Consider the following 56,627-nt stretch of genomic DNA (forward strand, 5'->3'; position numbering starts at 1 on the left):
TTCGCGCACGACCAGCCGCACCTGCCGGACGCCGAGGGCGGCGAGCCCGACGACCGCCGCCGCCGCGGTCCCGCCCGCGCCGAGGACCACCGCCGTGTCGCCCGGGGACGGCTCGTAGCCACCCGCGGCCCGCAGCGCCCCGGTGACGCCTTCGACGTCGGTGCAGTCGGCGAGCCAGCCGCGCGCGGTGCGGACCAGCGTGTTCGCCGCGCCGACGGCGGCCGCGCGCGGTGTCACCTCGTCCGCGTGGTCCAGTGCCGCGCGCTTGCCCGGCATGGTGACCGAAAACCCGGCCCACTCCGGGCCGAGGCCGTCGACCAGGCCGGGCAGCTCCTCGGCGCTCGTCTCGATCCGCTCGTACGTCCAGCCGGTCAGGCCGAGCGCGGCGAACGCGGCGCCGTGCAGCACCGGCGACAACGAGTGCGCCACCGGCTTGCCCAGCACAGCGGCCTTGCGGGGCTCAGATGACACCGCGTTGCCTGGCCAGGTCGCGGTTGCGGTTGTGTTCGTCGTTGGTGACCGAGAAGCACGAGAGGCCGTTCTTCTCGCACTTGACGAAGTACACCCAGTCGCCGTCCGGCGGGTGGACCGCGGCCTGGATCGCGTCCGCGCTCGGCACCGAGATCGGCGTCGGCGGCAGCCCGGCGTTCTTGTACGTGTTGTACGCGCCGGACTTCAGGCGGTCGGCTTCGTTCGTCAGCAGCGTCGGCCGGTCGAGCACGTAGTTGACCGTGGAGTCCATCTGCAGCCGCATGTTGATCTTCAGCCGGTTGTAGATCACCCGCGAAAGCTTGCCGAAGTCGGCCTTGACCGCCTCGCGCTCGATGATCGACGCGATGATCAGCGTCTGGTACGGCGTCATGCCCGGGCCGGTCGACTGCGGGCTCAGCCCGGCGTTCTGGATCGCCTCGGTCGAGCTGCGCACCAGCTGCCCGAGGATCTCGGGCGCGCTGGATCCCGGCTTGACGTCGTAGAGGCCCGGCGCGATCAGGCCCTCCAGCCTGCGGTCCTTGCGGTCGGCCTTGTTCGCGGGCTCGATCGCCCAGTCCGGCACGCCGAGCTGCTTCAGGTCCGCCGCGTCGACGGCCTTGCGCAGGTCGTCCGCCGTGATGCAGGTGCTCTTGCCGTTGAGCTGCGCGCAGGACGCCTTCGCCATCAGGCTGTAGACGCCGGGCGTGACCTTGCCGTCGGGCTGGGTGATGTCGTCGAACTGCGTGTACGGGCGGATCTCCAGCTGCCCCACCCGCGAGGCCGGGGCGGTGATCCGGTCGACCGCGCTGGCCCCGGACATGTGCGACTTCATCACGTAGTAGCCGTGCTGGATCCGGGCGAGCTTCGGGTTGCCCTCGCCGGCCTTCACGAACGCCTTGCCGCTGGCCACGACGCCCGCCGAGGTGAGCTTCGCGCCGATCGCCGACGTCGAATCGCCGTCCTCGACCTGGAACAGCACGTCCTCGTTGCCGGCGCCCTCGAAGTCGTCGTAGCCGAAGATGGAGTTGAAGCCGTACCAGGCACCGCCCGCGAGCAGGACGATCACCGCGAGCGCGGCGACCCAGCCCAGGGCGCGCTTGCCCTTCTTCTTGCGGGGTTTCGCCGGCTCTTCGTCGTAGTCGTCGTACTCGTCTTCGTCGTATTCCTCGTAGTCGTCGTAGTCCGCGTACTCGTCGTCCTCGGCGAAGTGCTCGGGCTCCTCGTGCGGCGCGCGGGGCGGCTCGGCCGGAGGCGGCGGCGCCAGCGCGGGCAGGACGTCGGTGGGCGGTTCCTCGCGCACCGGCGGGGCCGGCGGACGGCGGCGCCGCGGCTCGGCGCCGGATTCGGGCACGCCTGCGGACCGGTCACCCGGCTGGGCGGGCCGCCGTGCGGGCGGTTCGGCATCGGGCTCCAGCGCCGCGCGGCGCCGTCTCGAATCGGCGGCCTCGGCCGCGTCGGGAGCGGACCGGCGCCGGCCCTCCCCCGGCTCGGGTGCCGGGCCGCGACGCCCCGGCGGGGGCTCGTCGACGTCGGCATGACGGCTCCGGGCCAGCTCGTCGGCGTCGGCGCGACGGCTCCGCCCCGGTCCGTCGGCATCGGCGCGACGGATTCGGGTGGGCTCGTCGGCATCGCCACGACGGCTTCGAGCGGGCTCGTCCGCGTCGGCACGACGGCTCCGCCCGGGTTCGTCGGCACCGGCGCGACGGCGCCGCGCGGGTGCCGGCTCGATGCGCTCGGGCAGTGCGCGCCGCCGGCCGTCGGCCTCGTCGGGGTCCGGTGCCGCGCGGCGGCGGCGCGGGGCCGGCTGCTCGAGCTCGGAGCCCTCGTCCAGGCCGTGGCGAGCGCGGACGGCGCGGGCCGGGGCGGCCCGCCGTTCCTGCGGGTCGAGCTCGGCATCGGCCGACGGCAGGGTGCCCGGCGGCTCGAGGCGGCGACGGCCGGGCTGCGGCGCGTCGCGGCGCGGGTCGTAGGCCGCGTCCGCGGGCCGGGCCCGGCGGGAGGGCTGGGGCAGGTCGTACTCGCCGCTGGGTGCCTGCCCGCGGTGCGGCGGCAGCTCGTGCTGCCCGCTCGGGCTGCGGCGCGGGTCGGCGCGGCGTGGTGCGGGCCGGGACGGCGGCGGGGTGGCCGCTTCCGGCTCGCGCAGTCGCCGGCGCCCGCGTGGGGGCTCAGGTGGCTGCTCGTTCATCGGTCTCCCTCCCGGGCGCGGTGCGCAGCGGCGGCGTCGATCCAGGCCTGCAGGATCTCGACGGCGGCGGCCTGGTCGACCACCGCGCGCTGCTTGCGGCCTTTGACCCCGCGCTGGGAGAGGATGCGGGATGCGGTGACCGTGGTCAGCCGCTCGTCGCCCAGCCGGACCGGCACGGGCGCTATCCGCCCGGCCAGGCGTTCAGAATACGCGATCGCCAGCTCGGCCGCCGTTCCCTGGCGGTTGGCGAGCGTTCTCGGCAGGCCCACGATCACCTCGACCACCTCGTGCTCGGTGACGAGGGCGGCCAGCTGGTCCAGATCTCTGTCGTCGGTCGCATCGCGGGAGAGGGTAACCAACGGCGAGGCGAGCATGGGTGCCGGATCGCTCAGCGCCACCCCGACCCGGACCGATCCGACGTCCACGCCGAGCCGGCGGCCGCGGCCCGGATCGCCCACGCCGGGACGGTCCGGGCCGCGGTTTCCGCGGTTAACCAATGCCGGCAATCGCCGAGCGCAGGGCGGTGACCGCGTCGGCCGCGCCGGCCGGGTTCGTGCCGCCACCCTGGGCCATGTCGGGCTTGCCGCCGCCCCGGCCGCCGATCTTCCCGGCGAAGGACGGAACGAGCTTGCCCGCGGCGATGCCCTTGTCCTGGGCCGCCTTGGTGGTCGCGACGACGAAGCTCAGCTTCTCGCCGGCCGGCGAGAACAGCGCCACGACGCCCGGCCGCGCGCCGAGCCGGCCGCGGATGTCGGAGGCGAGCGCGCGCAGGCCGTTGCCGTCGATGTCCGGGACGACCTCGGCCACGACCGTGACGCCGCCGATCTCCTGGGCCTTGTCGACCAGCGCGCCCGCCGAGCCCAGCACCTGCTGGGTCTTCAGCTGCGCGATCTCCTTCTCGGCGTTCTTCAGCCGGGTCAGGACGTCCTCGATGCGGCCCGGCAGCTGGTCCGAGGGCACCTTGAAGGTGTTCGCCAGCTGCGAGACCAGCAGCTGCTCCTTGCGGACGTACTTCAGCGCGTCCGAACCGACCAACGCCTCGACGCGGTGCACGCCCGAGCCGATGGAGGCGTCGGAGACCAGCTTGACCAGGCCGAGCTGGCCGATCCGGTCGACGTGCGTGCCACCGCACAGCTCACGGGAGTACTCGCCCATGTCGACCACGCGGACGTCGTTGCCGTACTTCTCGCCGAACAGCGCGACCGCGCCGAGTTCGAGGGCCTTGTCCTTGGTCGTGGTGAAGCTGTTCACCTCGACGTTGGTCTGCAGGTAGTCGTTGACCTCCTGCTCGACCTCGGTCAGCACGTCCGCCGACACCGAGCCGGGCGTGGTGAAGTCGAACCGCATCCGGCCCGGCGAGTTCAGCGAGCCCGCCTGCGCCGCGCGCTTGCCGTACGCGCCGCGGACGGCCGCGTGCACCAGGTGCGTCGCGGAGTGCGAGCGCTCGATGGACAGCCGGCGGTGCGCGTCGACCGAACCGGTGAGCCTGGTGTCCAGGCCGACCTCGCCGTCGACGACCTCGACGCGGTGCACGAACAGGCCCGGCACGACCTTCTGGACGTCCAGGACCTTCAGCTCGACGCCGTCGCCGAGGAGGACACCGGTGTCGGCGACCTGACCGCCGCTCTCGGCGTAGAACGGCGTCCGGTCGAGGACGAGCTCGGCCTTCTTGCCCGCGGAGACGCTGCGGACCGGCTGCCCGTCTTCGAGCAGCGCGACGACCTTCGCCTCGGCCTGCAGGTCGGTGTAGCCGAGGAACTCGGTCTCGCCGTGCTGCTCCAGGACCTTCCGGTACTCGGAGAGGTCGCCGTGGCCGGTCTTGCGGGCCGCCGCGTCCGCCTTCGCGCGCTTGCGCTGCTCGTCCATGAGCGTGCGGAAGCCCGCTTCGTCGACCGTCAGGCCCTGCTCGGCCGCCATTTCGAGGGTGAGGTCGATCGGGAAGCCGTAGGTGTCGTGCAGCTGGAACGCCTTGTCGCCGGCCAGGACGTCACCGCCGCCGCGCTTGGTCTCCTCGGCCGCGAGGTCGAAGATGCGCGAGCCGCTGGTGAGCGTCGAGAGGAAGGCTTCCTCTTCGATCCGGACGACCTCGTTGATGCGGTCGAAGCCGGAGACCAGCTCGGGGTAGGTCGGGCCCATGGTGTCGCGGACGACCTTCGCGAACTCCTGCAGCACCGGCTCCTGCACGCCCAGCAGCCGCGTGGAGCGGATGATGCGGCGCAGCAGGCGGCGCAGCACGTAGCCGCGGCCGTCGTTGCCCGGGGTGACGCCGTCGCCGATCAGCATGACGCCGGTGCGGGCGTGGTCGGCGATGACGCGGAAGCGGACGTCGTCGGCGTGGTTGCCGCCGTAGCGGCGGCCCGAGAACTCCTCCGCGCGGCCGATGACCGGGCGCACGAGGTCGGTCTCGTAGACGTTCTCGACGCCCTGCAGGATCGTCGCGACGCGCTCGACGCCCATGCCGGTGTCGATGTTCTTCTTCGGCAGCTCGCCGATCGGCGGGTGGCCCAGCTTCGGGCTCAGGTCGCCGCGGACGTCCTGCATGAAGACGAGGTTCCAGATCTCGATGTAGCGGTCCTCGTCGGCGACCGGGCCGCCCTCGCGGCCGTACGCCGGGCCGCGGTCGTAGTAGATCTCCGAGCAGGGACCGCCGGGACCGGGCACGCCCATGTCCCAGTAGTTGTCCTTGCCGTCGCGGGCCTGGATGCGCTCGCCGGGCAGGCCGGTGAGCTTGCGCCACAGGCCGGCCGCCTCGGAGTCGTCGTTGTAGACGGTCGCCCAGATGCGGTCGGGGTCGAGGCCGAAGCCGCCTTCGCTCTGCGGCTTGGTGATCAGCTCCCAGGCCGCCTCGATGGCGCCTTCCTTGAAGTAGTCGCCGAACGAGAAGTTGCCGGCCATCTGGAAGAAGGTGTTGTGCCGGGTGGTCTTGCCGACCTCGTCGATGTCCGGCGTGCGCACGCACTTCTGCACGGAGGTCGCGCGCGGGTACGGCGGCGGCGCCTCACCGAGGAAGTACGGCTTGAACTGCACCATGCCGGCGTTGACGAACAGCAGGTTGGGGTCGTCGAGGATCAGCGGCGCGCTGGGCACGCGCGTGTGGCCGCGGCCTTCGAAATGGCGCAGGAAACGATCGGTGATTTCGTGTGTGTCCACGGGTCAGTCCTTGTAGCTGTGGTTCGGAACGGGGTCGGCGGCTTCGGTCCGGCGAAGGGATTCCGGGCAGGCCCGGATCAGCCCTCCGCCCGGCGAGCTCGCCGGACCGGGCGCCGGGCCGCGGCGGCGTGCCGGCCCTCGGCGCGGGGCGCGCTCACGCCCGTCCGCTCCTCGACCATGTCGTGCAGCTCCTGTTCCCGTTCGTTCATGCCCGCGCGCACCTCGGCGCCGAACGAACCCACGGCGCCCGCCAGCTCGCGCACGGCGTCCCCCAGGTTCGATGCTAACCCGGCCGGAGTGGCCTGACGAGCCGTTTCGGCGGCCTTGCGGGAGAGCGCGACCCCGGCGACGACACCGACACCGAGCCAGAACAGCCGCTTCATTTGCCGGCCTTCCTGGCGGCCTTCAGGGCGCTCTTCTTCTTGCGCGCCTTGATCGCCTTGCTGAGCCCGTAGGACAGGGCTGCGGTCTTGACCAGCGGGCCGCCGAGGGTCGCGGTGAAGACGGAGGTGAGCGCGGAGACGTTGCCGGTGACCGCCTGCGCGTTCGCGGTGATCCCGTCGACCCGCTCGAGCTGGGTGTTGACGTGCGTGATGGTCTCGTTCGCGCCGATCAGCAGCGGGTCGGTGTTGCTGTTGGTGCGCTCGATCGCCTCGGTGGCCGCGTCCAGCGTCTTGCCGAGCTTGATCAGCGGGATCGCCAGCAGGACGACCAGCACCACGAATGCTCCTGCGGCGATCAACGCGGCGATCTGCCCTGCCGACACGGGCCCTCCTCGGTTCAGGGGTCGGGATGCCGGTTGAGATTACCGCTTGGGCCGGTCCCCGACCGTGTCACCCCGCCGGGCCCGGAAAACGGCTCGTTCCGGCCGCGCAAGCCGCGCTGTGGCCGGCCTGGCCGGGTCGCCGGGGTCGGCGGGGTTGGCCTGGTCGGGTCGACCCGGCCTTGCGGGTCGGCCCGGCGGCGCGGCCCCGGCGGCGCGGCCCGGCGAGGCGGCCCGGCGAGGCGGCGCGGTCAGCGCCTGCCGGCAGGGTCGACAACGGGGAGGCCCCGGCGGCCCTGGTCTGCCGCACGGAGCGCCCCAATGTGGCCTTGGTTGCGCTCAACGCACCCAAGGTGGCCTTCGGTGCGTTGAACGCACCGAAGGCCACATTGGGGCGCTTGGGGGACGGGTCAAGAACCCTTCAGGACCGCCCGGTAGAGCGCCGCCATGTCCTCGTCGCCGTGCCCGGCCGCGACCGCCGCCTCCAGGTGGGCCAGGACCGCCCGCGCCCCCGCCACGTCGACCTCGTCGCCCGCGGCCTCCACCACCAGCCGGGCGTCCTTCGCCGCCAAGCCCGCGGGGAACGCCGGCGGGAACTCGCCGGCCAGCATCGCGCCGCCTTTCACGTGCGCGTAGCCGACGTCCAGGCCGCCGCCCTTGATCGTCTCCAGGAACAGCGCCGGGTCCAGGCCCAGGGCGCGGGCCAGGCCGAGGCTCTCCGCCGTCGCGTTCGTCAGCGCCAGCACCCACGCGTTCATCACCAGCTTCAACCGGCTGCCCCGCCCCGCCGAGCCGAGCCAGATCGTGCGCATGCCGACCGCGTCGAACACCGGCGTCGCCGCCGGGCGGGCCTCCTCGGGGCCCGAGCCCAGCACCAGCAGCTGCGCCTGCTCCGCCGGCTGCCGCGTGCCGAGCACCGGCGCGTCGACGAACACCACGCCCGCTTTCTCCGCCATCGCCGCGAGGCGGTCCGTCCAGTCGAGACCGACCGTGCTCATCTGCAGCCACAACATCCCCGAAGCAGGCGAAGCGGCTTCGAACGCCGAAGCGACGGCGGGACCGTCGGCCAGCATCGTCACGAGGACGTCCGCGCCGTCGGCCGCCTCGGCCGCGGAACCGGCCACGGCCGCGACGTCGGACAGCGGTTCGGCCTTGGCCCGGGTCCGGTTCCAGACCCGGACGTCGAGGCCCGCCTTGGCGATGTTGGCCGCCATCGGGGCGCCCATGATCCCGGTTCCGAGAAACGCGACAGTCATGCCGCCATCGTCGCGGAGACCCACCGCCGCCGCGCGCTCAGTAGTCGCCGAGCAGGCAGAAGGGATGCCCCGCCGGATCGGCGTAGACGCGCCAGCCGCGGCCGCCGAGGTCGGGATCGAGCAGCCGGCCACCGTGCGCGAGGACGACCCGGTGCGACTCCCGGAAGTCGTCGACCTCGAAGTCGAGGTGGAACTGCTGCGGAAAAGCGGGATCGGGCCAGCTCGGCGGCCGGTGGTCCGGGGCCCGCTGGAAGCCGAGGACCACGCCGTCCACGTGCAGGGTCGAGAAGTCTTCGTCGACGCGCCACCGCGGGTCGGGCCGGTCGACGTCACCGCCGATCAGGGCCTGGTAGAAGCGGGCGAGCACAAGGGGTTCCGGACAGTCCAGGACGATGCACTGCAGCGTCGCGGGCACGGGCACGCCTCCTGCGGTCGTGGGGCCCTAGCCGGACAGGGCCGCCTGGAGGGGCAAAGTTTACGAATCCGGATGATCTTGGCCACCCCGGGCCGGACAGCGGGCGAACGGCGTTCAACGCGGAGTGCGGCGCCCCTTACCCGGCGCGGTGTGCCGGCCTCGCGCGGCCGGCGCGGGGTGGGGCCGCGGCGGCGCAGCAGCCAACCCCGGGCAGCCACGCAGCACCGCCCAAGCGCCCACCGAACGCCCGGCCCCGCACCCCTACTGCCCGCGGATCGTCCTCCGCAACTTCGGCACCCGCTCGGCCAGCGTCCGCTCGGCGCCGCGCTGGCTGGGCTCGTAGTAATCACGTCCCACCAGCTCGTCCGGTGGGTACTGCTGCGCCAGCACGCCCTCCGGCACGTTGTGCGGGTACCGGTAGCCCTGCGCGTTGCCCAGCTTCTTCGCCCCCGCGTAGTGCCCGTCGCGCAGGTGTGGTGGCACCGTTCCCGCCAGGCCCGCCCGGACGTCCGCCAGTGCCGCGTCGATCCCCTTGATCACCGCGTTGGACTTGGGTGCCGTGGCCAGGTGGACCGTCGCCTGGGCGAGCGCCAGCCTGCCCTCCGGCATGCCGATGAACTGCACCGCGTGCGCCGCCGCGATCGCCGACTGCAGGGCCGTCGGGTCGGCCATCCCGATGTCCTCGCTGGCGTGCACCACCAGCCGCCGGGCGAGGAACCTCGGGTCTTCGCCCGCCTCGATCATGCGGGCCAGGTAGTGCAGCGCGGCGTCCACATCGGACCCGCGGATCGACTTGATGAACGCGCTGATCACGTCGTAGTGCTGGTCGCCGTCGCGGTCGTAGCGGACCGCTGCCTTGTCTACTGTGGACTCGACGATCGCCAGGTCGATCGTCTTCGCCTCGGTGGCCGACGCCGCGTCCGCCGCCGCCTCCAGCGCCGTGAGCGCGCGGCGCGCGTCCCCGCCCGCGAGGCGGACCAGGTGTGCCCGGGCGTCCTCGGTCAGCGCCAGCTCGCCGCCGAGGCCGCGCTCGTCGGCCAGCGCGCGCTCGATCAGCGCCGTGATGTCCGCGTCGGTCAGCGGGCGCAGCTGCAGCACCAACGACCGCGACAGCAGCGGCGACACGACCGAGAACGACGGGTTCTCGGTGGTCGCCGCGACCAGCAGCACCGTGCGGTCCTCGACCGCGCCGAGCAGCGCGTCCTGCTGGGTCTTGGAGAACCGGTGCACCTCGTCGATGAACAGGACCGTGTTCTCGGTGTTGTACTGGCGCCGCCGCCGCGCCTCCTCGATGACCCCGCGGACCTCCTTGACCCCCGCCGAAAGCGCCGACATCGCGACGAACCGGCGGCCGGTCGCGATCGAGACCAGGTTGGCCAGCGTCGTCTTGCCCGTGCCCGGCGGGCCGTACAGCAGCACCGACGCCGGCGCGGCGCCTTCCACCAGCCGCCGCAGCGGGGCCCCTTCGCGCAGCAGGTGCTGCTGCCCCACGACCTCGTCGAGCGTGCGCGGCCGCATCCGCACCGCCAGCGGCGAACTGGCCGGGTCCGCCTGCGGTTCCGCGCCCGCGTTCGACCCCGTGCGCTCCGGTGGGGGCGCCACGTCGGTGTTCACCGTGAAGAGCTCGTCCTGTCCTGCCACACCGATGACGTTAACCGAACCCACCGACAGAACCGCTTGCCCCGGCCCCCACCTCGGCGCTACCGTCGTGTTGACTGGTTGACCGAAAGTGCGATTCCAGTCAACAAGTCAAATGCTCAACGAAACCGCAGGTGGAGACGCATGAGCCATCCCAACCGCGAACGTGCCGACCGGATCCTGGACGCGGCGGGCGAGCTGCTGCTGCGCATGGGTTACCGCAAGGTGGCGATCGACGACATCGCGCGCGCGGTCGGCATCGGCAAGGGCACCGTCTACCTGCACTGGCGCAACAAGGAGCTGCTGTTCCAGGCGTTGATGATGCGGGAGTCGGCCGACCTGACCGACGAGCTGCTGGCCATGATCCAGGCCGACCCGGCGATGATCCTGCCCCACCGGATGATCCCGGCGTCGTTCCTGATCACCCACCGCCGTCCGCTGGTGATGGCCATGCTGCGCGGCAACGCCGAAATGTTCGGCTCGCTCGGCGACCTCGCCTTGCGGAAGCAGCAGAGCGAGCTGAGCGTGCACTTCGAGGAAGCGATGCTGCGGCGGGGGCTCATCCGCACGGACGTCCCGCACGTGAGCTACGCGCTGCAGGCCGCGACCCTCGGCTTCTACGTCGGTGACACGGTTTCGCACGAGTTCGAGGGCATTCCCCTGGAAGAACGGGCGGATGTCCTCGCGCACCTGATCCGCACCGCGTTCGAGCCGCCCGGGGAGCCCGATCCCGGCGCGGTCGCGGAAGTGGCGGCGGAGCTGAGCTCGACGCTCGAGGAGCTCGTCAAGGGCTTCCGGAACGGGATCTACGCACACGATCCCACCAAGGCACCCGGCTGATCCCGGGGCAACCTAGGAAAAGGGGCGGAAATGACCACCACACTGGCCGACACCTGGGGACTCCACGAGGCCCAGTTCTGGCTGCGGGGGAAGCAACCGGAAAAACCGATCGAGTTCGCCGCGGAGCTCGGGATGTGGCACGTCTACGGGCATTCGGAGATCGAGGCGATCCTCCGCGACCCGGGGACGTTCTCGTCCGACACCTCGCGGCTGGTCCCCAAGGACCTGATGCCGGACGGCGAGCAGGACATGGCGACGGGCAGCATCCTGCAGCTGGATCCCCCGCTGCACAACAAGATGCGCAAGCTCGTCAGCCGCGCGTTCACGCCGAAGGTCGTGGCGGACCTCGAGCCGCGGATCGCCACGATCACCCGCGAGCTGCTGGACGCGATCCCGGCCGGCGACCGGCTGGAGCTGGTCGAGGACCTCGCCTACCCGCTGCCGGTGATCGTCATCGCCGAGCTGCTGGGCGTCCCGGCGAGCGACCGGAACCTGTTCAAGGGCTGGGTGGACAAGATGTTCGAGTCCACCGACCAGGTTTCGCTGGTGGAGAAGAACGAAAAGCAGGACGCGGCGATCAAGGCGTCCCTGGAGGGCCAGAAAGCGCTTGCCGACTACCTCGGCGTGCACGTCGACGAGCGGCGCAAGCAGCCGCGGGAAGACCTGCTGACGAAGCTGGTCGAGGCCGAGCTGGACGGCGAACGCCTGTCCCGCTCGGAGGTCGTCAACTTCGCGAACATCCTGCTGCTGGCCGGCCACATCACCACGACGATGCTGCTCGGCAACGTGGTGCTGTGCCTCGACACGCACCGGGAGTGGGACACGCGGGTGCGCGCCGACCGCTCGCTCGTGCCGGCGGCGATCGAGGAGTCGCTGCGGTACCTCACGCCGTTCGCGGCGGCGGCCCGCACGACCACGCGCGAAACGGAAGTCGCCGGCGTCACCGTGCCGGCCGACCAGATGCTGCTCCTGTGGCTGGCGGCGGCCAACCGCGACGAGCGGGTGTTCCGCGACCCGGACACGTTCGACCCGCTGCGCGCGGAGAACCCGCACCTGGCGTTCGGCCGCGGGATCCACTTCTGCATCGGCGCGCCGCTCGCCCGGCTGGAGGGCCGGGTGGCGCTGAACATCCTGTTCGACCGCTACCCGGTGCTGCGCACGATCCCGGGTGAGCCGCCGAAGTTCCAGGTCAACCCCAACATGACGGGGGTGCGCGAGCTGGCGCTCACCACGGTGTAGCGCGGTTGCGCCCTGGGCGAAATCCCTCGCCCGGGGCGCTCGCCGTGCCCGATGGTGGACCGGTGAACGTGGCGGTGCTGTCGGACATCCACGGGGTCCTCCCCGCGCTGGAGGCGGTCCTGGCGGAGCCGGACGTCCAGGCGGCGGAGAAGATCGTGCTGCTCGGCGACCTGCTCGCCGGGCCGCTGCCCGTGGAGACGCTGGAGCGGCTCCAGGCCCTCGGCGAACGCGCGGTGTGGGTGCGCGGCAACGCCGACCGCGAGCTGGCCGAATGGGCGCGCACCGGCGGCTCGGCGGTCCCGGACCCGATCGTCGGGTGGGCGGCGCGGCAGCTGCGTCCGGCCGACCTCCCGGTGCTCGACGCACTGCCGTTGACGGTGACGCTGGACGGCGTCCTGTTCTGCCACGCGACACCGCGCAACGACACCGAGATCGTGCTCGTCGACTCCGCGGTGGAGCGCTGGGCGGAGGTCCTGGCCGGCGTGACCGAGCCGACGGTCGTCTGCGGGCACACGCACATGCCGTTCGTGCGGCTCGTCGACCGTCGGCTGGTGGTGAACCCCGGCAGCGTCGGAATGCCGTACGGGGCAAGGGGCGCGCACTGGGCACTGCTCGGCGACGGCGGAGACGTCCGGCTGCGGCGCACGGAGTACGACGCCGAGGCGGCGTGCCGGTACCTGGTGTCGCGGTCGGCGTATCCCGGCATCGAGGAGTGGGCGGACTTCTTCGTCCGCAACCCGGCTTCGGACGTGGAAGCGCTGCGGGTGTTCAGCGGGCGCGGAACGAGTTCCACATGATGACGGCGGCGTAGGGCAGGAATTCGCGGCCACGGCGCCAGAGCCACGGAATTCCCTTGAGCACCAGCCACCCCAGGTGTCCCGTGGTGCTCGGCTGGACACCGCCACTGCAGGTGAGGCTCACCGGTTCGGGCACGGCGAACCCGGCTTCGGCGAGCAGCTCGGTGAAGCCGTTCGCGAGCAAGCGGTGCCCCAGTTCGGAGGGGTGCAGCCGATCGACGCTCCAGGAGGCGAGGTCGTAAGCGCCGGGCAGCCCCGCGAGATCGAGACAGGGCACGCGTTCACGGGCGACGACGTCATCGATGGCGGCGTTGAGCTCGGCAACGCGGGCACTGAGGGCCCGCTTGAGTGAAGCGGGCAGCCGGAAGACCTTGCTGTGGTCGTGGAAGCGGACGGCCAGCACGGTGGTCCCGGTTTCCCGCAGGCGCCGGACGACATCGGCGAGATCGGCCGCAACGCGCGAGGCGTCGAAGTCCGGCCGAAGGGTGTCGTTCATCCCGGCGACGAGAAGGGCAACGTCAGGCCGGTGGGCAACGGCGGCGGGCACCTGTTCGGTGAGCACACAGCGCATCCGAGCCCCGGCAAAGGAGGGGTTGAGGTAGCCACTCCCCGGAACCCCGAGCGCGGCCGCAACCAGCGGACCAACACCACGCCAGCCGGCGCGCCGCGGCAGGGGATCACCGAGCCCAACGGCGGTGGAGTCACCAAGGACGGCAAGGCGCCGGACTCGCCTGCGAGGGGCTTCGGGAGGCTCGGGCCGGGGAGTGACATCGACGCTCATCACGGTCACGCCCAAGACGATCGGCCACCCAGGCTCACACCCGGTGAGAGAGAGGTAACGCGCCCGCGACACGAGGCCTAATTCTTGACACCCACCTCACAGCCCATCCAACGCACCGAAGGCCACATTCGGTGCGTCCAACGCACCGAAGGCCACATTCGGTGCGTCCAACGCACCGAAGGCCACATTGGGTGCGTTGAGCGCACCGAAGGCCACATTGGGGCGCTCGGGCTCGAACCCTCCGGCCACCCCACGCCCGCCCGGCCACACCAGGCCCTCCCGGCCACACCCCCCTGCCGACCCGATACGCAGCCGCATCAGCGGCCGGCAGGCCGGGTCAAGGCACGCTTTCCCGCCTTGACGCGGTCTGACGGCCGTTGAACAATCAGGCGTTCGGGCCGGCGGGAGAACCCGGCAGAAGCAACACCGAGCCGCAACACCTCACCGAAAAGCGGGATAAAAAGCGAGATCGGCATGCGGCCCCAACCGAGCCGCCAAACCGGCAGCAACCCGCGCCGCAAACTCCGAAACCGCCATCATCCGGACATATCCGGCATGCTTGGCCAAATCCCGCCACCAGGTCACAAAAGCCGCCTCCCGGCTGACCGGAGCAGCATGCCGCGACAGGTTCAGCGACTCCAGCTCCTCCCCCGTGATCAGCCAGACCCGCAGCAGCTCACTGGCCGTCAGATGCCCGGCAAGAACCTCATCGTCGGCAAAGGCAGGCCAAACCCCGACCACCTCGGCCCGCCAAGCCGCGATCATCGCCTCACTCATCCCCGCCGGCAGCGCGAGCGCATCAGGCCAGCTCGCGAACGGCAACCGCAGGTGAGCGGCGTCGACCAGAGCCGACCGGACCCGGCCGTGCTCGAAGTCCAGGAACCGGACCCCCTGCCCCGTCACCAGGTTGTTGTCCGGGCTCAGCTCCACCGGGCTGAACGCCCGGAACCCCGCCGCCCGTGACTGCTCGACCGCCGCCGTCACCTGTGCGAGCACCTCGTCCGGCACCGGGATGCCCAGCCGCTTCTGGATCAGCGACGGCACCCGCGCGCACAACGCGTCGACGCCGTCCGAGTCGCTCTTCGCGGGGCCGCCCAGGCGCCGCAGCAGCGCGTTGAAGTCCGCCTCGCGGCCCGCGGTGCTCGCGTGCAGCCGGCCCAGCGACCGGGCCCAGGACAGCAAGGCCCGCTCGGCCGCGCAGGAGTCGCGCGCGTAGAGCTTGTCCTCCAGCGTCGGCGTGCGGCCGAGGTCCTCCAGCACGAGCACGCGGTCGCGGCCGTCGTGGGCCACCAGCTCCGGGCACATCCGCTCGTCCGGGGCCAGCGCGGTGAACAGCTGGTAGCTGACCGCCTCCTGGGCGAACGGGTCGGCGCCGGACTCCGGCCGCTCCGGGTAGTGCTTGATGACGAGCGTGCGCGGCAGCGCGAACGACGACACCACCCGCGCGCGGACCACCGTGGCCGGCCCGCTCCCCGCCAGGTCCTCGGGCCCGACCAGGGTGATCGCGCTGCCGAACCGGCGTGAAAGAACGGACTCGCCCGCCGTGACCGCCGCGGCGAGGGCAAGCTGCTCGGCTCCTGCCCCGACTCCAGCGTCGCCGGCGGAGGAGGTGTCGACTGTCATTGTCACCGACCCTACTCGTGACTGAGCAACCATGACTACTGACATCCGGACAAGAAAGGGCATCTCACCCGTAGACGAGTTACCCGCGTGAAAGCGGACGCATTCCCACGGGTGAACGTTGCCCATTTCGGCGCACGATCAACACAATGGCGGCTGCTGCAACGATTCCGAGAAGGTTGACCAGCAGCTGACCGACGGACTGGAGACACCGGCTCCACTCCCCCGCCACGGCCGCGACGACCGCGTAGCCCGCTGCCGGCACCGTGGTCACGGAGATGAAGACACCCACCAGCGCGGCGGACTTCGCCGAGGTCATGGCGAGCATCCCGGCGGCGCCGGCGAGCATCGCGACGACCAGGGACGGCACGCCGACGGAGAAGACGAAGTCGACCTCGTTGTGCTGCTTCAGCTCGAACGCCTTCTCCCCGAAGACGTCGGTGACGCGGACGAGCAGCGCGCCACCCAGGGTGACCGTCATCGCCACCGGGAAGCCGGCGCACAGCGCGACCGCCGCCTGCCGGACCAGCTGCCAGTGCCGCAGCACCAGGCCGACGGCGAGCGCGGCCAGCGGCCCGAACTCCGGCCCGACGACCATCGCGCCGACGATCGTCACCGCGGAGTCGGTGAGCACGCCGACGGCCGCGAGCAGGCAGGCGATGGTGAGGAACGCCAGGAACGTCACGTTCAGCCGCGACTCCTCACCCGTGCGGCCGAGCAGTTCCTGCCACACGACAGCGTCCGCCGCTTCGCCCGGCGCCGCCTCTTCCGCCTTGTCGGCGGCGTCGGACAGCGCGGTGTCGAGTGCTTCGAGCGTGATCCCGCCGGTGTGGTCGAGGTCGAGCACGCACAGCGCGTCGACGATCTCGTCCGCCGCCTCGCGGGCGATGTCGGCCTCGACCAGGTCTCCCGCGGGGTCCACGGCGGCACCGCGGTGCACGATGAGGTGCGCGGTGCCGGCGTGGGCCCGCAGGATGTCGAGCGCTTCGGCGGTCTTGTCCGGCGGGCACACGGCCCTCAGGTGCAGCACTAGTTCTGCGGGGCGGCGGCCGGTTTCGCGTCGATCCCGGCCTCCTTGCGCTGCTGCGCGGTGATCGGCGCCGGCGCCGCGGTCAGCGGGTCGTAGCCGCCGCCGGTCTTCGGGAACGCGATCACGTCACGCAGCGAGTCGGCCTTGGCCAGCAGCATGACGATGCGGTCCCAGCCGAACGCGATGCCGCCGTGCGGCGGGGGGCCGAACTGGAAGGCGTCGAGCAGGAAGCCGAACTTCTCCTGCGCCTCCTCCTCGCCGAGGCCCATCAGGTTGAAGACGCGCTTCTGGACGTCGCCGCGGTGGATACGGATCGAGCCGCCGCCGATCTCGTTGCCGTTGCAGACGATGTCGTAGGCGTAGGCCAGGGCGTTGCCCGGGTCCTGCTCGAACTTGTCGATCCACTCCGGGGTCGGCGAGGTGAACGCGTGGTGCACCGCGGTCCACTTGCCGGAGCCGACCGCGACGTCGTCGCCGATGTCCTCGACCGGCGCGAACAGCGGCGCGTCGACGACCCACACGAACGACCAGGCGTTCTCGTCGATGAGGCCGAGGCGCTTGCCGATCTCGTCGCGCGCGGCGCCGAGCAGCGGCTGCGTCGACGCGGCCTTGCCCGCGGAGAAGAAGATGCAGTCGCCCGGCTTGGCGCCCGCCGCGGCGGCGACGTTCTCGCGCTCGGTCTCGGACAGGTTCTTGGCGACCGGGCCGCCGAGCGTGCCGTCTTCGTTGACCAGGATGTACGCGAGGCCGCGGGCGCCGCGCTGCTTCGCCCACTCCTGCCACGCGTCGAGCTGACGCCGCGGCTGGTCGGCGCCGCCCGCCATGACGACCGCGCCGACGTACGGGGCCTGGAACACGCGGAACGGCGTGTCGGCGAAGAACTCCGTCATGTCGGTGATCTCGAGGTCGAAGCGCAGGTCCGGCTTGTCCGAGCCGTACTTGGCCATCGCCTCGTGGTAGGTGATGCGCGGGATGGGCCGCGGGATCTCGTGGCCGATCAGCTTCCACAGCGCGGAGACGATGTCCTCGCCGAGCGCGATGACGTCGTCCTGCTCGACGAAGCTCATCTCGATGTCGAGCTGGGTGAACTCGGGCTGCCGGTCGGCGCGGAAGTCTTCGTCGCGGTAGCAGCGGGCGATCTGGTAGTAGCGCTCCATGCCGCCGACCATGAGCAGCTGCTTGAACAGCTGCGGCGACTGCGGCAGCGCGTACCAGGAGCCGGGCTTGAGCCGGGCCGGAACCAGGAAGTCGCGCGCGCCCTCGGGCGTCGAGCGGGTCATCGTCGGGGTCTCGATCTCGACGAAGTCCTGGGCGTGCAGCACCTCGCGCGCGGCGCGGCTGACCTCGCTGCGCAGCCGCATGGCCGCGGCCGGGCCGCTGCGGCGCAGGTCGAGGTAGCGGTGCTTGAGCCGGACCTCTTCGCCGACGTCGACGCGGTCGTCGATCGGGAACGGCAGCGGCGCGGACTCGGAGAGCACGTCGAGCTCGGTCGCGAGGACCTCGATCTCGCCGGTGGGGATCTCGGCGTTGGCGTTGCCCTCGGGGCGCTGCGCGACCTCGCCGACGATCTTCACGCAGAACTCGGAGCGCAGCGCGTGGGCGCGCTCGGCCATCTCGCCTTCGCGGAAGACGACCTGGGCGACGCCGCTGGCGTCGCGGAGGTCGATGAAGATGACGCCGCCGTGATCGCGCCGCCGGGCCACCCATCCGGTGAGGGTGACGGTCTGTCCGGCCTGCCCGGCACGCAGGGTGCCGGCGTTGTGAGTGCGGAGCACTGCGACTGCTCTCCTTCGACATGGGTGGTTCTCGCCGTTGAGAAGGCTAACGAACAGCCCAGCGTACGACGTCGGCAGGCTTGGCTTGCGCAGTGGTCAGAGGACGTACTTGGGCCGGGTCTCCAGCGCCGCGACCAGGCGGTGGGCCTGGGCCAGGTAGGCCGCCACCTGGTAGATGCGCCCGCCCGGGTGCGCCACCAGCCAGCTCGCCGCCGCGGACGCGGAGGCGAAGAACGGCTGGCCCGCGCAGGCCATCGCGTCGACGCCGTCCAGCCCGAACCCGAGGTCGACCGCCGCGACCACCGCCGTCGGCGGGTCGACCAGCAGGATCGCCTGCGACACCAGTTCGACGCGGATGCGTGTCCCGGTGACCGGGCAGACGGACGCGGCGTGGACGCGCTCGCCGGTCGCGATGGCGAGCAGGAACATGTCGACGGTGCCGTCCGGGCCCGCGCCGAGGGTGCCCTCGGCCGGCTCGAGGCGGTGGTGGGCGCCGCGGGGCGCCGGGCCGGTCGAGACGAGGTCGCGGTGCAGGGTGAACCCGATCAGCTCGACGAGCCGCCGGGCTTCCGCGGGGGCGACGCCGACGGTCGCGGCGAGCCGGTCGACGCCCACCGGGTGCCGGCCGGCCCGGGTCAGCTTCAGCGCGGCCCAGGCGAGCCGGGCAGCCGCGACACGGTCGGTCTGCGGGGTCGTCAACGTCCGGCTCCTTCCGGGATCGATCCCTTCGACGTTAGGCGCCGGTGACGTGCGACGACAACGACACGATCGGACATTTTGCCGCAAACCGAAGACACAGGGCCGGGAACGCCCCGAACGGCCCAGTACGTCACCCGGTGGGTCCACAGAGGACCGGCACCCGCAGCAGCTCCGCCGGTCACTCCACACGCAACTCCCCCAGGCGTCACAGCAGGCGCAACTGCTCCGCGGGCGCCGCCGCAACCGCCGGCAGCTCCGGGCCCCGTGCGTCGAACCCGCTCTGCCGATCCAGGCCGTGCCGCCGCAACAACGGCCCCACCCGCTCCGCCAGCCCCTCCCGATACGCCTTCCGCACGTAACTGCCCCGCGCGTACAGCTCCCGGTACCGCGGAACCAGCTCCGGGTGCGTGCCCGCCAGCCAGCGGCCGAACCACTCGCGCGCCCCGGGGCGCAGGTGGAGCGCGAACGCCGTCACGCTCGTCGCGCCCACGTCGGCGAGCCGGGCGAACAGCGCGTCCAGGGCCTCCTCCGAATCGGTCAGCCACGGCAGCACCGGCGCCACCAGCACCGAGCACGGCAGCCCGGCCTCGCGGGCCTTGCGGACCAGCTCCAGCCGCGCCCGCGGGCTCGGCGTGCCCGGCTCGAGGCGGTGCTGCAGCTCCTCGTCGAGCAGCGCGATCGACACCGCGAGCCCGACCGGCACGTCGCGGGCGACGTCGCGCAGCAGCGGCAGGTCCCGGGCCAGGACCGTGCCCTTCGTCAGCACCGACAGCGGCGTGCCGGACCGGGCCAGCGCCGTGATGATGCCCGGCATCAGCCGGTAGCGGCCCTCGGCACGCTGGTACGGGTCGGTGTTGGTGCCCATCGCGACGTGCTCGCGCCGCCACGACGGCTTCTTCAGCTGCGCGGCCAGCACCTGCGGGGCGTTGATCTTGACGACCACCTGGGTGTCGAAGTCGCGGCCGGCGTCGAAGTCGAGGTAGGTGTGGGTATTCCGGGCGAAGCAGTTGTGCGACACCATGCCGTCGGCCACGAAGTCGCCGGTGCCGGTGGTGATGTCGAACAGCGGCAGCTGCAGGCCCAGCGGCTCGATCGCCTCGACGCGGCGGCGGCTCGCGCCGATCACCGCGCCTTCCAGCGACCGCTTCCACGCCACCGCCGGGTTGCTCACGTGGAAGAACCGCAGCACCTCGCCGACGCCGCCGAGCAGGCGGACCTCTTGGCGCGTCGGGAACTTCGGCACCTCGTCGACCTGGTGGGCGAAGCCGAAGCGGGCGAGCGCGACGACGACGGCGTCGGCGATCTCGGGCTCGTCGTGCGCCACCGCGAGGACGCCGCGGCCGTAGTCGCCCGCGAGGTCGAAGACGCCGGCGAGGAACCCGCGCTGCCAGTGGGCGTCCGGGTCCGGCGGCACCTTGAGAAAGCCCACCGACGCCCCGAAGTCCGGCAGGTAGCGCAGGGCGCGCGCGGCGGCGTCCGGCTCGGCGGCGAACCCGCCGGAGCGCAGCATCCCGCACAGGTAGCCGGCCCGGTAGCCGAGCGTCTCGTCCGGCGTCGGCGCGAACCGGCCGACGCCGATCAGCTCGGTGCCCGGCTCCAGGTGCGGCCGCTGCGCGGCGCCGAACTTGCTGCCGGTGACGTGCTTCCAGCCCTTGCTGGTGAGGAACCGGTGATCGCCGCCGGCGACGAGCCGGGTGCCGTCTTCGAGGGTCACGCGGTAGGCCGCGCGCAGAGTCGTCCAGTGCGCTTCGACCCGGGTCGGCACCAGGCGCCGGGACGCACCGTGGCCGCGGGTGCCGTAGATCTCGTCGCCGACCTTCAGGTCGGACAACGCCTTCGTGCGGCCGTCGGCCATCAGGATCCGGGTGCCGCCTTCGAGGCAGTAGGTGCAGGCGTGGGAGCAGCCGCGGTAGGGGTTGACGGTCCAGCCGAAGGGCACGCCGGACCCGGCCGGCACCTTGTTCAGCACCGACCGCGCGTGCACCTCGTGAAAGGTGACGCCGTCGAATTCCGGTGACCGCACCGATCTCACCAGGCCCTCGAGCCCGGGCAGTGCCGGTTCACCCTCCCCTGTCCGCTGTCGATCCCATCGCACGACGCCAGTCGAACATATGTTCTAGACAGGTGTCAAACCGGTTCGGCCGGCCGGAAGAGGTAGTTGTTGGCGTGCAGGCAGATCCGGTGGACGGCGTGCCATCCGTTCCGCCAGGCGTACATGGTGTAGCCGCGCGCGGTGAGCCACTCCACGACGTCGTCCGGGGAGTAGGCGTAGCGGTCGGTGTGGCGGGCTTCGATCTCGATGAGCAACACCGGCCGGAACTTCTCGACGGTCTGCCGGCCGCCTTCGAGGACGTGCAGTTCCCCTCCTTCGACGTCGATCTTGACGAAGTCGAGCCGGGTGAGCCCGGCGTCCGCGCAGAGCCCGTCGAGGGTGCCGGTTTCGACGACCACGTCGACGTGGTAGCGGTACCCCGACGTGGAGCCCAGGCCCGTGGTGCCCGAAGCGAGGAAGGACCGGCTGGTGGCCGGACCGTAGGCGCCGAACGGAACCCGCATCACCGCCCGGCCCGGCTCGGCGCCCAGTGCCATGGTGTGGTGGACGACGTTGCGGCGCTCCCGCGCGCCCAGCACCCGCGACCACACCGGGTGCGAGAAGGGCAGCGGCTCGATGCTGTGCACCAGTCCCCCGGGCCCGGCCAGGTGGGACAGGGCCTGGCTGTACAGGCCGGCGGCCGATCCGACGTCCACGCACACGTCGCCGGCTCGGACCAGGCCGCGCAAAGACGGCAGTTCCGGGTCCAGGTAGGGCGTCCAGCGGGCGATCAGGTTCGCGGTCGCGGTGGTGAGGGCCGGTCGGGACATCGGGATCCCCCGGCGTGCGATGAGGGCGGGCATGCGCCCACCGTGCCGTCTTCGGACGTCGTCGGCATCGGCCCGTGGGCGTACTCCCGCGGGCGGTCACCGCGGCGGCTCGACCAGGCCCATCTCGTAGGCGATGATGACGAGGTGGACGCGGTCGCGGGCGGCCAGCTTGGTGAACAGGCGAGCCACGTGGGCTTTGGCGGTGGCCGCGCTGATGAACAGCTCGGCGGCGATCTCGTGGTTGGACCGGCCGCGGCCGACGAGGGTCAGGACCTCGCGTTCCCGGTCGGTGATCCCGTCGGTGGGGCGGCGTGGCCCGGCGGGCACGGCGGGCCGGCCGACGAAGTCGGCGATCAGGCGGCGGGTGATGCCGGGGGCGATGAGGGCGTCGCCGGTGGCGACCACGCGGATCGCGGCGAGGATGTCCTCCAGCGCCATGTCCTTGACGAGGAACCCGCCGGCGCCCGCGCGGAGGGCGCCGTAGACGTGTTCGTCCTCGTCGAACGTCGTGAGGATCAGCACGTGCGGTGGCTGGTTGCCGGTGGTGAGCCGCCGGGTGGCCTCGATGCCGTCCATGCCGGGCATCCGGATGTCCATCACCACCACGTCCGGCCGCGTGTCCGCCGCGAGCTCGACCGCTTCCGCGCCGGTGCCGGCCTCGCCGACGACGACGAGGTCGTCGTGGTCGGCGATGAGGACGCGCAGGCCGGTGCGGATCAGCGGCTGGTCGTCGGCCAGCAGGACCCGGATCGTCATCGGACACCCACCGGGACGGGGATCCGGGCGTTCACCCGGAAACCGCCGCCGGGGCGCGGTCCGGCGGTGAAGTCGCCGCGCAGCAAGGTGACTCGTTCGCGCATCCCGGCGAGCCCGTAGCCGATGCCTTGGGGGCCGCCGCGCCCGTCGTCGGTCACGTCGAGGACCAGTTCGTCGTCCAGCTGGTCGATGACCACCGCGCAGCGGTCGGTGCCGGCGTGGCGGACCACGTTGGTGACGGCCTCCTGGATGATCCGGAACGCCGACAGGTCGGCCTCCGGTGGCAGCGGACGCCGCTCGCCGCGCCATTGGACGTCGACCCGGACGCCGGCGTTCGCCGACCGCGCGACGAGGCCGTCGAGGTCGGCCAGCCCCACCGGCGCGGCGTCCGGTTCACCGGATGTGCGGAGTGCGCCGAGCATCCGGCGCAGCCCGGCCAGGGTGTCCCGGCCGGCGTCTTCGACCGCGCGCAGCGCGTCGCGGGCCTCCGCCGGCTGGGTGTCGATCACCCGGCCGGCCACCCCGGCCTGGATGGCGATGACACCCATGCTGTGCGCCACCATGTCGTGCAGTTCCCGGGCGATCCGCAGCCGCTCGGCCTGGACCGCCTCGGCCGCGATGTGCGCCCGCCGTGCCTCGGCGTTCTGCCGCCGCAGGCGGACCGTCGTGCCGGCCAGCCAGACGATGACGATCCCGGCGACGACCTGGACCGCGCTGGTCGCCGCGTAGCCGGGCCACAGCTCGAACGCCGTCCCCACGACGATCTGCGCCGCGAGCGCCGCGACCGCGGCGGCGGCCGACACCCGGGGGCTGCGGGCGGCGGCGAGGTAGGCCACCGCGAGATCGATGCCCACGATCAGGAGGTACCGGATGTCGACCCGGAACTCCGGCAACGGCAGCGACGCCATGACGACCAGCTCGGCGAGCAGCACGCCCAGCGCGGGTCCCGGCCGCCGGGGCAGGACCAGCAGCGGCAGGGCCACGGCCGGCAGCGGCAGGGCGTAGGGCGAGCCACCGACCCGGGTCCAGCACAGCAGGAGCAGGGGCGACAGGGCGAGCGCCGACCAGGTCACCACCGCTCGGCCCCGCTCCGGCACTCGCCCACCCGGCCGGAGACGAGGGATGAGACGCATGGGGTGATCGTAAACAGCGCGCGGCCGTCGGGGCATCGGCTCACGGGCGTACGACCACGGGCCACCGGCGGCCGCGGGGATTGCGGTCGGCGGGCCGATGCCGCGGAACCCGCGCATCGGCAGCGTTGGCCCGGTGATCGACTACGACCTCAGTGCGAAGAGCCGCCGGCTGGCGGCCGTCCTCGCGACCCTCGCGGTGACCGTGACACCCCCGGCGTCCCCGGGAGCGGCCGCGTGGCCGGCTCCGGCCGGGGCCGCCGCCTGGCTCGCCGACAGCCGGCGGCTCCCGGATCCGGTCACCACCGATCCCGCCGGCGTGCACCGCTTCCTGGCCTCCGCCGGCGAGGCCGGGCGACGGGAACTCGCCGCCCGCTACCCGGGCGTCGTGGGTGCCTTGGACGGCGCGCCGCCGGAGCTGCGGTACACGGCCAACCGCGTCGCCATGCGCGCGGCCGGGCCACCGTACCGGGACCGGGCCGGGCAGTTCCTGCTGTTCGACCCGCGCGGCGACGGCCGGGTGGCGCAGGTGTTCGGCGACCTGGCCACCGCGGACCGGATCGCCGTGCTCGTGCCCGGGGCGGCCACCCGCGCGGACAACTTCTGGACCGGCGTCGGCGACCGGCGCTACCGGGCACCGGCCGTCCAGGCGGCCGGCCTGCACCGGTCCGCCACCGCGCTCGGCGCGGGCGGGACGCTGGCGGTGATCGCCTGGCTCGGCTACGACGCCCCCGACGGCGTCACCCTGTCCGCGGCCCGCGAGGACCTGGCCCAGGCGGGCGCGGTGGCCTTGCGGCGGTTCGTGTCCGGCCTCGTCGCCGTCCGTCCACAAGCTACGATCGCGCTGCTCGGGCACAGCTACGGGTCGACGGTGATCGGCCTCGCCGCCCCCGGCCTGCCCCGGCAGGTGACCGACCTCGCCGCCTTCGGCAGCCCCGGTATGGGCGTCGACGACGTGACCGGCCTGCACACCACCGCGCGCGTCTGGGCCGGCCAGGCCCGCGGCGACTGGATCCGCTGGGTCCCCGGTGTCCGGCTGCTCGGGCTCGGGCACGGCAGGAAGCCGGCCGACCCGGCGTTCGGTGCCCGGGTGTTCGCCACCGCGGACGTCATCGACCACGACCACTACCTCAGCCCCGGCACCGACTCCCTCGCCGCCCTGACCCGCATCGCGCTCGGCACCGATCCGGCACCCCGGCCGTGAACGCTGGGCCGACCGGGTGGCCTTCCGGCCGGTCCCTCAACCGGCTCCGCCCGGCCGGCGTGGGCGCGGTACCCGACCGGAAAGGCAGGATCGATGAACTCTCGAACCGCGAAGACCATGCTCGCCGCGACGCTGACAGCCGCCGGGCTGTCCGTCGCCCTGGCGTCCCCCGCGGCCGCGGCACCCGCTTACTGCTCCGCGTCGCAGTCCGGCAACGGGACGTCGGCCTACTGCTACGCGTCCGCGGCCGGCACGCAGTTCCGGGCCGTCGCCTATTGCCGGTACCTGACGCCGAGCGGCAGCTTCGACTACGCCAACTTCTACGGCGTCTGGCGGGTGCAGGGCGACCCCTACTACTCGACGGTGGCCTGCGGCGCCGGGTGGAGCTTCCTCAGCCCCAACGCCCAGGTGCGGTGAGGCGCTACGAAAAGCGTTCCAGGGCCCGGATCTTGTTGGTCGCGTCCAAGGCCGCCACCTTGTACGCCTCCGACAGGGTCGGGTAGTTGAACACCGCGTCGACCAGGTAGTCGACCGTGCCGCCACACCCCATCACCGCCTGTCCGATGTGGACCAGGTCGGTCGCGCCCGTGCCGAACACGTGGACGCCGAGGAGTTTCCGGTCCGCCGTGGACACCAGGAGCTTGAGCATGCCGTAGCTGTCACCCGTGATCTGACCGCGGGCCAGCTCGCGGTAGCGGGCGATCCCGACCTCGTACGGCACCGACGACGACGTCAGCTGGGCCTCGGTCGCGCCGACGTACGAAATCTCCGGGATCGTGTAGATGCCGATCGGCTGCAGCGCGCCCATCTCGTGCGCCGGCTCGCCGAACGCGTGGTACGCCGCGAGCCTGCCCTGGTCCATCGACGTCGCCGCCAGTGCCGGGAAGCCGATCACGTCGCCGACCGCGTAGATGTGCGGCACCGCCGTGCGGTAGTTCTCGTCGACCACCAGCCGGCCGCGCTCGTCCGCGCTCAGGCCCGCCGCCTCCAGGTTGAGCGCGCCGGTCATGCCCTGGCGGCCGGCGGAGTACATGACGCCGTCGGCGGGGATGCGCTTGCCGCTGACCAGCGTCGTGATGGTCGCGTGGTCGTTCACCGCCACGTCCGCGACCTTCTCGCCGAAGCGGAACGTGACACCGAGGTCGCGCAGCTGGAACTTGAGCGACTCGACGATCTCCGGGTCGCAGAAGTCGAGCATGTGGTCGCGCTGCTCGACCACGGTGACCCGCGAGCCGAGCGCGGCGAACATCGACGCGTACTCGATCCCGATCACCCCGGCGCCCACCACGACCAGCGACGACGGGATCTGCTCGAGCCGCAGGATCTCGTCGGAATCGAGCACGCGGGCGGCGTCGAAGTCGACCTGCTTCGGCCGCGCGGGCCGGGTGCCGGTGGCGATGACGACGTGGTCGGCCGACAGCGTCCGCCGGTCGCCGCGGTGGCGGCCTTCGACCAGCACGGTGTGCGGGTCGGTGAAGGAGCCGGTGCCGTCGACCAGGTCGACGTGGTTGCGCATCAGCTGCGCGCGCACGACCTGGACCTCGCGCCCGACCACGTGCTGGGTGCGCGCGAGCAGGTCGGCGATGGTGATGTCCTGCTTGACGCGGTAGCTGGCGCCGTAGAGCTCTCGCTGGTTCATGCCGGTCAGGTACAGCACGGCTTCGCGCAGCGTCTTGGACGGGATCGTGCCGGTGTTGACGCACACCCCGCCGACCATGTCGTGCCGGTCGACGACCGCCACTTTCTTGCCGAGCTTGGCCGCGGCGATCGCGGCCTTCTGCCCACCAGGACCCGAACCGATGACGATGAGGTCGTACTCGTGCTCGCTCACGACGTCGAGCCTGCGCACCCGGCGCTCCGGACGCAACCCCCCTCGCCGGCGAAGATCCGCGCGCAGCCCCGCCGAAGGGCTAGCGTGTCCGGGTGCTGCGCGTCTCGCTGCTGGGCGAGCAGGTGATCGCCGACGACGAGTCCGGTGCCGTGCTGACGCGGTCGCCGCGCTCGGTCGCGCTCGTGGCCCACCTCGTCGTGCACGCCGGCCGGGCGCAGCCGCGGCGCCTGCTCGCCGGGCTGTTCTGGCCGGACTCCACCGACGCGCAGGCGCTGACCAACCTCCGCCGTGAACTGCACCAGCTGCGCCGCGCGCTGGGCGACCTCCCCTCGCTGACCGTGACCGGGCAGGACCTGTGCTGGCGGGACACGCCGTCGAGCCGCGTGGACGTGCGGGAGTTCGACGTCGCCCGCCGGGCCGCACTGGCCGCCGAGGACCCGGGCGCGGCCGCCGCCCACGCCCGGGCCGCCCTCGCGGCCTACGGCGGCGAGCTGCTGCCCGGCCTCGCCGACGACTGGGTCCTGGCGGCCCGCGGCGAACTCGAACGCCAGTGCGTCGAGCTGTGCGACCTGATCAGCCGGACGCCGTCGGGCGACCCCGCCGCCGCGCTCGCCGCGGCCCGCCGCCGCGTCGCCCTGCGCCCGCTCGAAGAGACCGGCTACCGGACGCTGATGCGGCTGCAGGCCGAAACCGGGGACCGGGCGGGCGCGGTGAGCACGTACCACCGGTGCGCGTCGCTCCTCGAGCGCGAGCTCGGCGTCGTCCCGGCCGAGCCGACCCGGGCGGCGCTGCGCCGGCTGCTCGCCCGGCCGGACCCCGAACCCCGGCGGCCGGCCGCGCCCGGGCTCGTCGGCCGCGCCGGGGAGCTGGCCCGCCTCGGCGAGCTCTGGCGGGCGGCCGCTGCGGGCCGCGCCGGGGTCGTCCTCGTGCGCGGCGACGCCGGGGTCGGCAAGACCCGGCTGGTGACCGAGCTGGCCGGGCGGGCCCGCGCCGAGGGCGCGGTCGTGGCCGCCGGCCGGTGCTTCGGCACGCCGGGACGGCTCGCGCTGGCACCGGTGGCCGAGTGGCTGCGGACCCCGGCCGTGCGGCGGGCGGCGGCCGCACTGGACCCGGTGTGGCGGACGGAGGTCGACCGGCTGCTGCCGGGCACGCGCACCCGCGCCGGCGGCGAGCACGGGATCGTCGAGGCCTGGCAACGCCTGCGGTTCTTCGAAGGGCTCGCCCGCGCGCTCACCGGCGACCGGCAGCGGCCCGTCCTGCTGGTGCTCGACAACGCGCAGTGGTGCGACGAAGAGACGGGCGCGTTCATCGCCTTCTGCCTCGGCCTGCTGCCGGACGCGCCGCTGCTGGTCGCGGCGACCTCGCGCGACGGCGGCCCGGGCCCGGGCGTCGCGGCGTGGGCCGTCCCGCTGCGCGACGACGGCAGGCTGGCCGAGCTGCCGCTGCGCCCGTTCGACGCCGACGGCACGGCCCGCCTCGCCGAGGCGGTCGCCGGGCGGCCACTGTCCACTTCGGACCGCGACCTGCTGCACGCGGCCACCGGCGGTTATCCGCTCTACGTCGTCGAAGCGTTGCGGGCCCACGATTCCCCGCCCGCCGAGGGGCTGGCCGCCGTGCTGCGGACGCGGCTCGAGCAACCGGGCCCGGCCGCCCGCGAGATCGCCGGCCTCGCCGCCGCGGCCGGCCGCGACTTCACCCTCGAGCTGCTCACCGAGGCGAGCGACCTCGACGCGGACAGCGTCGTCGACGCCGTCGACGAGCTGTGGCGGCGCCGGATCGTGCGCGAGTTCGGCGGCGCGTACGACTTCACCCACGACCTGCTGCGCGAAACGGCGTACCAGCAGGTCAGCCCGCCGCGGCGGTGGTTGCTGCACCGGCGGCTGGCCCAGGGCCTGGAGCTGCTGCACGCCGGGGACACCGACGCCGTGGCGGCGCAGCTGGCCGAGCAGTACGCCCGCGGCGGCCGCCCGGACCGGGCGGTCGCGCACTACCGCCGGGCGGCGGCCGTCGCCGCGGGCACGTTCGCCCACGCCGAAGCGATCCGGCTGCTGCGCGAGGCACTGGCACTCGTCCGCGCCCGGCCGGCGAGCGGCAACCGCGACCGGGACGAGCTGGCCGTCCTCGAAGCGCTCGCCGGGCCCCTCAACGCCCACCAGGGCTACTCGTCTCCCGAGCTGCAGCGCACGCTGGAGCGTTCGCTCGCGCTCGCGGAGTCGCTGGGCGACGCGGCGGCCGCGCTCACCGCGCTGCTGGAGCTGTGGTCGTCGCGGTTCGTCCAGGGCCGGACGGTCCAGGCCCACGAGGCGGCCGTGCGCGCCCTCGGGCTGCTGGCCCCGGGAACGAGCGCCGAGCAGGACGGCTCGGCCCACTTCATCGTCGCGGGCTCGTCGCTGAGCCTCGGCCACGATCCGCGGGAGGCGCTGCACCACTTCGATCTGGGCGCCGAGCGCACGCGCAACGCGACGTCGTGGCCGATCGGCACCCGGCCGGACGTCCACGGCCCGGCCTGGGCGGCGCACGCCCACTGGCTGCTCGGCCGGGAGGACGCGGCCGTGGCGTGCGGCGCCGAGGCGATCGCGCTCGCCCGCAGGATCGAGCACCCGTACAGCTTGGCCATCGCGCTGGCCTACGCCGGAATAACCCACCAGTTGCGCCGCGACCGCCGGGCGCTGGCCGCGGCCGTGGCGGAGCTGCGGGAGCTGTGCGACCACTACGGCTTCGCGTACTACCGCGAGTGGGCGCTGGTGCTGGGCGGCTGGGCCGACGGCGGCACGGCCGGCCTGGCCGCGGCCCGGCAGGGCGTCGCGAACCTCAAGGCGGAGGGTTCGTTCGCCCGGATGCCGTACTGGCTGTCGCTGGTCGCGGAGCTGTCACCGCCGGAGGCGGCCCGGGCCACGCTGGACGCGGCACTGGCGGCCGCGGAGTCCCGCGACGACCGCTGGTGGCTCCCGGAGGTGCTCCGGCTGCGGGCGAGCCACGACGCCGACCCGGTCCCCCGCCTCCGGGCGGCCGCGGAGCTGGCCCGCGCCCAGGGCAGCGTGGCCCTGCGACGGCGGGCGGAGGCGGACCTGAGCGAACGATCCCGGCCCTGACCGGCGCCGAACGACCCGAACGCTCCGCGAACGCCGGCTGCCTACGTTCCCCTCCGGAACCGAAATCCGAGAGGGGCCACCATGACCACCACAGCCTTGCCGCACGAGGAACTGGCCACCGCGCTGCGCGGCGACCTGATCACCCCGGCGCACCCGGCCTACGACGAGGCCCGGGCGGTCTACAACGCCATGATCCACAAGCGCCCGGCGGCGATCGCCTACTGCCGCGACGCGGCCGACGTGGTCACCTGCGTCCGCTACGGCCGCGCCCAGGGCCTGGACATCGCCGTCCGCGGCGGCGGCCACAACGCGGGCGGCCTCGGCGTGGCCGACGGCGCGCTGGTCATCGACCTGTCGCGGCTGCGCAGCACCACGGTCGACCCGGTGCGCCACACGGTCAGGGCCGACGCCGGCTGCACGTGGGGCGACGTCGACCACGCCACGGTCGCGTTCGGCATGGCGACACCGTCGGGCATCGTCGCGTCCACGGGAGTGGCGGGCCTGACCCTCGGCGGCGGCATCGGCTACCTGGCACGGCGCTTCGGCCTGACGGTCGACAACCTCCTGGGAGCGGACGTCGTCCTGGCCGACGGCTCGTTCGTGCACGCGTCGGAAGCCGAGCACCCGGACCTGTTCTGGGCCTTGCGCGGCGGCGGCGGCAACTTCGGCGTCGTCACGTCGTTCACGTTCCGCTGCCACGATATCGGCGAGCAGGGGGTGATCATCGGCGGCCCGGTGCTGTACGACCTGGCCGACACCCCGGACGTGCTGCGGTGGTACCGCGAGCTGCTGCCGTCGCTGCCGGAGGAGCTGAACGGCTGGTTCGGCCTGCTGACGGTCCCGCCGGCACCACCGTTCCCGGAGCAGCTGTGGGGCCGCAAGGCCTGCGGAATCATCTGGTGCTACACGGGATCGCACGACAAGGCGGACGAAGTGCTGGCACCGGTGCGGTCGTTCGGCTCGCCGTTGCTGGTGGGCCTGCACGACATGCCGTACACGGCACTGCAGGGAGCGTTCGACGCGCTGTACCCACCGGGCCTCCAGTGGTACTGGCGAGCGGACGTGTTCCACGAGATCACCGACGAGGCGATCGAAATCCACCTCAAGCACGGAAGCGACCTGCCGACCCTGCACTCGTCGATGCACCTGTACCCGATCGACGGAGCGGCGGCCAGGGTGGCAACGGACGCAACGGCATTCCCCCACCGATCGGGCGGCTGGTCGGGAGTGATCGTGGGCGTGGACCCGGAACCGGAGAACGCGGAAGCAATTTCCCAGTGGACGAGAAACTACTGGGAGGAACTGCACCCCACGTCGGCGGGAGGGGCGTACGTCAACTTCATGATGGAGGAAGGACAGGACCGGGTCCGAGCCGCATACCGAGGAAACTACGAGCGCCTGGCAGCGGCGAAGCGCAGGTACGACCCACAGAACGTGTTCCACATCAACCAGAACATCCACCCGGCGTAAGAGATGTCAGGACCGCAGAGAACCCCGTTCCCGCTGCCAATCGGTCACAGCGGCCAACCCGGACTCGATCTCCTCGGTCAGCAAAGCCCCCAGCTGACCAGAGACATCCGAACCCAGGAGCTCCCCCACCCGATCCAGCAAAGACAAAGCCTCCCAAGGCGAAGAAGCGAGCGAACCCACCGAAACCCCCGGCTCGGGCGGACTCAACCCCTCTTCCAACCCGAACCGCCCGGCAGCAAGCAAAGCCGCGACCACGAGATGCGGCTGAGCATCAGCCCCCGCGAACCGGAACTCCAGCCGCCGATCCCCACCACCCCCGGCCACCCGCACCGAAGCGGTCCGATCGTCATACCCCCAGCGAACATCCCGCGGCGAAAACGGCGCGGTCCGCAGCCGGACGTAGGAATTCCACGTCGGCGCCCACACCGCGGTCAACGCCCGAGCCTCACGCAGAACCCCGGCCAGGAAACCGCCCAGCAGACCGGGTTCCGACCCGTCCACAGCGGACAGCGACAGGTGCACATGCCCGGAGTTCCCCTGCCCCGGCTCAGGAGCCGCCAGGTAATCGGCAGTGACCCCGTGCCGAGCGGCCGCCCGGCGCACCACCAGCTGCTGCAACAGAACGTCATCACAGGCGGCCAAGGCATCCCGGTGCCGCAGCACGATCTCGTACTGCCCCGGATGGCACTCGGCCCGCGCGGACTCGACCCCGAGCCCGGCGTCGTCCAGCTCCGTCCGCAGGTCACGCAGCAACGGCGCCAGTCGTTCCGTCCCGCCGACCGCGTAGTCGACACCGTGCGCGGTGAGCGGCACACCGCGCGAATCGCGGAACACGACCTCGTGCTCGATGCCCACCGAAGGCACCAGCCCCAGCCCCTCCAACGCGGCCAGCTGCCCCCGCAGCACCTCCCGCGGCGCCAGCTCGGCGGCGGCCCCGGACGGCCATTCGGCGTCGGCGACGACAGCCCACGTCCGGTCGCCCAGCGGAACAGCCGACGCGGCATCGGGCCGCACCCGCAGGTCGCCGAACCCTTCGAGGTAGCCACCCAGGACACCGGACGCCGGCAGCGGCTCCCGGGACGGCGTCCACGCGAAGACGTAGCTGCAGACGCCGTAACCGTCATCGAGCACCGAAGCGGCGAACGGCGCGGCCACCTCCACCCCGGCGAACCGGGCGTGCGGGTCGGGGACCAGCAGGAGCAGCCGGGCGCCCTCCTCGGCGAGCACACCACGCAACACGGCCTCCCCCGCCACAGCCGCCGCACGCCGGGCGGAAAGGGACCGGGGCCCGGCCGGCCGCGCGAACGGCGTCACCAGGCGCCACCCGGATCCGGGGCGTGCAGCGGGTTCGGCACCCGGCCCCAGCGCACGTCGAACTCGTCGTCGCGCTCCACCTTGTCGAAGCCCTGCCCGGCGAAGTGCTCGCGGTTGAGCGTCACGCGCTCGACGTCCGGCGCGAACAGCCGGCACGCGTCGAACCGCGCGGCCAGGTCGGGATTCTCGTCACGGTAGCGGCCGACGATCTCCCGCACGAGCGCCCAGAACCGGGCTCGGGGCAGGCCGGTCTCGTCGAGCAGGACCTCGGCCCAGAACCGGAACTGGCCGGAGAACACCGAGCTGAACAGCGACTGCGCCAGCAGGTGCGCGGGCCACCGCAGCATGTCCGCGGCGGCCTCGGGCGGCAGCGACGCATAGCTCGGCACCTGTTCGTCGAGCAGGTCGACGCCCTGGGCGAAGTCCTTGATCAACACCCGTTGCGGAACACCGGCGTCGTCCACGACCAGGATCAGGTTCTGGCCGTGCGGGCAGAACCCGACGCCGTGGCGCAGCAGCCACTGCAGCAACGGCGTGAGCGTCAGGTCGAACAGCCGCGTCAGCCACGCCGCCGCGTCCCCGCCGCCGATCAGGTGCGCCAGCACCGAGCCGCCGTCGGGACCCCGGTACGGCAGCGCGGCGAAGGAGATCGCCCGCTCCCCCGCCGCGAGCCGGATCGGTTCGCGCCACAGCGCACCCAGCGTTTCGTGGAACCGGTACGGCAGCTCCTCGAGCCGCCCGAACAGCGGGTGCCGCACCGAAACGCTCGCGACCTCGCCGAGCAACCCGAACCGGTACTCCGCCAGGAGCGGATCGGCGGCGCCGACCTGGCGCAGCCACGACGTCACCGACGGCCCGGCGAGCGTGGCCGCGGAGTTGAGCCCCCGGTAGACGAGCGTGTTCCGCACCGACACGGCGGTCTTGACGTCGTGCCGGCCGGGCGTGCTCACGTTCGCCAGGGTCCGGACGGTCTGGTGCGGCCGGTAGGCGTCGGCACTCTCCCCGAGGTCGATCACGACGCCGGTGGCGAGCTCGGCGGCGTAGAGCGTGCCGAGGATTTCGTCGGCCTGCCACGGATGCACGGGCACCCAGACGTAGTTCCCGGGCGCCTTCGCGGCGAACTTCTCGCGCAGGTCGCCGAGTTCGGCGGCCAGCAGCGCGTCCCGGCTCAGGTCGCCGACACAGCGGAACTCGGCGTGGTCCGGGTGGACGGCGAACCAGCGCAGCCGGACGTCCGCACCCGCCTCGGGCGCGTACCGGGCCCGATCGCGTGCGGAGAACCCGACGCGACCCTTGTTGAGCACCAGCCGGGGATGCCCGGTGAGGTGCCCTTCGGCGACGTTGTAGTCCATAGTGGACAGCTCGGCGGCACTCGGCGCGCGACGCAGGCGGGCGGCCTCGTTGGCGACCGTGGAGGTCAGTTCGGCGAGCACGTCGGCCAGCCGCAGCCCGCTCAGGCCGAGCACCTCGCGGGCGTCGACGACGAGGGTCCGCGGGTCGGTCACCGGTTCCCCGGACCGCCGCGCGCTGCCGGGTTCGACCGTGAGCGCGTCGAACGCGCCCCGCCGGGCCCGGAACGTGTAGGCGGCGCCCGGCAGCTCCAGCCGGTGGGTGGCGCCGTCCGCGACCGGCTCCAGCATGTGCTCGTAGGACAGTTCGCCGAGCATCTTGTGCGTGATCAGCGCACCGGCCGCGCGCCAGGCGGCCGCCTCGTCCAAGGTCACTTCTCCTCCAGGCCGAACGTGGTGAAGGCGGTGCGGTCGGGCAGCTCGTGCACGGTCTTGCCGCAGACGGCGTTGAGGATCACGGCCGCCCGCCACGCGCCGAGACCGAGGTCGGGGGCGCCGGGCCCGTGGGTGTGCCGCTCGGCGTTCTGGACGAACAGCGACCCCGGCACGTCGAGCGCGACGCGGTAGCCGGCGTCGACTTCGAGCCGGCCTTGCCGGTCGCGGTGGACGGCGTCGCCGAGCCCGGCCAGCAGCGGCCCGGTCGGCGCCTCCGCGTACCCGGTGGCCGCGACGACGGCGGCGGTGCGCAGGGTGCCGTCGCGGCCTTGCTGCGCGTGCCGCACGACCAGTTCGATCTCCTGGCCGGTGGTGGACGATCCGACGACCTCGACGCCGGGGGTCAGCACGGCCCCCGGCGGGCCGGTGATGCTGCGGCGGTAGAGCTCGTCGTGGATCGCGCCGATCGTCTCGGTGTCGATGCCCTTGTAGAGCTGCCACTGCGTGGGCAGCAGCCGGTCGCGGACGGCTTCGGGCAGGCCGTGGAAGTACGCGGTGTAGTCCGGTGTGAACTGTTCCAGGCCGAGTTTCGAGTACTCCATCGGCGCGAACGCCGGGGTCCGCGCGAGCCAGCGCAGCCCGTCCACTGTGGATCGATTGCGGAGCAGGTCGAGCACGACTTCGGCGCCCGACTGGCCGGAGCCGACGACGGTGACGCTGCCGGCGGCGAGGAGCTCGTCACGGTGCGTCAGGTAGTCGGCCGAATGCAGCGCCAGGACGCCGGGATCGGCGACGAGGTCGCGCAGCGGTTCCGGCACCGACGGCACCGAGCCGACGCCGAGCACGACGTTGTCCGCGAGCACCGGTTCCCGGCCGGTGACGGTGAGTTCGAAGGCGTCACCGGCCCAGCGGATGGCGGTCACTTCGTGCCCGAAGTGGCACGACGGCAGCCGCGCGGCGGCCCAGCGGCCGTAGTCGTCGTATTCGACGCGCGGCATGTGGAACCGCTCGGCGAAGTAGAACGGCAGCAGGCGGCCGCGGTCGCGCAGGTAGTTGAGGAAGGAGAACGGGTTCGTCGGGTCGACCAGCGTGACGAGGTCGGCCAGGAACGGCACCTGCAGCGTGGCGCCCTCGACGAGCAGGCCGGGGTGCCAGCGGAACTCCGGGCGGGCGTCGAAGAAGACGGCGTCGAGGCTTTCGACACCGGAGGCGAGGGCCGCGAGCGAGAGGTTGAACGGCCCGATCCCGACACCGGCGAGGTGGTGGCGCCTCACGAAGCGACCGGGCTTTCCCGGCCGGCGACGAGCTCGGCACCGGCGGTGGCGACGATCCGGTCGAGCAGCGGCACGTAGTCGGCGGCGGTGGTGTGCGGGTGCAGCAGCGTCAGCTTGAGCCAAAGCTGGTTCGCCCCGCCCGGCCCGGTCGGTAGCGCGGCCCGGCCGATGACGGCGGTGCCGGCTTCGAGCAGGGCCCGGCGGACACGCGCGACGAGCTCGTCACCGCCGGTCTGGTCCGTCTCGTCGGCCAGGACCGGTCGCAGGACCACAGTGGACAGTTCGGGCGGGCCCCAGAGCCGCAGGCCGGGGTGGCCGTCGACGTGCCGGGCGACCTCGGCGGCGGTGGCGCAGCAGCGTTCGACGAGCGCGCCGAGGCCGTCGGTGCCGAGGGCGTGCACGGTGACGGCCATCCGGAAGGCGTCCGGCCGCCGCGACGTCCGGATCGAGCGGCCGAGCAGGTCGGGCAGGCCGGCTTCGGTGTCGTCGTCGGCGTTCAGGTATTCGGCGCGAACGGTGAGGGCGCCGAGATCGGCGCCGTCCCGGGCGGCGAAGAGCCCGGCGGCGACCGGCTGCCAGCCGAACTTGTGCAGGTCGAGCGCGACGGAGTCGGCCAGTTCCAGCCCGGCGAGCTTGGTCCTGAGGGCGTCGCTGCAGAGAGCCATGCCCCCGTAGGCGGCGTCGACGTGCAGCCGCGCGCCGTGCCGGCGGCAGATCCGGGCGATTTCGGGCAGCGGGTCGAGGGTGCCGGTGTTGGTGGTCCCGGCGGTGGCGACGACGACGCAGCCGGGAGTGAGGACCGTTTCGAGCGCACCGGGAAGCAGCCGATCGCCTTCGCAGGGGACGACGATCGGCGCGGGCAGGCCGAGCAGCCAGGCGGCGCGGGCGGCGCTGTGGTGGGCGTTGGCCCCGCAGACGGGCTGGACGACGCCGTTTTCGCGGGCGAGGAGGAGGCCGAGGAGGTTGGATTCGGTACCCCCGGTGGTCACGACGGCGTCGGGGTTGTCGGCGTCCGGGTAGCAGAGCCGCGCGATCCCCGCGGTGAATTCGCGTTCGAGTTCGCTGGCGACGGGGGCTTGGTCCCAGGAGTCCATGGAGGGATTGAGGGCGCCCGCGACGACATCGGCCGCGACGGACACGGCGAGGGGCGGGCAGTGCAGGTGGGCGGCGCAGGCGGGATCGGCGGGGTCGGCGGAGCCCGCGGCGAGGAGGCGGCTGAGCTGCTCGAGCGCGGCTTCGGCGCCGACGCCGCGGCGGGGCAGGGCACCGGCCCGGGAGGACGCGCCGGTCGCGGAGTGGTGTAGCCCGACAGCAGGCCCGGGCGCGGCGGCGCGGTGCGGCACGGTCGCGGCGGCCGGCGTGGTTGCGGGATGCGGCTCAGCAGCCGGACCGGGCGCGGCGTGCTGCGGCGCGGTTGCAGCGGCGGCAGCGTGATCCGCCCTGCCGAGCTGCACGCCTGCCGCGGTCTCCCCGGTTACGGGCGCGGGCCCCGGCTCGTCAGGAGCCGCGTCGACCGGGGCAGCGGCCGGCTCGCCGCGTTCCGCCACCAGGGCCGCGGCCACCGCTGCCGGTCCGCCTGCCGGGACCGGGCCGCCGCGCTCGGCGATGCCCGCCGCCATTCCGCGGAGGGCCGCCGGGATCAGCTCGGCGAGCCGGTCCGCGCCGCCCTGGCCTCCGGCCAGCCCGTCTGCCCGCATGTGCCCCGCCTTTCTTAGGGTTGCCTTGCCTACGCTGAGCAACACTACGGCGACCGACGGCTGCCTGTCATCCGGTCCCGTCCAGCATGCTCGACCGGGTGGCGGGAACGCGTCGGCCATCGGGAGTAGGTTCACCGCGAGGAGGTGATCAGCGTGCCGCGATGGGACGTCCTGGCGGTCATCGGCGCCGGCGGCGCGCTCGGCAGCCTCGCCCGTTACGGCCTGTCGCTCGCGATCCCGCACGCGCGCGGCGAGTTCGCCGTCGCGACGCTGCTCACCAACGTGCTCGGCTGCCTGCTCATCGGCGTCCTGATGGCCGTCCTCACGACCACCGCCCGCCCGCACCACCTCCTCCGGCCGTTCCTCGGCGTCGGGATCCTCGGCGGCTTCACCACGTTCTCCACGTTCGTGACCGACACCCTCGACGCCGCGACGACCGGCCGGCTCGTGGAATCCTTGGCCTACGTGGCCGCCTCGGTGGTGCTGTGCCTGACGGCGGTCGCGGCCGGCCTGGCGGCGACGCGCGCGGTGCGAAAGGGACACTGATGGACGGACCTGCCACCCGCCTGACGATGCACCTCGGCCAGGTCGAGGTAGTCCGCTACGTGGGGCGGCCGGAGTGACGCCGGTCCTGGTGGCCCTCGGCGGCGCGGCGGGCTCGATCCTGCGCTACCTGACCGACCGGAAAGTCCAGCAGTGGCGCGATTCGCCGTTCCCGTTCGGGACGCTGACGGCGAACGTCATCGGCTCGTTCGTCCTGGGCTTCCTGAGCGGCTGGCTCCTGCACGGCGCGGAGCCGTCGTCGGTCCGCGCGCTGGTGGCGGTCGGGTTCTGCGGTGGGCTGACGACGTTCTCGACGTTCGGCTACGAGACGGTCCGGCTGTTCCTGGCGAAGACGCGGCTGTACGCGGTGCTGAACGTGCTGGTGACGGTGGCCGCGGGGCTCACCGCGGGCGGGCTCGGCCTGTTGCTGGCCACCGTCACCTTCACGTGAGGCGTCAGCGCGGCGCCAGGCCGCGCACCTGCTCGAACGGGTCGTCCCCGGTCGGGAGCAACGCGATGACCGGCGTCGTCAACCCGTTGTCCACATAGGACTGCACCTGCTCCCGGCAGGACTCGACGCTGCCGTGGATCACCAGCTCGTCCACCACCGAGTCCGGAATGACCTGGTTCGCCTTCTGCCGGTCGCCGGCCGCCCACGCCTCGTGCATCGGGGCCAGTGCCTCGCCCCGGCCCAGCCATTCGTGGAACGCCGCGTACACCGGCACCGTCAGGTAGCTCGAGATCAGCATCCGGCCCAAGCCGCGGGCCGCCTCGGCGTCCTCCGTCGGGCAGACGAAGATGCGGGCCGCCAGCTCGACGTCCGGGCCGACGACCGACCGCACGCGCGGCACGTCCGACGCCGCCAGCCAGTTCGTGATCGCGCCGTCCGCTTCCCGCGCCGCCAGCTTGAGCATGCCCGGGCGGAGCGCCGCCAGCATGATCGACGGCGGTGGGTCCGCCGGGCGCTCCAGGCGGAACTTCGAGACCGCGAACGTCTCGTACTTCTCGGTGACCTTCTCCCCCGCCAGCGCCGACCGCAGGAAGCGCAGCGTGTCGCGGGAGCGCGCGAACGGCTCGTCGAAGGAGGCCGCGTTCCAGCCGGAGACGATCACCGGGGACGAGGCGCCGATGCCGAGGACGAACCGGCCCGGGGCCAGCTCCGCGACCGTCGCCGCCTGCATGGCCAGCAGGCCGGGCCCGCGCGTGTACACCGGGACGATCGCCGTGCCCAGCCGCAGCTGGGGCGCCCACTGCGAGGCCAGGACCAGCGGCGTGAACGCGTCCGTGCCCGCCGTCTCGGCCGTCCACGCGTCGGTGTAGCCCAGGTCCGGCAGCTGTTCCACCAGCTCGCGGTGTGCCGTCAGCGGCACCCCGGTCAGCGGGATCGTGAGGCCCCAGCGGGTCATGCGGTCTCCTTCTCGACGGCGGACAGTTCGCGCAGCAGCCAGTCCACCTGCGTGCGCATCAGGTTCTCCGCGACCTCTTCGGCCTGCGGCGTCATATGGGTCGCGCCGGCCAGCGGCAGGAAGACGTGCGGGCGGCCCTTCGCCAGCAACGCCGACGACAGCCGCAGCGCGTGCGCGACGAACACGTTGTCGTCGGCCAGCCCGTGCACGATCAGCAGCGCGCGGCTCAGCTCGCCCGCGCTCTCGATCAGCGAGTTGTGCGCGTAGCTCTCCGGCTCGTCCTGAGGCTTGCCCAGGTACCGCTCGGTGTAGTGCGTGTCGTACAGCGACCAGTCGGTGACCGGCGCGCCCGCGACCGCCGCGTGGAAGACGTCCGGCCGCCGCAGCACCGCCAGCGCCGACAGGTAGCCGCCGTACGACCACCCGCGGATCGCCACGCGTTCCACGTCCAGCTCGGGATGCGAAGCAGCCGCGGCCTGCAGCGCGTCCACCTGGTCCTGCAGGGTGACGTCGGCGAGGCGCCCGGCGATCTCGCGCTCCCACACCGCGCCGCGGCCCGGCGTGCCCCGGCCGTCCGCGACGAGCACCGCGAAGCCCTGGTCGGCCAGCCACTGCGACGTCAGGAACGCGTTGCGGCTCTGCAGGACGCGCTGGGCGTGCGGCCCGCCGTACGGGTCGAGCAGCACCGGCAGCTTGCCCTCGCTCGGTTCGTACCCGCGGGGCAGGAGCAACGCCGCGCGCAGGCCGCGCTCGCCCAGCGTCAGCCAGGTCAGGTTCGGGACGATGTCCGGGTCCACAGTGGACGAGGAGATCGCCGCCACCGGTGCGCCGTCCCGCAGCACCGAGACGCGCGGGCCGCTGTGCTCCAGGCTCCACGACGACAGCACGGTCACCGCGGCGGAACCGGAGCCGACGTGCACGCCGTCCACAGTGGACAGGCGACGCACCGACGAGCCCTCGGTCCGGAAGACGTGGATCTGCGTCGGGTCGGCCTCGGAGGCGCTGAACAGGATCTCCTCGCCGACGTCGAGGACGGCCCGCAGCTGCAGCCCGGCCGGGGTGACGGCCTCGCCGCCGACGACGAGCCGGTGGTCGCCGTCGACCATGCCCTCGACGACAAGGCGGCCATCCGGCGTCCAGGCCGGGACGCCGCCGACGATGTCGATCCAGTGCTGGTCGGACGCGGTGTGCACGACCGACGTCGAGCCGTCGGTGACGTCGAGGGCGAGGACGTCCATCCGCTTCTGGTCACGCGGCTGCACGGCCAGCAGCGGCGCGCCGCCGGCCGACCAGTGCACGGAGGCCAGGTACTCCCACTCCCCCGGCTCGACGTCCACCCGGGAGCCGTCGAGGCCGAGGACCGCCAGCGACACGAGGGCGTTCGTGGTGCCCGCGGCCGGGTAGGCGACGACGTTGGCCGGATTCTGCGGGTTGGCCGGGTCGGCGATGGTCCAGCGCGGGACCGGGCCGCGGTCGGAGCGCTCGGCCAGGACGCTGCGACCGTCGGGCGCCCACCAGTAGCCGCGCGTGCGGTCCATTTCTTCGGCGGCGATGAACTCGGCGAGGCCCCAGGCGATGTCCTCGCCGTCCTCCTCGACGAGCACGCGGTCGTCGCCGGTGGCCAGCTCCAGCACGTGCAGCCGCCGGTTCTGGACGTACGCGACGTGCGTGCCGGCCGGGCTGGGCCGCGGGTCGATGACCGCGCCGTCGACGCGCAGCGTCACCTCGCCGGAAGCGAGGTCCAGCGTGTAGAGCTTGCCCGAAAGCGAGAACACCGCGACGGTGAAGGCCGCGTCGACGCCGTAGTGGACGACGCCGCCACCGGTCTCGCGGGCCCGCTCGCGCCGGGCACGCTCTTCGGCGGGCAGCTCCTCTTCGCCGGGCAGCAGCTCGGCGGCGTCGACGAGCTTGGTCTCGGCGCCGGTCGCCAGGTCGGCCGACCAGAGGCTGTGCCGGGGGTCGGTGCCCGACTCCGCGCGCAGGAACAGCACGCGGGAGCCGTCCGGGGCGACCCGGAACTCCTTCGGCGCGCCGAGGGTGAAGCGCTGGGTCCGGGCCTGTTTGCGGAGGAACGGGAGGTCGTCGACATCGGTCACGCCCGCACTCTTCCAGACGATCACGACGCGACGCCAACACCCTTCAGCTTGGCCAGCTCCGCGTCGACGTCGTAGTCCGGCGCGGGGAACCGCGGCTTCAGCTCGGCGAGGGTCTCGATGAGCAGCTCGGCGACGGCCCAGTTGCGGTACCACTTGTGGTCGGCGGGCACCGCGTACCAGGTCGGCGTCTTCTCGAAGATGCCGGCGTAGGCCTTCGCGTAGGCGGGCCAGTGCGACCGCGCCTCCAGGTCGCCCGGGTTGTACTTCCAGCGCTTCTCGGGCGTGACGAGCCGGGCCTTGAGCCGCTTGAGCTGCTCTTCGGGCGAGATGTGCAGGAACACCTTGAGCACGGTGGTGCCCGCCTCGGCCAGCTCCGCCTCGAAGGCGGTGATCTCGGCGTAGCGGCGGCGGCGCTCGGCCGCGGTGAGCAGGCCGTTCACCCGCGGGACGAGGATGTCCTCGTAGTGCGAGCGGTCGAAGACGCCGATCTGCCCGGGCGCGGGCAGCTGCTTGCGGATCCGCCAGAGGTAGTGGTGCCGCCGCTCGGCCGCGGTCGGCTTCTTGAACGCCGCGTACCGGACCCCCATCGGGTTCACCAGCCCGAGCACGTGCGAGACCGTGCCGCCCTTGCCGGAGGTGTCCATGCCCTGTAGCACGAGCAGGACACTGCGCCGGCCGCCGGCGACGCCCTCGGCGTAGAGCGCCTCCTGCAGCGCCGACAGCCGCTCGCCCGCGCTGCCGAGCCGCTCGAGGGCCTTGGTCTTCTTGCCCGGCCCGACCGGGGTCGAGCCCGGGTCCGGCAGCTCACCGCCGACGCGCAGCGCGTCCCGGACCCGGCTTCCCTCGTCCTTCTTGGCCATCCCGGCACGATAACGACTCGGGCGGCAGCTTTCTCGGCGAAGAGCTGCGGCAGGGTACGCAGCAAATCGAGGGTCAAGCGTCGATATTGCGCAACGAACACCGGGTGAAAGCAACGATTCCCGGCTGAACTCTGCGTGTTCTGCCTCTAACCTGAACGCATGACGACGTTCGCCGGCCGGGAGACCACCGCCAGCTTCATCGAGCTCGACGAGCGCTGGAGCACGCACAACTACCACCCGCTGCCCGTCGTGATCGCCGAAGCCGCCGGTGCCTCGGTGACCGACGTCGAGGGCCGGACCTACCTCGACTTCCTCTCCGGGTACTCGGCCCTGAACTTCGGCCACCGCCACCCGGACCTGGTCGCCGCCGCCGTCGAGCAGCTCGGCCGCGTCACGCTGACCTCGCGGGCGTTCCACCACGACCAGCTGGGGCTGTTCTGCCGCGAGCTGGCCGAGCTGACCGGCACCGAGCTGGTGCTGCCGATGAACTCCGGCGCCGAAGCCGTCGAGTCCGCGGTCAAGATCGCCCGCAAGTGGGCGCACCGGGTCAAGGGCGTGCCGGACGGCACCGCGGAGATCATCGTCGCGGGGTCGAACTTCCACGGCCGGACCACCACGATCGTGTCGTTTTCCACCGACGAGACCGCCCGCGCCGACTTCGGCCCGTTCACCCCGGGCTTCGTCACGGTGAAGTACGGCGACGCGGCCGCGCTGCGCGACGCGATCACCCCGCGCACCGCCGCGGTGCTGCTGGAGCCGGTGCAGGGCGAGGCCGGCGTGATCGTGCCGCCGGAGGGCTACTTCGCCGACGTCCGGCAGGCCTGCGACGAAAACGGCGTGCTGCTGATCGCCGACGAGATCCAGTCCGGGCTCGCTCGTACGGGCACGGTGCTGGCGCTGGACCACGAAGGCGTCCGCGCCGACGTCTACACGCTGGGCAAGGCCCTCGGCGGCGGCATCCTGCCGGTGTCCGCGGTGGCCGGCCGCCGGGACGTCCTCGGCGTGCTGAAGCCGGGCGAGCACGGCTCGACCTTCGGCGGCAACCCGCTGGCCTGCGCGGTCGGCCGGGCGGTCGTTCGCCTGCTGAACACGGGCGAGTTCCAGCAGCGGGCGGTGGAGGTGGGCGCCCACCTGCACACCCGGCTGACCGCGCTGATCGGTCAGGGCCTGTCGGAGGTCCGCGGCCGCGGCCTGTGGGCGGGCATCGACATCGCCCCCGGCGGTCCGTCGGGGCGCGCGGCGTCGGAGGCGCTGATGGCGCGGGGCGTCCTGTGCAAGGAGACGCACGAGCGCACCCTGCGCGTCGCCCCGCCGCTGGTGATCACCCGCGAGGAGCTGGACCGCGGCATCGACGCGATCGCCGAGGTCATCCGCCCCTGAAACCACCCGGACGCCGCCGGGTGAGCCTCCCGCCCCGGCGGCGTCCGGGAGCACAACGTCCCGTCCGGACGTTGTGCCCGGTATGGGATCAGGGGAATGGGCAGAACGGCCGCTGGCCGGCACCGACAGCGTCACGCCGGCCGAGCTGTACGAACAGGGGAAGCGGCTCCGGGAGAAGACGCCGGCCGCCGTGCACGACCACGACGTCGCCGCGAAAGGCCGGCCGAGTGCGCTGCAGTACTTCGAGGCCACCAACGCCGGGCGGCTGCCGGAGCTGGTCGAACTGCGGCGCGAGCGGATGCGCACGTCGCCGTTCACGTTCTTCCGCGGCGCGGCCGGGCTGATGGGCGCCGACCTCGCGGGCACGCCGTCGTCCGGGGTCACCGCGCAGCTCTGCGGTGACGCGCACGCCGCGAACTTCGGGCTCTACGGCACGCCCGAGGGCAAGATCGTGATGGACATCAACGACTTCGACGAGACGGTGCCGGGGCCATGGGAGTGGGACCTCAAGCGGCTCGCCGCCAGCCTCGTGCTCGCCGGCCGCGAGGGCGGCATCCGCGAGGCGGGCTGCCGCGAGGCCGCCGAAGACGCCGTGAAGTCCTACCGCCGGACGATCCGGGCGCTGGCCGAGCTGCCGTTCCTCCGCAGCTGGAACGCGCTGCCGGACTCGTCGGTGCTGTCGAAGGCCCGCGCCGGCGAGCTGATCGACGACTTCGCCGACGCGGCGGAGAAGGCCCGCAAGAACGACAGCGCGAAGGTCGCGGCGCGCTGGACCGAGCGCGTCGACGACCACGACACCGGCCTGTCCCGCCACCGGTTCGTCGAGGACCCGCCGGTGCTCACCCACGTCGACGCGGAAACCGCCGAGGCCGTCGCCGCCGGCCTGACGTCCTATGTGGACACCCTCCGCGAGTCCCGGCGCACGCTGATCGCCCGCTACCGGCTCGCCGACGTCGCCTTCCGCGTGGTCGGCACGGGCAGCGTGGGCTTGCGCAGCTACGTCGCCCTGCTGCACGGCAACGACGACGAAGACCTGATTCTGCAGGTGAAGCAGGCCCAGCGGCCGGCCCTGGCGCCGTACCTGGACCTGCCGCCGGCCGCCCACGAAGGCCGCCGGATCGTCGACGGCGCCCGCCTGGTGCAGGCGGAGACCGACATCCTCCTCGGCTGGACCACGATCGACGGCACCCCGTACATCGTCCGCCAGTTCCGCAACCTCAAGGGCGACATCAACCCCGCGGAGCTGGCCAAGGACCACCTCGACGACTACGGCAGGCTGGCCGGGGCGCTGCTGGCCCGCGCCCACACGCGCTCCCTGCACCCGAAGCTCCTGTCCGGCTACTTCGCCGACGATTCGGAGCTGGACGAGGCGATGGGTGCGTACGCCGTGCGGTACGCCGACCAGACGGAGGCCGACCACGCCGCCTTTTCCCGTAGCTGACCGGACAGGTTGCCGGTCAACGCTGGAGATCGACTTCCCCGCCGTGCTAGATGTGCGCGGACCGAAGGAGGCGGCGTGGCGGATCTCAACCGGCGGTCGGTGCTCACCGGGGTCGCGGGCGCGGCACTGGCGATGTCCGCGGCTCCCCCGGCGGCCGCCGCGGGGCCGGTGCGCCGGCGGGCGTTCCGGCTGGGCGTCAACTACACGCCGTCGACGCGCTGGTTCCACATGTGGGAGGACTGGCGCGAGGACGACCTGCGCCGCGACCTCGACGACATCGCCGCGCTCGGGCTCGACCACCTCCGGCTCATGCTGCTGTGGTCGGCGTTCCAGCCGGAACCCGCCCTGGTGAGCGGCGAAAAGCTCGACCGGCTGCACCGGTTCCTCGACCTCGCGGACGCGGCCGGGCTGGACGTCGAGGTCACGGTGTTCAACGGCCACATCTCCGCGCGCTACTGGACGCCGAACTGGCTGCAGACGAAGCCGAAGCCGGTCAACTGGTTCACCGACCCGGCGGCCCTGGACGCGCAGCGGACCCTGTTGACGGCGCTGGCCGAGCGGATCGGGCGGCACCCGCGCTTCCTGGGTTTCGACCTGTCGAACGAGCCGTACTACTACTGGGACGACTTCGCCGGCCTGTTCGTCACCCAGGCCCAGGCCGACACGTGGGCCCGCACGCTGTGCGCCCACGCCGAGCAGGTGGCTCCCGGCAAGGAGCACACGGTCGGCTGCGACCGGGCACCGTGGGACAACGGCACGTACTTCACCCGGCCGGGGCTCGCGGACACGGGCGCCGTGGTGGCGATCCACCCGTGGACGTCGTTCTCCGGCACGCTCAAGACGGACCCGCTCGGCGCGGTCGCGACACACAACGCGGAACGGCTGATCCAGGTGGCCCAGGCGTACGCGACGGACCCGGCACGCCGCGTCTGGATCCAGGAAGACGGCGCGGCGCCGTCGATCCACTTCAGCGACGCGACCCGGGCGCAGTACGGCGAATGGCTGTCCCGGTCGATCCGCAACGCGGCCGCCTGCACCGCCACGCTCGGCTTCACCTGGTGGTGCTCCCACGACGTGAACCCGGCGCTGGTGCCGAACCTGAACCCCCTGGAGTACGACCTCGGGCTGTACACGAACGACCGTCGGCTGAAGCCCGCGGGACAGGCGTTGAAGGCGCTGGTGGCCGAGTTCGACCGGACCCCGCCCGCACCCCGGCCCCGCACCGCGGCGATCGTCGTTCCGGACCTCTTCCCGACGTGGGGCAACGACCGCTTCTTCAAGCTGGCGGCGGAGGGGAAGCGGGTCGCGTTCGTGCTGCAGAGCCGCGCTTCGGACGCGAACCACCTGAAGCAGCGGGGCATCACGGAGCTCATCCGGCTGTGACCAGCGCGGCGACGTCGGCCGCGCAGCCCCAGGCCAGCGTGATGCCCGCGCCCCCGTGGCCGTAGCAGTGCACGACGTCCCCCACCCGCTCCAGCCGGACCTCGCGCCGGGACGGGCGCAGGCCCACCAGCGACCGCAGCACCTCCGCGCCCGCCAGGCGTGGCTCCAGCTCGCGGCAGCGGCGCAGGATGTCCGCCGTCACGGCCGGGTTCGGGTCGGTGTCCGCGCGGCCCGGCTCCTCCGTTCCGCCGCACACCACGTGGCCGCCGTGGGGGATCACGTACGTCACGCCCGGGCCCCTCTGGTCGACCACGAACTCCGGCAGACCCGGGTCGGTCAGGTGCACGACCTGGCCGCCGACCGGGACCATCGAGCCGTCGCCCGCCAGCCGGCCCGCGCCGAGGCCGGTCGCGTTGACCACGACGTCCGCGTCGAGGCCCGACAGCGACGTCAGGGGCCGGTACTCGATCCGCACGCCCAGCGAACCCACGCGCGAGAGCAGCCAGTGCAGGTAGACCGGCGTGTCGACCACCGCCGTCGTGAACTCCACGCGGTCGCCGTCGCGGGCCGGGTTCTCCACCGCCGGGAACCACTGCGGGTCCGGCTCACCCGCCGCCAGCAGGACACGGCCGCGGCGGAAGCGGACCCCTGGCGCGTCCTGCCCGCGGAACACCGCGAGGCTCGCCGCGGTCCACCGCACGACCCGCTCGTCCGGTGAACGCCCGGGCGGGTACAGCACCCCACCGGCCACCGCCGACGTCGATTCCGCCGGCGGGGCCGCCGCCACCACCGTGACGTCGTGCCCCGCCTCCACCAGCCGGTACGCGCTGCTCAGGCCCACGATCCCGGCCCCGGCGACTGTCACTCGCATTCCCGCATCGTGGCGCACCCGTGCCACCCACCGCCTCCCGGGGCCCCGGCTACCCTCGCGCGGGTGAAGACGACCCGGGTGCCCGCCGCGGTCTGCGGCCTGCTCGCGCTGCTGCTGGGCCTGCCGTTCGCCGGCGGGACCGCGCCCGGCGCCCTCGACGCCGCCGCGGCCGGGGCCGTCGCGCACCTCGGGCCCGGCGTGGTGCGGGCGCTCGTCCTCCCCACCGAGCCGTACGTGGTGCTCGCGCTGGGCCTGCTCGGCGTCTTCCTGTGCCTGCGCGCCGGACGGCGGTGGGAGGCCGGGGTCGCGCTCACCGCGCCGCTGGTGGCGATCCTGCTGACGGCCTGGCTGCTGAAACCGCTCTACGACCGGTGGAAGAACGGCACGCTCGTCTACCCGAGCGGCCACACGGTGAGCCTGGTGGCGGTGCTGACCGTGCTCGTCCTCGTCACGCGCCGGGTCGTCGTGGTCGTGCTGTCCGCGGTCGCGCTGCTCGCCGCGGCCATCGGGCTCGTCGGCATGGGCTACCACTACCTCACCGACGTCGCCGGCGGGACGCTGTTCGCCGTCTCGGTCGTGCTGTTCAGCTGGCCGGCACGGCGTCCCGCGCCAGCGCCGTCAACCGGCTGACCGCGCGCAGGTACTTCTTGCGGTAGCCGCCGTTCACCATCTCCTCGGTGAACAGCGACGGCAGCGGCTCGCCCGACACGACCAGCGGGATGGCCCGGTCGTAGAGCCGGTCGGCGAAGGCGACCAGGCGCAGCGCCACGTTCTGGTCCGGCGCCGGGTGGATGCCGCGCAGGTGCACGCGGGTGACGTCGTCGAGCAGCCGCCCGTAGCGCGACGGGTGCAGCTCCGCCAGGTGCGCGCACAGCGCGTCGAAGTCGTCCACAGTGGACCCTTCGTGCGCGGCGGCCGACGACTCCAGCTCCGCCGGCGTGACCGGCGGCGGCGCGTCCGGCAGGCCGCGGTGGCGGTAGTCCGGGCCGTCGACGCGGACCACGCCGAAGCGGGCCGACAGCGTCTGGATCTCGCGCAGGAAGTCCTCGGCCGCGAACCGGCCCTCGCCCAGCTTCTCCGGCAGGGTGTTCGACGTCGCCGCGACGAACACGCCGGCGTTCATCAGCTCCTGCAGCAGCCGGGTGACGAGCGTGGTGTCGCCCGGGTCGTCCAGCTCGAACTCGTCGATGGCCAGGATCCGGTGCGCCGAGAGCCGCCGGACGGCCTCGGCGAAGCCCAGCGCGCCGACCAGGTGGGTCAGCTCGACGAACGTGCCGTACGCCTTGGGCGACGGCACCGCGTGCCACGTCGAGGCGAGCAGGTGGGTCTTGCCGACGCCGAACCCGCCGTCGAGGTAGAGCCCCATCGGCCCGGCCGGCTCGGCGGAACCGCCGAAGAGCTTGAAGCGCTTCTTCTCCTTGCGCACCCCGACCTTGGCGGCGAACGCCGAGCACGCCTCGACCGCGGCGGCCTGGCTCGGCTCGTCCGGGTTCGGGAGGTACGTCTCGAACCGGACGGCGCCGAAGCGCGGCGGCGGCACCAGCGCGCCGATCAGCTCGTCGGCGGACAGCTCGGGGCGGCGGCCGGTCAGGTGCGCGGGCATGGTCGCAGAGCCTATCGGCGTCACGCATGCCGCTGAGCGGGCATATCCCCCGGTAGAGACGTGCTTCACGTCCGTGCTGGGATGATCACGTGCGGAGCGTGTGGCCCGAAGCGACGGGCGAACTGACCGGTGCAGACCTCGAGGCGATCTACGCCTACCCCGAGGACCTGGACCGCCCCTGGGTGCAGGTCAACTTCGTCGCGTCCGCGGACGGCGCCGTCGAGATCGACACCACCTCGGCGGGGCTGTCGCACGCCGCCGACCGCCGGGTCTTCCTGCTCGGCCGCGACCTGGCCGACGTCGTCCTGGTGGGCGCGGGGACCGTCCGCGCCGAGAACTACCGCGGGGTCGTCCCGGGCGCGAAACGCCTGGAGCGCCGTCGCCGCCTCGGGTTCACCGGTGTCCCGCCGATCGCCGTCGTGACGCGCACCGCCGACCTGGACCCCGCTTCCCGGCTGTTCACCGAGACCGCCGTGGCCCCGATCGTGGTCACCACGGACGCGGCCGACACGAGCGCGCTCGAAGCCGCCGGGGCCGAGGTGCTGCGGGCCGGCGCCGAAGACGTCGACCTCGCGCGCGCCCTCGACCTGCTGGCCGCCCGCGGCCTGCGCCGGATCGCCTGCGAAGGCGGCCCCGGCCTGTTCGCCCGGCTGATCGCCGCCGATCGCGTCGACCAGCTGTGCCTGACCGTCGCGCCGCTGCTGGTAGCCGGGACCGCGGGCCGGATCGCCGCGGGCGCCGCGCCCGCCGTCCCGCGCCGGCTCGCCCTCGCGTCGATCCTCGTCGAGGACGGCTTCACGTTCCTGCGCTACCGCCGGGACGCCGGGTGAACGACGACCTCCTCGTCCGGGCCGCGCGCGGCGACGAGACCGCGTTCGGCGCGCTGGTGCGGGAGCACACGCCCCGGATGTACCGGGTCGCGCTGCGGATCACCGGCAGCCCGGCCGAGGCCGAGGACGTCGTGCAGGACGCGTGGCTCGCCGCGTGGCGGTCGCTGTCCGGGTTCCGGCAGGAGTCGGCGGTGTCGACGTGGCTCTACCGCGTCGTCACCAACAGCGCGCTGGCCGTGCTGCGCCGCCACCGCCCGACGGTCTCGCTCGACGACCCCGCCCCGCAGTCCACTGTGGACAGCGCACTGCTCGCCGCGGCGGTGCCCGGCCCCGAAGGCCGGGTCGTGCGGGCCGAAGAGGTCGACACCGTGCTGCGGGCGGTCGGCAGGCTGGAGCTGTCCCAGCGGGTGCCGCTCGTGCTGCGCGAGCTGGAGGGCCTGAGTTACGAAGAGGTCGCCGAAGTGCTCGACGTGAACGTCGGCGCCTTGCGTTCCCGGCTGCACCGGGCCAGGGTGGCGCTGCTCGCCGAGTTGAGGGAACGGTGATGGCCGAGACCGAGGATCCCGAGTCCGACCCCCGCTGGGACGCCGTGCGCCGGGCGGCCGCGCACCGGGTGCCGACCCCGCCCGGCCTGGTCGAACGCGTGCTGCGGGCGGTCGCGCGCGGCCGCCGGACGGCGGTCGACGTGCCCGGTGAGGCGGGCCGCCCGCGCGTCACCGGCGACGTCGCCGACCGGCTGGCCCGGACGGTCGCGGCCGACGGCCTGCGGGTCTCGGCCGTCGCGGTCGAGGACGACGTCGTGCAGGTGCTGGTGTCGGTCCGGTTCGGCATCGTGGCCGGCGAAGCCGCCGAAGCGTTCCGTCGGGAGCTGACCGCCGAGCTGACCCGGCAGCTGGGTGTCGCCTGCGCGGTGGACGTGCACGTCGTGGACGTCCACCCGGGGTGAAGATTCCCCCGATCGGGCGACATTGCGTGAGGGTGGTGCGCGCCCGGGCATCGTAAGGGCGAGAACAGCCGAGAGGAGCCCGCACGCATGCACCCGGAACGGACCGAGAGCCCCGGCACGGTCACCCCGCTCAACGAAGAGGGCGCGGCCGGCCGCACCACGATTTCCTCGCTGGTCGTGCAGAAGGTGGCCGGCCTCGCCACCCGCGAAGTCGCCGGCGTCCACACGCTGGGCGGCGGCGGGGTGTCCCGCGCGATCGGCGCGCTCCGCGAGCGCATCCCCGGCTCCGGCACGGTCACCACCACCGGCGTCTCGGTGGAGGTCGGCGAGAAGCAGACGGCGATCGACCTCGACGTGGTCGTCGAGTACGGCGCCCGCATCACCGACGTCGCCCGCGCGATCCGGCGCAACGTGATCACGGCGGTCGAGCAGATCACCGGGCTCGAGGTGATCGAGGTGAACATCGCGGTCAACGACATCTTCCTGCCGGGCGAGGAAGAGCCCGAGTCCACGCGCGTGGAATGAAGGCCCGCGGCAGTTTCCCCGTCCCGTCCAAGGAGGACATGTGAACGCAACGCAGACCGGGCTCCTGGCCGGGCTGATCCTCGGCCTCGCCGCCACCCAGGGTTTCACCGCGTTCCTGGTGACGCTGGCCGTCGGCGTCATCGGGCTGGTCGCCGGCCGGGTCCTCGACGGCGAGCTCGACCTCGGCGAGCTGTTCGGCAAGGGCCGCGACAAGTGAGCCCCGCCCTGCCGCGGGAGCTCGCCGAACCCGCCGAGCGCGGCACCCTCACCATCGCGCACGCGGTGGTCCGCAAGGTCGCCCAGCACGCGGCCGGCCAGGTCCCCGGTACCGCCCGCGACGGCAAGAGGGCACCGAAGGCCAAGGTCGGCGGCCACGACAACGACGTCGACCTCGCCCTCGACCTGGCCCTGCGCTACCCGGCGGCGGTCCGCGCGGTCGTCGGCGACGTGCGGGCCAAGGTGGCCGAAGAGGTCGAGGGCATCACCGGCTACCGCGTGCGGACCCTGGCCGTGACGGTGTCCGCGCTGGTGCCGGACGTGCCGCCGAGGGTGCGGTAGCCGTGCGCCCGTTCGTCCGCATCCTCGCCACCCTGCTCGGCCTGGCCTTCGCGGCGGCCGGGGCGCTGCTCGCCCTGGAAGTCGGCTGGCACTGGTGGCGCCCGGGTTCGGCGCCGCTGCTGGTGCCGTGGCCGCGCTGGCAGGCCGAGCTGGCGGCCCTGGGCTGGGACGCCTCCGCGGTGCGCGTCGCCGCCGGGGTGGTGGCCGCCGCGGGCCTGGTCCTGGTGGGCTGCGCGCTCGCCGCCGGCAACCGCGCGGTGCGGCTGACCGACCCGGCCGACGAGGTGAGCGTCTCGACGTCACCGCGGTCGCTGGCCCGGCTGGTCGGCCTGACCGTGCGCGCGCAGGACAACGTCGCGGGCGCGTCGGTCACCGCGAGCGCCCGCCGCATCCGTGTCCGCGCGAAGAGCACGCTCGAGACGGAGGGCGAGCTGCGGCCGCGCCTGCTGGCGACGGTGTCGGCGCTGCTCGACGAGATCCCGCTCGTGCGGCGGCCGAAGGTGACGGTCGTCGTCGACTCGCCGAAGGACCGCCGATGAGCAAGACGGCCGCCGCCAAGGCACTTTCCCGGTCCTACACCGGCGAACGCACCCTGACGTTCCTGATCGGCCTGCCGGCGTTCGCGGGCGGCACGCTGGCGCTGGTGGCCGGCCTCGGCGGGCTCGGCGAGTTCCGCGGCCGCCGCCCGCTGCTGGACCCGATCGCGGTGGACTGGCTCGGCACGCACGCGACCCCCGCACGCATCGCCGCGCTCGTCCTCGGAGTGCTGCTGTTCGTGCTCGGGCTGCGGTGGGCCCTGCGCTCGCTGCGCCCGGAACCCCGCCCGGACCTGGACCTCGACCGCACGGAGGGAGCCGAGCTGGTGGTGACGGCGGCCGCGGTCGCCGGCGCGGTCCAGGCGGACGCGGAGCAGCTCGACGGCGTCAGCCGGGCCCGCGTCCGCGCGGTCGGCTCGCGCACGTCTCCGGCGTTGCGCGTCACGCTGTGGCTGCGCGAAGGCACGGACCTGAAGGCGGTGTGGGCGGACCTCGACGCGCGGGTGCTGACCAGGGCCCGGGACTCGCTCGGCCTGGATTCGCTGCCGACGGCCGTCCGCCTGGAACTCGACACGGCCCCGGCGAAACGCGTGCGCTGAGCCGGCGTTTTCCGCAGAATGCGGGGCATGCCCCTCCCGCTGCAGCCGCCGCTGAAGCCGATGCTCGCCAAGCCCGCCAAGGCCATCCCCGACTCCGGCGGCCTGCTCTTCGAGCCCAAGTGGGACGGCTTCCGCTGCATCGTCTTCCGCGACGGCGACGAGCTGTACCTGCAGTCGCGCGCCGAAAAACCGCTCAACCGGTACTTCCCGGAGACCGTCGCGCGGCTGCTCGACATCCTGCCGCCGCGGGTCGTGCTCGACGGGGAGCTCGTCGTCGCGCGGGAGGGGCGGCTCAACTTCGACGCCCTCACCGAACGCATCCACCCCGCCGAAAGCCGGATCACGCTGCTGGCCGCCGAACAGCCCGCCGAGTTCGTCGCCTTCGACGTCCTGGCCCTCGACGACGGCTCCCTGCTCGACGAGCCGACGTCCGTGCGCCGCGAACGGCTCACCGAGCTGGCCGGCGACCGCTTCCCGCTGACCCCGGCCACCACCGACCCGGACACCGCCCGGCACTGGTTCGAGCTGTTCGAAGGCGCCGGTCTCGACGGCGTCATCGGCAAACCCCTCGACGAGCCCTACACCCCCGGCAAGCGCGTGATGGTCAAGTACAAGCACCTGCGCACCGCCGACTGCGTGCTCGCCGGCCTGCGCTGGCACGTCGACGGCGGCCCCGGCGAACTCGTCGGGTCCTTCCTGCTCGGCCTGCACGACGAAAAGGGTGTGCTGCACCACGTCGGCACCGTGGGGTCGTTCCCGAAGGATCGCCGTCGCGAGCTCGCCGAAGAGCTGGCGCCGCTGGTCACCGACGGCGAAGACCACCCGTGGGGCGGCCGGGCCACCGGCGAGGCCCAGCGCATCCCCGGCGGCATCACCCGCTGGCGCGCCACCGAGCACGAATGGGTGCCGCTGCGGCCCGAGCGCGTCGTCGAGGTCGCCTACGAGAACACCGAAGGCGGCATGCCGTCGCGGTTCCGGCACAACGCGCGGTTCGTGCGGTGGCGGCCCGACCGCGAGCCCGCGTCGTGCGACTACAGCCAGCTCGACGAGCCGGCCCGCTACGACCTCGACGCCGTCTTCCGCGGCCAGGTGGTGCGGACCCGCTAACCCGCGTCCCACACCGGCCGTGCGAAGCTCGGCCTGCCCGTTGATCGACCAGACGTGAGGACACGCCCGTGCGCCGCCGCCGTACCCGTCTCCTGGCCGCGCTGCTCGCCGTGACCGCCGCCACGGGCTGCGCCGCGGGGCCGTCGGTCCGCCCGGCGCTGGTCGAGAACGACGGCAAGACGGCCGCCGGCACGCCCACCAAGACACCCGGTGTCCCGCTGCCGCCGCTGGGCGAGCCGCAGTCGCCGACGTTGAAGTGGGCCGACTGCGACGACGACACCCGCCAGCGCATCGGCACCCCGGGCGTGCCGGACAGCCTGCACTTCACCTGCGCCCGCGTCACCGCGCCGCTCGACGCCCCCGGCGAGCCCCGGCGCTCACTGGTCCGGCTGCTGGCGCTCAAGGCCGGCAGCGGGCCGGTGCCGCTGGTCGTGGTCAACGACGTCGACGGCGACCCGGGCACCGTGTACGCCGCGCGGCTGGCCGCGACGCTGCCACCCGCGTTCCTGGAGAAGTTCTCGCTCATCGGCCTGGACCGCCGCGGCACCGGGCTCTCCGGCGCCGCCCAGTGCGTCCCGGCCGACATCCGGCACGACCTCATCGACGCCGACCCGGCGCAGGGCGGCCTCGGCGACGTCCTCGACGCGGCGCGCAAGGCCGGCCAGCAGTGCGCCATCGAGCTGGACGACTCCCAGACCGCGCTGGACAGCTGGCGCGGCGCGGGCGACCTCGACGAGCTGCGCAAGCAGCTGGGGATGGAGCGGCTGAACGCGCTCGGCCACGGCGACGGCTCGAAGGTGCTGGCCGAGTACGCGGTGCGCTTCCCCGGCCAGGTCGGGCGCATGGTCCTCGACGGCGTGCCCGACCCGGGTGCCGACACGGCCGCGGTCCTCGACGCGGTCGCCGCGGGCGCTCAGTCCACATTGGACGCCTTCGCCACCGACTGCGCGGCGCGGCGCTGCGCCCTCGGCGACCCGAAGGCCGCGCTGACCGCGCTCACCGACCAGCTGCGGAGTGCCCCGCCGACGGGCGCGGACGGGAGCACGTTCGGCCCGGGCGTCGCGATGTTCGCCGTCTACACGGGACTCGCGCAGCGCTCGCGGTGGCCCGAGCTGGCCGACGCGATCGGCGCGGCGCGCTCCGGGAACACCGGGCCCCTCGCCGCGTTCGCCGCGCCGGTGCTGCAGGATTCGCGCGCCCAGCCGTCGCGGATCGACGCCACGATCGCGACCCGCTGCAACGACAGCCAGACGCGGCTCTCGGCCGATCAGCTCGACCAGGTCGTGGCCGGCATGCGCGGCAAGTACCCGCAGTTCGGCGCGGTCGTCGCCCAGCAGCTGGCCTGGTGCGGCCCGTGGCCGGTGCGCACCGAGCCGCTGCCGGCGCCGGGCGCGCCCGGCGCCCCGCCGATCCTGGTCGCGGCGACGGCGACGGACCCGGTCACGCCCGGCGTCGGCAGCACCCGCGCGGCCGACCAGATGCCGTCCGCGGTCACCATCGCCTGGCAGGGCGCGGGCCACGGCGCCCTCGGCGTCTCCCCTTGCGTCACGGACGCGGCCCGCGCCTTCCTCGTCGACGGCAAGATCCCGGCAGACGGCACCCTCTGCCCCGCCTGATCCCGTGCTTGCAGGGGCATCTCGCGTGATCAGAGGGGACACACGCGTGATTGGCGGGGCATCACCGTGATGCCCCGCCAATCACGCGAGATGCCCGCCCAATCACGCGAGATACCCCTCGGATCACGCGTGATGCCCCTCCGATCACGCGGGGTCCGGGTTGCGGCGGGTGTTGAGGCGGGCGGCCTGGCGGGTCAGGTGGTCGACCTCGGCGAAGTTCGTGGCCTTGGCCGCGGCTTCGGCGTACAGCTTGGCCGCCTTGTCCAGGTCGCCGTCGCGCTCGTGGAGGTAGGCCGACGCCGCTGTGTAGCGCGGCACCGTGTCGTCCAGTTCCGCCAGCGCCGCCAGCCCCGCGCGCGGCCCGTCCGCCTCGCCGACGGCGACCGCGCGGTTGAGCCGCACGACGGGGCTGCCGGTCAGGCGCACCAGCTCGTCGTACCACTCGACGATCTGCACCCAGTCGGTCTCCGCGGCGTCCCGCGCGTCGGCGTGCAGGGCCGCGATGGCGGCCTGGGCCTGGAACTCGCCCAGCCGGTCGCGGGACAACGCCCGCTGCAGGATCGCCACCCCCTCGGCGATCAACGCGGTGTCCCAGCGGGACCGGTCCTGCTCGGCCAGCGGGACCAGGGCGCCGGTCGCCGTCGTCCGGGAGGCCCGCCGGGCGTGGTGTAGCAGCATCAGCGCGAGCAGCCCGGCCACCTCCGGGTGGTCGATCGCCGCCGCGAGCTGCCGGGTGAGCCGGATGGCCTCGGCGGCGAGGTCGACGTCGCCGGAGTAGCCCTCGTTGAACACCAGGTACAGCACGCGCAGCACGGTCGCGACGTCGCCGGGCTGGTCGAACCGCACCGCCGACACGGTCCGCTTGGCGCGGCTGATGCGCTGCGCCATGGTCGCCTCGGGCACCAGGTACGCCTGCGCGATCTGCCGCGTCGTCAGCCCGCCGACGGCCCGCAGCGTGAGCGCGACCGCGGACGACGGCGTCAGCGACGGGTGCGCGCACAGGAAGTACAGCTGGAGCGTGTCGTCCACGGCCGCCGCGGGCCCGGGCGCCACCTCGGCGTCGACGACGTCCTCGCGCCTGCGGCGGGCGGCGTCCGCCCGGGTCGCGTCGAGGAACTTGCGCCACGCCACGGTGACCAGCCAGCCCTTGGGGTCGCGCGGCGGGTCGGCCGGCCAGCCGCGCAACGCCTCGACCAGCGCTTCCTGGACGGCGTCCTCGGCCGCCGCGAAATCGGCTCCGCGGCGGACGAGGACGGCCAGCACACCCGGGGTGAGGCTGCGGAGCAGGGCTTCGTTCACGGCTCAGCCGATCCC

52 protein-coding genes (1 of these 52 running past the window's edge) are annotated in these 56,627 nt (G+C 73.2%); 23 read left to right on the forward strand and 29 right to left on the reverse strand.

The window, feature by feature from the left end:
• The 9 genes from I4Q55_RS16600 to I4Q55_RS16640 all read right to left on the reverse strand — a co-directional run.
• Positions 1 to 444, reverse strand: partial view of a shikimate dehydrogenase gene (locus I4Q55_RS16600; protein WP_307793230.1) — the 5' portion only. It extends 384 nt beyond the left edge of the window; only the first 444 of its 828 coding nucleotides appear in the window; it begins with the start codon at positions 442 to 444; the stop codon falls past the left edge of the window.
• Between the two features lie 16 nt (positions 445 to 460).
• The gene (gene mltG / locus I4Q55_RS16605) at positions 461 to 2,656 is read right to left on the reverse strand and encodes an endolytic transglycosylase MltG (protein ID WP_206788757.1); all 2,196 of its coding nucleotides are present in this window, start codon (positions 2,654 to 2,656) and stop codon (positions 461 to 463) included.
• Complete coding sequence (gene ruvX, locus I4Q55_RS16610; protein ID WP_206788759.1) at positions 2,653 to 3,114, reverse strand: Holliday junction resolvase RuvX; 462 nt, start codon at positions 3,112 to 3,114, stop codon at positions 2,653 to 2,655. The genes mltG and ruvX overlap by 4 nt, the downstream gene beginning before the upstream one ends.
• A gap of 31 nt (positions 3,115 to 3,145) precedes the next feature.
• A complete protein-coding gene (gene alaS, locus I4Q55_RS16615; RefSeq protein WP_206788761.1) occupies positions 3,146 to 5,806 on the reverse strand; it encodes an alanine--tRNA ligase in 2,661 nt (886 codons plus the stop codon).
• Between the two features lie 77 nt (positions 5,807 to 5,883).
• A complete protein-coding gene (locus tag I4Q55_RS16620) occupies positions 5,884 to 6,189 on the reverse strand; it encodes a hypothetical protein (protein ID WP_206788763.1) in 306 nt (101 codons plus the stop codon).
• Positions 6,186 to 6,572, reverse strand: a complete 387-nt coding sequence (locus tag I4Q55_RS16625) for a DUF948 domain-containing protein (RefSeq protein WP_086841104.1) — start codon at positions 6,570 to 6,572, stop codon at positions 6,186 to 6,188. Before I4Q55_RS16625 ends, I4Q55_RS16620 begins: the two co-directional genes overlap by 4 nt.
• Before the next feature lie 407 nt (positions 6,573 to 6,979).
• Positions 6,980 to 7,825, reverse strand: a complete 846-nt coding sequence (locus tag I4Q55_RS16630) for an NAD(P)-dependent oxidoreductase (protein ID WP_206788765.1) — start codon at positions 7,823 to 7,825, stop codon at positions 6,980 to 6,982.
• Positions 7,826 to 7,862: 37 nt separating this feature from the next.
• Positions 7,863 to 8,240: a VOC family protein gene (locus tag I4Q55_RS16635; protein ID WP_206788766.1), complete on the reverse strand. Its 378-nt coding sequence runs from the start codon at positions 8,238 to 8,240 to the stop codon at positions 7,863 to 7,865.
• A 261-nt stretch (positions 8,241 to 8,501) separates the two neighbouring features.
• Entirely contained in the window at positions 8,502 to 9,881 is a 1,380-nt protein-coding gene (locus I4Q55_RS16640) for a replication-associated recombination protein A (RefSeq protein WP_307793226.1), read from the reverse strand.
• Positions 9,882 to 10,022: 141 nt separating this feature from the next.
• Here I4Q55_RS16640 and I4Q55_RS16645 point away from each other — a divergent pair, with 141 nt between their 5' ends.
• From I4Q55_RS16645 to I4Q55_RS16655, 3 genes are all read left to right on the forward strand, one after another.
• Positions 10,023 to 10,718 (forward strand): TetR/AcrR family transcriptional regulator, encoded by a 696-nt coding sequence (locus I4Q55_RS16645; RefSeq protein ID WP_206788768.1) that lies wholly within the window; start codon positions 10,023 to 10,025, stop codon positions 10,716 to 10,718.
• A 30-nt stretch (positions 10,719 to 10,748) separates the two neighbouring features.
• Positions 10,749 to 11,957 carry a cytochrome P450 gene (locus I4Q55_RS16650; RefSeq protein WP_206788769.1) on the forward strand — a complete coding sequence of 403 codons (1,209 nt, stop codon included), beginning with the start codon at positions 10,749 to 10,751 and terminating at the stop codon, positions 11,955 to 11,957.
• A gap of 62 nt (positions 11,958 to 12,019) precedes the next feature.
• Positions 12,020 to 12,754: a metallophosphoesterase gene (locus I4Q55_RS16655; RefSeq protein ID WP_206788770.1), complete on the forward strand. Its 735-nt coding sequence runs from the start codon at positions 12,020 to 12,022 to the stop codon at positions 12,752 to 12,754.
• Here the strand turns inward: I4Q55_RS16655 and I4Q55_RS16660 are convergent.
• The 9 genes from I4Q55_RS16660 to I4Q55_RS16700 form a co-directional block, all read right to left on the reverse strand.
• Positions 12,726 to 13,556: an SGNH/GDSL hydrolase family protein gene (locus tag I4Q55_RS16660; protein ID WP_206788882.1), complete on the reverse strand. Its 831-nt coding sequence runs from the start codon at positions 13,554 to 13,556 to the stop codon at positions 12,726 to 12,728. The two genes, I4Q55_RS16655 and I4Q55_RS16660, sit on opposite strands and share 29 nt — an antisense overlap.
• A gap of 420 nt (positions 13,557 to 13,976) precedes the next feature.
• Positions 13,977 to 15,158, reverse strand: a complete 1,182-nt coding sequence (locus I4Q55_RS16665) for a phosphotransferase (RefSeq protein WP_206788771.1) — start codon at positions 15,156 to 15,158, stop codon at positions 13,977 to 13,979.
• A gap of 79 nt (positions 15,159 to 15,237) precedes the next feature.
• Positions 15,238 to 16,185 carry a DUF389 domain-containing protein gene (locus tag I4Q55_RS16670; RefSeq protein ID WP_206788772.1) on the reverse strand — a complete coding sequence of 316 codons (948 nt, stop codon included), beginning with the start codon at positions 16,183 to 16,185 and terminating at the stop codon, positions 15,238 to 15,240.
• Entirely contained in the window at positions 16,185 to 17,960 is a 1,776-nt protein-coding gene (gene aspS, locus I4Q55_RS16675; RefSeq protein WP_206788773.1) for an aspartate--tRNA ligase, read from the reverse strand. Before aspS ends, I4Q55_RS16670 begins: the two co-directional genes overlap by 1 nt.
• A gap of 96 nt (positions 17,961 to 18,056) precedes the next feature.
• Positions 18,057 to 18,659, reverse strand: a complete 603-nt coding sequence (merB, locus tag I4Q55_RS16680; RefSeq protein ID WP_206788774.1) for an organomercurial lyase — start codon at positions 18,657 to 18,659, stop codon at positions 18,057 to 18,059.
• Positions 18,660 to 18,864: 205 nt separating this feature from the next.
• Complete coding sequence (locus tag I4Q55_RS16685; protein ID WP_206788775.1) at positions 18,865 to 20,754, reverse strand: intein-containing Rv2578c family radical SAM protein; 1,890 nt, start codon at positions 20,752 to 20,754, stop codon at positions 18,865 to 18,867.
• Positions 20,755 to 20,786: 32 nt separating this feature from the next.
• Positions 20,787 to 21,554: an FkbM family methyltransferase gene (locus I4Q55_RS16690; protein ID WP_206788776.1), complete on the reverse strand. Its 768-nt coding sequence runs from the start codon at positions 21,552 to 21,554 to the stop codon at positions 20,787 to 20,789.
• A gap of 63 nt (positions 21,555 to 21,617) precedes the next feature.
• Entirely contained in the window at positions 21,618 to 22,277 is a 660-nt protein-coding gene (locus I4Q55_RS16695; RefSeq protein WP_206788777.1) for a response regulator transcription factor, read from the reverse strand.
• A complete protein-coding gene (locus I4Q55_RS16700) occupies positions 22,274 to 23,410 on the reverse strand; it encodes a sensor histidine kinase (RefSeq protein WP_206788778.1) in 1,137 nt (378 codons plus the stop codon). The genes I4Q55_RS16695 and I4Q55_RS16700 overlap by 4 nt, the downstream gene beginning before the upstream one ends.
• Before the next feature lie 133 nt (positions 23,411 to 23,543).
• Between I4Q55_RS16700 and I4Q55_RS16705 the strand changes: the two genes are divergently transcribed.
• Positions 23,544 to 24,611 (forward strand): alpha/beta hydrolase, encoded by a 1,068-nt coding sequence (locus I4Q55_RS16705; RefSeq protein ID WP_206788779.1) that lies wholly within the window; start codon positions 23,544 to 23,546, stop codon positions 24,609 to 24,611.
• Positions 24,612 to 24,704: 93 nt separating this feature from the next.
• Positions 24,705 to 25,028 (forward strand): hypothetical protein, encoded by a 324-nt coding sequence (locus I4Q55_RS16710; RefSeq protein WP_206788780.1) that lies wholly within the window; start codon positions 24,705 to 24,707, stop codon positions 25,026 to 25,028.
• Between the two features lie 4 nt (positions 25,029 to 25,032).
• Here I4Q55_RS16710 and sthA read toward each other — a convergent pair whose 3' ends face one another.
• Positions 25,033 to 26,442: a Si-specific NAD(P)(+) transhydrogenase gene (gene sthA, locus I4Q55_RS16715; protein ID WP_307793227.1), complete on the reverse strand. Its 1,410-nt coding sequence runs from the start codon at positions 26,440 to 26,442 to the stop codon at positions 25,033 to 25,035.
• Between the two features lie 92 nt (positions 26,443 to 26,534).
• Between sthA and I4Q55_RS16720 the strand changes: the two genes are divergently transcribed.
• Positions 26,535 to 29,534 (forward strand): AAA family ATPase, encoded by a 3,000-nt coding sequence (locus I4Q55_RS16720; protein WP_206788782.1) that lies wholly within the window; start codon positions 26,535 to 26,537, stop codon positions 29,532 to 29,534.
• 81 nt (positions 29,535 to 29,615) lie between these two features.
• Positions 29,616 to 31,004, forward strand: a complete 1,389-nt coding sequence (locus tag I4Q55_RS16725; RefSeq protein WP_206788784.1) for an FAD-binding oxidoreductase — start codon at positions 29,616 to 29,618, stop codon at positions 31,002 to 31,004.
• Positions 31,005 to 31,010: 6 nt separating this feature from the next.
• Here I4Q55_RS16725 and I4Q55_RS16730 read toward each other — a convergent pair whose 3' ends face one another.
• Genes I4Q55_RS16730 through I4Q55_RS16745 form a run of 4 tightly spaced genes read right to left on the reverse strand, consistent with a single transcriptional unit; the run spans position 31,011 to position 37,013 of the window.
• Complete coding sequence (locus tag I4Q55_RS16730; protein ID WP_206788786.1) at positions 31,011 to 32,318, reverse strand: glutamine synthetase family protein; 1,308 nt, start codon at positions 32,316 to 32,318, stop codon at positions 31,011 to 31,013.
• The gene (locus tag I4Q55_RS16735) at positions 32,315 to 34,042 is read right to left on the reverse strand and encodes an IucA/IucC family siderophore biosynthesis protein (protein ID WP_206788788.1); all 1,728 of its coding nucleotides are present in this window, start codon (positions 34,040 to 34,042) and stop codon (positions 32,315 to 32,317) included. The genes I4Q55_RS16730 and I4Q55_RS16735 overlap by 4 nt, the downstream gene beginning before the upstream one ends.
• The gene (locus I4Q55_RS16740) at positions 34,039 to 35,316 is read right to left on the reverse strand and encodes a lysine N(6)-hydroxylase/L-ornithine N(5)-oxygenase family protein (protein ID WP_206788790.1); all 1,278 of its coding nucleotides are present in this window, start codon (positions 35,314 to 35,316) and stop codon (positions 34,039 to 34,041) included. The genes I4Q55_RS16735 and I4Q55_RS16740 overlap by 4 nt, the downstream gene beginning before the upstream one ends.
• The gene (locus I4Q55_RS16745; protein WP_206788791.1) at positions 35,313 to 37,013 is read right to left on the reverse strand and encodes an aminotransferase class V-fold PLP-dependent enzyme; all 1,701 of its coding nucleotides are present in this window, start codon (positions 37,011 to 37,013) and stop codon (positions 35,313 to 35,315) included. Before I4Q55_RS16745 ends, I4Q55_RS16740 begins: the two co-directional genes overlap by 4 nt.
• Before the next feature lie 144 nt (positions 37,014 to 37,157).
• Here I4Q55_RS16745 and I4Q55_RS16750 point away from each other — a divergent pair, with 144 nt between their 5' ends.
• A complete protein-coding gene (locus tag I4Q55_RS16750; RefSeq protein WP_206788793.1) occupies positions 37,158 to 37,559 on the forward strand; it encodes a CrcB family protein in 402 nt (133 codons plus the stop codon).
• A gap of 73 nt (positions 37,560 to 37,632) precedes the next feature.
• Positions 37,633 to 38,007 (forward strand): fluoride efflux transporter CrcB, encoded by a 375-nt coding sequence (crcB, locus tag I4Q55_RS16755; RefSeq protein WP_206788795.1) that lies wholly within the window; start codon positions 37,633 to 37,635, stop codon positions 38,005 to 38,007.
• A gap of 4 nt (positions 38,008 to 38,011) precedes the next feature.
• Here crcB and I4Q55_RS16760 read toward each other — a convergent pair whose 3' ends face one another.
• Genes I4Q55_RS16760 through I4Q55_RS16770 form a run of 3 tightly spaced genes read right to left on the reverse strand, consistent with a single transcriptional unit; the run spans position 38,012 to position 41,918 of the window.
• A complete protein-coding gene (locus I4Q55_RS16760) occupies positions 38,012 to 38,962 on the reverse strand; it encodes an LLM class F420-dependent oxidoreductase (protein WP_206788797.1) in 951 nt (316 codons plus the stop codon).
• Positions 38,959 to 41,058 carry a S9 family peptidase gene (locus I4Q55_RS16765; RefSeq protein ID WP_206788799.1) on the reverse strand — a complete coding sequence of 700 codons (2,100 nt, stop codon included), beginning with the start codon at positions 41,056 to 41,058 and terminating at the stop codon, positions 38,959 to 38,961. The genes I4Q55_RS16760 and I4Q55_RS16765 overlap by 4 nt, the downstream gene beginning before the upstream one ends.
• Positions 41,059 to 41,078: 20 nt before the next feature.
• On the reverse strand, positions 41,079 to 41,918 hold the full coding sequence (locus tag I4Q55_RS16770) for a PPK2 family polyphosphate kinase (protein ID WP_206788801.1): 840 nt from the start codon (positions 41,916 to 41,918) through the stop codon (positions 41,079 to 41,081).
• Between the two features lie 159 nt (positions 41,919 to 42,077).
• On the opposite strand from I4Q55_RS16770, the gene rocD reads away from it, so the two are divergent.
• From rocD to I4Q55_RS16785, 3 genes are all read left to right on the forward strand, one after another.
• Positions 42,078 to 43,298, forward strand: coding sequence for an ornithine--oxo-acid transaminase (rocD, locus tag I4Q55_RS16775; protein WP_206788802.1), 1,221 nt, complete (start codon positions 42,078 to 42,080; stop codon positions 43,296 to 43,298).
• Between the two features lie 82 nt (positions 43,299 to 43,380).
• Positions 43,381 to 44,739: a DUF2252 domain-containing protein gene (locus I4Q55_RS16780; RefSeq protein ID WP_206788803.1), complete on the forward strand. Its 1,359-nt coding sequence runs from the start codon at positions 43,381 to 43,383 to the stop codon at positions 44,737 to 44,739.
• A 75-nt stretch (positions 44,740 to 44,814) separates the two neighbouring features.
• Positions 44,815 to 46,122: a cellulase family glycosylhydrolase gene (locus tag I4Q55_RS16785; protein WP_206788804.1), complete on the forward strand. Its 1,308-nt coding sequence runs from the start codon at positions 44,815 to 44,817 to the stop codon at positions 46,120 to 46,122.
• Here I4Q55_RS16785 and I4Q55_RS16790 read toward each other — a convergent pair.
• Complete coding sequence (locus I4Q55_RS16790; protein WP_206788805.1) at positions 46,109 to 46,993, reverse strand: FAD-dependent oxidoreductase; 885 nt, start codon at positions 46,991 to 46,993, stop codon at positions 46,109 to 46,111. The two genes, I4Q55_RS16785 and I4Q55_RS16790, sit on opposite strands and share 14 nt — an antisense overlap.
• A 78-nt stretch (positions 46,994 to 47,071) precedes the next feature.
• Between I4Q55_RS16790 and I4Q55_RS16795 the strand changes: the two genes are divergently transcribed.
• Positions 47,072 to 47,623, forward strand: a complete 552-nt coding sequence (locus tag I4Q55_RS16795) for a phosphatase PAP2 family protein (protein ID WP_206788883.1) — start codon at positions 47,072 to 47,074, stop codon at positions 47,621 to 47,623.
• Here the strand turns inward: I4Q55_RS16795 and zapE are convergent.
• Entirely contained in the window at positions 47,577 to 48,596 is a 1,020-nt protein-coding gene (gene zapE, locus I4Q55_RS16800; RefSeq protein WP_206788806.1) for a cell division protein ZapE, read from the reverse strand. The two genes, I4Q55_RS16795 and zapE, sit on opposite strands and share 47 nt — an antisense overlap.
• Positions 48,597 to 48,685: 89 nt before the next feature.
• Between zapE and I4Q55_RS16805 the strand changes: the two genes are divergently transcribed.
• The 10 genes from I4Q55_RS16805 to I4Q55_RS16850 all read left to right on the forward strand — a co-directional run bounded on the left by I4Q55_RS16805 (position 48,686) and on the right by I4Q55_RS16850 (position 55,313).
• Positions 48,686 to 49,426, forward strand: coding sequence for a pyrimidine reductase family protein (locus I4Q55_RS16805; RefSeq protein WP_206788807.1), 741 nt, complete (start codon positions 48,686 to 48,688; stop codon positions 49,424 to 49,426).
• Entirely contained in the window at positions 49,423 to 49,971 is a 549-nt protein-coding gene (locus tag I4Q55_RS16810; RefSeq protein ID WP_206788808.1) for an RNA polymerase sigma factor, read from the forward strand. The genes I4Q55_RS16805 and I4Q55_RS16810 overlap by 4 nt, the downstream gene beginning before the upstream one ends.
• Positions 49,971 to 50,372: a hypothetical protein gene (locus I4Q55_RS16815; protein ID WP_206788810.1), complete on the forward strand. Its 402-nt coding sequence runs from the start codon at positions 49,971 to 49,973 to the stop codon at positions 50,370 to 50,372. Before I4Q55_RS16810 ends, I4Q55_RS16815 begins: the two co-directional genes overlap by 1 nt.
• Before the next feature lie 87 nt (positions 50,373 to 50,459).
• Positions 50,460 to 50,897: an Asp23/Gls24 family envelope stress response protein gene (locus I4Q55_RS16820; RefSeq protein ID WP_206788812.1), complete on the forward strand. Its 438-nt coding sequence runs from the start codon at positions 50,460 to 50,462 to the stop codon at positions 50,895 to 50,897.
• A gap of 40 nt (positions 50,898 to 50,937) precedes the next feature.
• Positions 50,938 to 51,114, forward strand: a complete 177-nt coding sequence (locus I4Q55_RS16825) for a hypothetical protein (RefSeq protein ID WP_206788814.1) — start codon at positions 50,938 to 50,940, stop codon at positions 51,112 to 51,114.
• Positions 51,111 to 51,455, forward strand: coding sequence for an Asp23/Gls24 family envelope stress response protein (locus I4Q55_RS16830; protein ID WP_206788816.1), 345 nt, complete (start codon positions 51,111 to 51,113; stop codon positions 51,453 to 51,455). Before I4Q55_RS16825 ends, I4Q55_RS16830 begins: the two co-directional genes overlap by 4 nt.
• Positions 51,456 to 51,457: 2 nt before the next feature.
• Entirely contained in the window at positions 51,458 to 51,994 is a 537-nt protein-coding gene (locus I4Q55_RS16835; protein ID WP_206788818.1) for a DUF6286 domain-containing protein, read from the forward strand.
• Positions 51,991 to 52,590, forward strand: a complete 600-nt coding sequence (locus I4Q55_RS16840; RefSeq protein ID WP_206788820.1) for an alkaline shock response membrane anchor protein AmaP — start codon at positions 51,991 to 51,993, stop codon at positions 52,588 to 52,590. The genes I4Q55_RS16835 and I4Q55_RS16840 overlap by 4 nt, the downstream gene beginning before the upstream one ends.
• Before the next feature lie 27 nt (positions 52,591 to 52,617).
• Positions 52,618 to 53,697, forward strand: coding sequence for an ATP-dependent DNA ligase (locus tag I4Q55_RS16845; RefSeq protein ID WP_206788822.1), 1,080 nt, complete (start codon positions 52,618 to 52,620; stop codon positions 53,695 to 53,697).
• 68 nt (positions 53,698 to 53,765) lie between these two features.
• Positions 53,766 to 55,313 (forward strand): alpha/beta hydrolase, encoded by a 1,548-nt coding sequence (locus I4Q55_RS16850; protein ID WP_206788824.1) that lies wholly within the window; start codon positions 53,766 to 53,768, stop codon positions 55,311 to 55,313.
• A gap of 144 nt (positions 55,314 to 55,457) precedes the next feature.
• Here I4Q55_RS16850 and I4Q55_RS16855 read toward each other — a convergent pair whose 3' ends face one another.
• Positions 55,458 to 56,612 (reverse strand): RNA polymerase sigma factor, encoded by a 1,155-nt coding sequence (locus I4Q55_RS16855; RefSeq protein WP_206788826.1) that lies wholly within the window; start codon positions 56,610 to 56,612, stop codon positions 55,458 to 55,460.
• Between the last annotated feature and the right edge of the window lie 15 nt (positions 56,613 to 56,627).

This window comes from Amycolatopsis sp. MtRt-6 (genome assembly GCF_017308975.1).
Lineage (GTDB): Bacteria > Actinomycetota > Actinomycetes > Mycobacteriales > Pseudonocardiaceae > Amycolatopsis.

Excerpts from the sequence above, each read along its gene's own strand:
- I4Q55_RS16725 (WP_206788784.1), top strand. The coding sequence starts at position 29,616 with ATGACCACCACAGCCTTGCCGCACGAGGAACTGGCCACCGCGCTGCGC.
- I4Q55_RS16630 (WP_206788765.1), bottom strand. The coding sequence starts at position 7,825 with ATGACTGTCGCGTTTCTCGGAACCGGGATCATGGGCGCCCCGATGGCG.
- I4Q55_RS16840 (WP_206788820.1), top strand. The coding sequence starts at position 51,991 with ATGAGCAAGACGGCCGCCGCCAAGGCACTTTCCCGGTCCTACACCGGC.
- I4Q55_RS16745 (WP_206788791.1), bottom strand. The coding sequence starts at position 37,013 with ATGCGGGCAGACGGGCTGGCCGGAGGCCAGGGCGGCGCGGACCGGCTC.
- I4Q55_RS16780 (WP_206788803.1), top strand. The coding sequence starts at position 43,381 with ATGGGATCAGGGGAATGGGCAGAACGGCCGCTGGCCGGCACCGACAGC.
- I4Q55_RS16695 (WP_206788777.1), bottom strand. The coding sequence starts at position 22,277 with ATGACGATCCGGGTCCTGCTGGCCGACGACCAGCCGCTGATCCGCACC.
- I4Q55_RS16815 (WP_206788810.1), top strand. The coding sequence starts at position 49,971 with ATGGCCGAGACCGAGGATCCCGAGTCCGACCCCCGCTGGGACGCCGTG.
- I4Q55_RS16620 (WP_206788763.1), bottom strand. The coding sequence starts at position 6,189 with ATGAAGCGGCTGTTCTGGCTCGGTGTCGGTGTCGTCGCCGGGGTCGCG.
- I4Q55_RS16665 (WP_206788771.1), bottom strand. The coding sequence starts at position 15,158 with ATGACAGTCGACACCTCCTCCGCCGGCGACGCTGGAGTCGGGGCAGGA.
- I4Q55_RS16700 (WP_206788778.1), bottom strand. The coding sequence starts at position 23,410 with ATGCGTCTCATCCCTCGTCTCCGGCCGGGTGGGCGAGTGCCGGAGCGG.
- I4Q55_RS16820 (WP_206788812.1), top strand. The coding sequence starts at position 50,460 with ATGCACCCGGAACGGACCGAGAGCCCCGGCACGGTCACCCCGCTCAAC.
- I4Q55_RS16690 (WP_206788776.1), bottom strand. The coding sequence starts at position 21,554 with ATGCCCGCCCTCATCGCACGCCGGGGGATCCCGATGTCCCGACCGGCC.
- zapE (WP_206788806.1), bottom strand. The coding sequence starts at position 48,596 with ATGCCCGCGCACCTGACCGGCCGCCGCCCCGAGCTGTCCGCCGACGAG.
- I4Q55_RS16845 (WP_206788822.1), top strand. The coding sequence starts at position 52,618 with ATGCCCCTCCCGCTGCAGCCGCCGCTGAAGCCGATGCTCGCCAAGCCC.
- I4Q55_RS16650 (WP_206788769.1), top strand. The coding sequence starts at position 10,749 with ATGACCACCACACTGGCCGACACCTGGGGACTCCACGAGGCCCAGTTC.
- I4Q55_RS16645 (WP_206788768.1), top strand. The coding sequence starts at position 10,023 with ATGAGCCATCCCAACCGCGAACGTGCCGACCGGATCCTGGACGCGGCG.
- I4Q55_RS16770 (WP_206788801.1), bottom strand. The coding sequence starts at position 41,918 with ATGGCCAAGAAGGACGAGGGAAGCCGGGTCCGGGACGCGCTGCGCGTC.
- mltG (WP_206788757.1), bottom strand. The coding sequence starts at position 2,656 with ATGAACGAGCAGCCACCTGAGCCCCCACGCGGGCGCCGGCGACTGCGC.
- rocD (WP_206788802.1), top strand. The coding sequence starts at position 42,078 with ATGACGACGTTCGCCGGCCGGGAGACCACCGCCAGCTTCATCGAGCTC.
- I4Q55_RS16710 (WP_206788780.1), top strand. The coding sequence starts at position 24,705 with ATGAACTCTCGAACCGCGAAGACCATGCTCGCCGCGACGCTGACAGCC.
- I4Q55_RS16790 (WP_206788805.1), bottom strand. The coding sequence starts at position 46,993 with ATGCGAGTGACAGTCGCCGGGGCCGGGATCGTGGGCCTGAGCAGCGCG.
- I4Q55_RS16760 (WP_206788797.1), bottom strand. The coding sequence starts at position 38,962 with ATGACCCGCTGGGGCCTCACGATCCCGCTGACCGGGGTGCCGCTGACG.